This window comes from Sphingomonas sp. PvP055 (genome assembly GCF_040546365.1).
In the GTDB taxonomy this organism is placed as follows: Bacteria; Pseudomonadota; Alphaproteobacteria; order Sphingomonadales; family Sphingomonadaceae; genus Sphingomonas; species Sphingomonas echinoides_A.
This window is the reverse complement of the sequence record NZ_JBEPNS010000001.1, coordinates 3,307,027-3,363,380: the sequence shown is the minus strand read 5'-3', so window position 1 is coordinate 3,363,380 and position 56,354 is coordinate 3,307,027. Positions and strand designations below refer to the sequence as shown.

The following is a 56,354-nucleotide window of genomic DNA, read 5'->3' as shown; positions in this document are numbered from 1 at the left end:
GTGCGGGTCGCCGCTACCTCGGGCAAGGCGCGGGGCAGCAGAACGACGACGACCATCCAGATACCGACGAGCGCCACCAGAGCATCGCGCGAGCGAGTGACCAGCGCAGAAACGAGCACGGCGAGCGCAGCCCAGAGCAGCAGCCACGCGGCATACCCGATGACAAGCAAGACAACGATCCTTGCGGGTGCAGCGGCGCTTGCCGCCAGCCAGCCGAGGAGCAGAAACGCCGGCGTGCCGATCGCAAGCGCAATACCGCCGTGGCCCAGCAATTTGCCGATAAGCAGTTGCGAGCCGCTGACACCCTGCGCCAGCAGAAGCCGCAGGGTGCCCCGTTCGCGTTCCCTCGCCACGCTGGTGAACGCCAGGAAGATAAGTAACAGCGGTGCCAATGTCTGCAGGACGAACGCCGGGGTCAACTGACCAAAGCGCAGAAGCAGCGACGATTGGCGTGCTTCCGAGAAGTTGGCGCTATTCTGCCGATGCCCTTCGAGAAAGATGGTGTTGCCGGTAAAGCTGTCGACGCCGAAATCGACGAAGGCGAGGGGGCTGAGCGGCCGGAACACGAATTGCCCATAATGCACCATCCGGTGGGGATGGCGGGCGGGCTGATTCTCGAAGTTTGAGTCCACCAAAGTCTGATAGTGTGCCCGTTCTGCCTCGATCCCGGCGCGGCGCTCGAAGCTGACCAGCGCAGATACAATGACGAGCGCAACGAGCAGCAGAGTTGCCACAAGACCAGCGCGGTTCCTGGCCAGGCTGCGCCATTCCTCGAGCGCAATGCGGATCACGCGAACGTTCACGCCGCCACCCTCGTTCCGGTATAGCGGGCGTGGAGCGCGTTGAGATCGAACCGGACAGATCCGGTTCCGGCAGCAAGCTCTTCTTCGATCCGTCCGTTGGCGAGGAAGCCGATGCGATCCGCAACGTCGACAGCGCTCAGGAGATCGTGCGTCACCATGAGGATGGCGACCTGGCGGTCACGCGCCGTCTCGATCAGGCGGTTGAACTCCAGGGTGGCACGGGGATCAAGCCCCGACGTCGGCTCGTCGAGCAAGAGCACTGGCACATGACGCGCCAGCGCGAGCGCGATCGCCACTTTCTGCCGCATGCCCTTGGAGAAACCGCCAACGCGTTGGTTCCAGGCGTGTTGCGGTAGCCCGACGGCTTCGAGCGCAGGCGCGATGATGGTATCCGGTGACCTGTGGGCGCGGGCAAGCGCAAGGAAATAGTCGAGGTTCTCGCGTGCGCTCAGCTGATCATACAGCGCAACACTCTCAGGCACGTACGCGAGCTGTGCGCGTGCCCTGGCCGGATCGGCAGCAGGATCGATGCCACCGACACGCACGCTTCCCGAGGATGGCACGATGAAGCCGAGCAACGCGGACAGCGTGGTCGATTTGCCGGCACCATTGCCACCCAGGAGCGCATAAATCTCGCCTGGTGCCACCGAGAGATCGAGCCCGCACAACACTTCGCGCTCGCCGTAGCTGTGTCGCACCTCGCGCACGTCGATCGGCAGGGGAACGCCTGCGTCATTCGTCATCATCGTGTCACCATATTTTCATCTTGCGCCGGAATTAGCGACGTCTATGAGACGATGTATCGTTACGCAAGGCATAGATGCCCTGCGCTTTCACATGAAATTCGGGGGCATCCGTGATCAGAGCTGTGTCTAAGGTCGTGCAAAATTTGGGGCGGAAGCGCTGGTCACTTTGCGAATGCGCGTCGCTCGCCGCGATTGCCGCGACGACTTGTTCGATCACGCCCGCTTTCGCTCAAGAAGCAACGCAAGTGCAGAAACCAACGGTCGACGACATCGTCGTGCTCGGCAAGCGGCGCCTCGATCGGACCAACGGATCGGACATCGTAACCGAGCGGATGTCGCAGGCCAGCATCGCGCTGGATCGCAGCATCCTCGACGATTATGGCGTGCGCCGCCTGGCCGATGCCTTGGAGTTGGTCAGCGGCATCTCACAGCAGAACAATCTTGGTGGGCTGCGCGACAATTATGCAATCCGCGGCTTCCTTGGGACGCCTGATACGGGAGCCGAGTACTTCATCGACGGCTTTCTCGCCAACCGCGGTTTCGGACCGCCGCGGGATCCGGCCAACGTCGAACGGATCGAGGTCCTCAAGGGCCCGGTCGGCGCCGTTTTCGGCTCCGTCGATCCGGCTGGTGTCATCAACGTCGTCACCAAGAAGCCGCGCTTCCGGACTGGTGGAAATCTGACGGCGAGTGGTGGTTCGTTCGGGACTTACCGCCTGGAAGGCGACGTCGAATCCAGGCTGTCGCCATCGTTCTCGATCCGGTTGGTCGGCGCAATGGAGAATAGCGACGGCTTTCGCGAGTTCGTCGATCTCAGGCGCCGCCTGTTCGCACCGTCGATCAGCTGGCTCCCGATGAACGGCACAACGCTCACCTATCAAGGGGAATATGTCCAGTTCAGCTCTCCGTTTGACCGTGGCATTCCGGCGATCAACGGCGATACCGAAGCGGTATCGCGCGATCGCTTCTTGGGGGAGCCGGGTGACGGTCGCGTTTCGTCCAGCAACTGGCGCCACGAGCTGACGCTAGAGCAGAATCTGGGGGGCAGCTGGACCCTGGTTGGCGGTACCGCCTATCGTGCCGCGCGCATCCGCGGCTTCTCCAGCGAAACCTCGACCTCGCCGGTAAACGGTATCGTTCGCCGCCAACGCCGCCTTCGCGACTGGAGCTTGACCGATTGGTCGGGACGCGTCGAAGTGCGCGGCACGGTGACTGCCTTGGGGCTTCACCGACCGAGCTTTGGCGTGACGCTCTACGACCTCGACTTCGATACCTATCAGGTACGGTTTCGGCCCAGCGCTACAGAACCCTATCCGATCAACGTCTTCGACCCAATCTATGGTGGCACCGCCGGCCCCCTGACACCGTTCACCATCACCAACGAGCGGCGGAAAGCCGTTGCCGTCTATGGTCAGGACATGTGGGAGCTGACCGACTCCCTCAGTGCAGTAGGTGGGCTGCGTTATGAGCATCTTGATCAGCGCATTGACAACCTGCGTTCGGGGCAACTCAGCCGCCTGAAGCGTGACCCGATCGAATTCCGTGCCGGGCTTCGATATCGGCCCGACCCGCGCTTCGCTTTCCATGCCAATTGGGGGGAAGGCTCGCGCGCCAATTCGAGCGTCGGACGGCTGGGAGAGGCGTTCGCGCCGGAAACGGGGCGTGGCTATGAAGTCGGTGCCAAGCTGGTCCTGCCTTCGGTCCGCGCCGCCGCCAGCTGGTTCAGTGTTTCCAAGCGCAACATCCTCGCGGCCGATCCGATCGACGTGAACTTCCTTGCCACGGTTGGTAGGATCAGGTCGCGCGGCGTCGAACTCGATGGGGAACTCGATCTGACCTCCCGTGTGCGGGTGATCGGCAATTATGCCTTTACAGACGCATCCGCTCAAGATCCGGCTTTTCCCAGCGCCGACGTTCTCAATGTTCCACGCCACGCTGGCACCTTACAATTCTTTGCCACCGTACCACTGTCAGGACGCGATCTCGCTATGAGTGCAGGCGCGACCTATGTCGGTTCGCGGGCTGCGGCGCTCGACGGCGGCAACCTGCGGCTGAACAGCTATGTTAAAGCCAAGGCTAGTCTCGGGTATCCGGTCACAAAAAGCCTGACGGCGCGTGTCGAGGTCGACAACATCCTTGACCAGACATACGCCCAGAGCAGCTATAGCGCCTTGTGGATTTACCCCGGTGCTCCCCGCTCTGTTCTGTTTTCATTGGCAGCGCGTCTTTGAGTTGTCGCGAGGGGCACAAGCAACCTAAGAACAGCTATCAGCTTCATCCGGTGGAGTGACGGGTAGCAGCGTCCCGTCACTCTGATTCCGATGCTCAAATCGAATGAACCCGCTGGAAACTGCTGTTTCCGGCACATTTCAAATGCCTTGGGATGGCGAGATGGTGACCCCTACGAGAATCGAACTCGTGCTTACGCCGTGAGAGGGCGTCGTCCTAACCGCTAGACGAAGGGGCCGTCGCGGGAGGTGCGTCCATACGCACGGTGGTGATCAGCGTCAAGGCACGTTTTGCCGCGCACGATCCCGTGGAACCTGCGTGGCATCGTTACGTTTCCTTATCGATGGGTGGCCGCGTCACCCGTTCCGGCGAGGGGCCGGTATTGGAAAAGGGATTTCACATGCTTTGGACGATCGTCGTCATTCTACTCGTGCTTTGGGCACTCGGCCTTGCTGTTCATATCGGTGGCGGGTTGATTCACCTTCTGCTCGTGATTGCCGCGGTGGTCGTCGTGGTCCGCCTGTTGCAGGGTCGTTCCGCGATATAGTCCAATAGCTTAGCGCGCGGTGGCTCAGGCCGCCGCGCGCCGCCTTTCTGCCATTTCGACGTTGAGCATCTCCGCCAGCAGGAACGCGAGCTCCAAACTCTGCCCGGCATTGAGACGGGGATCGCAGTGCGTGTGATAGCGATCCGCCAGCGATTGTTCGGTCACATCGACCGCGCCGCCGGTGCATTCGGTGACATTCTGCCCGGTCATCTCGGCGTGAATGCCGCCAGCGATCGACCCCTCCGCGCGATGTACCGCGAAAAAGCCGCGAACCTCCGCCAGAATGCGATCGAATGGTCGCGTTTTGTAGCCGTTTGCCGCCTTAATGACGTTGCCGTGCATCGGATCGCAGCTCCATACTACGGGATGCCCTTCGCGTAGGACAGCGCGGACCAGCTTCGGGAGCCCCGCCTCGATCTTGTCGTGGCCATAGCGGGTGATCAGCGTCATCCGCCCCGGGATCCGCGACGGGTTGAGCGTATCGAGCAGCCGCAACAGCGCATCCGGCTCGAGGCTCGGGCCGCACTTCATTCCGATCGGATTGCCGATCCCGCGCAGATATTCGACATGCGCGCTGCCTTCGAAGCGGGTGCGGTCGCCGATCCACAGGAAATGCGCGCTGGTGTCATACCAGTCACCGGTCAGTGAATCCTGCCGCGTCAGCGCCTGTTCGTAGCGCAGCAACAGCGCCTCGTGGCTGGTGTAGAAGCTCGTCTGCGCGAGCTGCGGCACCGTCTCGGGGCTGATCCCGCACGCTTCCATGAAATCGAGCGATTCGCCGATCCGGTCGGCGACGTCGGCGAACTTCTTCGCCCACGGGCTGCGGCCCATGTAATCGTGCGTCCAGCGGTGGACCTGATGGAGGTTCGCATAGCCACCGCCCGCGAACGCGCGCAGCAGGTTGAGCGTCGCCGCCGATTGGCTGTACGCGCGGATCATCCGCTGCGGGTCATTCTGGCGGCCTTCGGGGGTGAAGGCGATGTCGTTGACGATGTCGCCGCGGTAGGCGGGCAGGGTGACGTCGCCGATCGTCTCGGTGTCGGAAGAGCGCGGTTTGGCGAACTGCCCCGCCATCCGCCCGAGCTTCACCGTCGGCAGCTTGGACGCGAAGGTCAGCACGACCGCCATCTGGAGGATGACGCGAAACGTATCGCGGATGTTGTTCGCGCTATGCTCGGCGAAGCTCTCGGCGCAGTCGCCGCCTTGCAGCAGGAACGCCTTGCCCTCGGCGACGCGCGCGAGATCCGCGGTCAGGTTGCGCGCTTCGCCCGCGAAGACGAGCGGCGGGAAGCTGCTGAGCTGCGTGGTCGCGGCGTCGAGCGCTGCGGAATCCTCATAGTGTGGCATCTGGCGCGCGTCGGCGCGGGTCCAGCTATCGGGGGCCCAGCTGCTCATGTCATTCTCCATACGAATCTGTACATACCAGTCGGCGTGGGCCGCGATGGCGTTGGCGGCGATCTGGTTGACCACCGGGCCGCTGGCGCGCTTGCCATCCTCTTCCCAGCCCTGAACGGTCGAGCCGGGCGCGCCATACCACGCCCCGAACGCAGCCCGGGTGAGACCCCGTTCTTCGCGGAAGCGTTTGATCTTGAGGCCGGCCATTGTCGTCATGCGGATGCTATTACCCAGGCTGGGTAAGCGGTGCAATACAGAATTTCCCTTGTTGGGTAATTGAGGAGCGTTTGGCGGACGGTGTGGCGTCCGTGCAAGATTTGCCGCCGCGGAAGCAAATCTGATACGAAGGTTCGGCCAGGCGTTCGGTGGCACCCTTCAGGCATTGTTGCCTTACAGATTTGGGAACCCGACATGAACGATGTGATCGCGACGGGGCTGCTGGAAACCAGCATCGAACGGGTCTGGAACGAGCGCGACGGCGATAAGCGGCTGGCTGCCATCGCCGAGATCTATCATCCCGAGGCGCGTATCCACGAACCCGAGCGGTCGATTACGGGGCATGGGGCGATTTCCAATACCGTCGCCGGGGTCCTCGCCGACATGCCGCCCGGGTTCCGGTTCGAGGTGACCGGGCCAACGCTCGGCCATCACGGTGTTGCGGTAACACGCTGGCGTGGCGGGCCGCCGGGCCAGGTCATCGTGAGCGGTGCGGATGCTGTGCGGATCCTGGACGGGAAGATTCACGAACACTGGTTCTTCTTCGATCCGGCCAGGGAGGGATAGGTTTCTTAAGCCGGGATAGCGATGACTGTTTTCTCCCCATAGGCAGAAGTTCGCAGGATCTGGCTGACAAAGAATATCGACGCTCAATTGCGTCGTTGACGGGCTACCAAGACGTTATAATCTATCGAGATGAAAGTAAGCACTCGATACATGGCTATGCTTCTCTGGGCATTTGCAACTATGCTCGCCGAAGGCGCATCGGCGAAAAACTCCGGGCAAGAAAAGGCGCTCGAACGAGCGAGTCAGCGAGGTGCGCTCCTCTACGCCTATGATCAGGCCGCATGGCACGGAACTGACGACATGCTTGCCAAGCTTGCCGACCCGTCGAACATAATCGGGGGGTACATCGTCGATGGCCCGGCAACGAACCCCCGGCTCATCTTCTTCGACAAGGCGGGGCGAAAGGCCGTGTACGTCGCAGCGTTTAGAGCCAACCGTCTCGTTGAAGGGCGCGTTCTCGGCGCCGCTGAAAATGTAGCGCTTTCCGAGCTGGATAGGCGCATGGTACTCGCTCTTGCGTCTGCGCGCGCAGCTATCCTGACTGATAGCAGCGTAAGAGCTTGTTCTTCGAAACCTTTCAATACAGTCGTGCTGCCTCCCGACAGTGTAGATGGTGCGATCTCCGTCTACTTCCTCACACCACAAACAAGCGGTAAGGCCATCCCTTTCGGAGGGCATTATGAGGTCGATGTCGACGCCTCGGGCAAGGCCGGCAGCATCCGGCATTTCACCAACTCCTGCCTCGACATGCCGACTCAACCGCAACTGCCGTCGGGGGCCAAACCGGAGGTCATGTTTATCACGCACTCTCTCGATCCGGTGCCGACCGAAATCCACGTCTTCAATTCGCTGGTACTTGGCAAGCCGGTGTTGGTGGGCATCCCATCAACGAACACGATTTGGCCGATACAAGGTGCATTGATTGGTGAACCAGTCCCCCTTTCCAAAAAGCCCTAAAACCAGTTGGCGCTTGAGATAGTCCCGATTGACTCACTTTGCGTGTAATCGGCGAAGTGGAGGAAACGTAGAATGTCCGCTTACGCTCAGTTGCGGACCTCGACGGCGAAACGCTAACGGATGTTAGCCATGGCAGAGCGTGCCATGCCGATCGTTAAGTCGGCGTCCCACGAGTTTCTCCTTTGTCTACCCTCCGTCCCCACCCCAGTAGCGTTCCAGCGCGGTCAACAAGGCGTCTAAGGATCGACCTTGTTCGCGATCGCATAGGAAAAGACTGCAATCTGTTATAAAAGCTAGGGAACGGTATCTACAATATGTACGGTACCCATTATGGCTGCGTACAAACTATATTGTTTAGATGATCAGGGGCGCATTACCAGCCGGATCGAATTTGTTGGTGATAGCGACGAGGCCGCCATCACGCATGTGCGGCAGCATCATTTTAACAGCGACTGCGAGATTTGGGACTTGGGGCGACTGGTCGCGAAAATTGCAAGGAGCAGCCCCCGTTTACCGGGTGGCTAGCACCGCCATATTTTTGAGCCTTGGGCTGGAGCCTTATCTGACCTTTTGAGCCGTCGCCAAACGCAGCTAATCCCGCCGGATGGCTCCCGCATGAAGTCGTCGGTTTACGGCAGCAACTTTGCGGGTCTCGAATGCGTTAGAATTCAGCTATTTGGCTTGGCACGCACACACGAGTGGCACCTCGCGAACTGTAAGGTGGATTATGACTGGATCACACGTCAGCCAAAAGTCTGAAACTGTGATGATCGTCGAAGACGAGGCGTTGATCGCGATCGACCTTCGCGACGAATTCGAACTGGCGGGATACAAAGTGCTCGATCTAACGGATCGTCAGGACGAGGCGCTCCAAGTCGCCACAGCCGAAAAGCCCCTTATCGCGTTGGTCAACATTTCGCTTGCGGGCGGTGAAGACGGCATCGAGCTTGCGAGGCATCTGAAGGCGATGGGGATACCGGTGCTTCTGATTAGCGGGCAAGGCAGCCGAGCCTGTTCTGCCGAGACTGTGGCAATAGGCTCGATGCCCAAACCCTATCGCCCATCTGAGATGGTAGTTGCAGTGGCGCACCTTCTCGCTCGCCTGAGCGGCAAAGGGTTACTCCGAAAACCAGCTCAGTTGGAGGTATTTGACGGAGCCATCTTCGACGCCATACCTGCCGCCTGAAGTGTTGTTAGCCGTTCTGCGTTGAGCGACCGGTTTCCATCAGCCTTAGTCGTTCGCGATCTTGGAGCTTACCTCGTAGTAGCGGCGAGGGGCGTTTCGCCCGTCGAGAGATATTCCCCGACGACGCATTGCTGGGCTCCGCCACCGGTCGTCGGACGCGACCCGTCGCCCTTATGCCCATTACGGCGTCAAAGATGTGTAGCGCCCGCAGTGAACACACTGCCACGGGTGGCGGGACGCGCTGCGCGCCCCTGTTCGCGGTCCGTGCTTCAATATCCCGCGTCGAGATCGACGACATTCTCCATCGGCTCTCCTGCCTGGAACTTCGCAAGGTTGCGGAGGAACAGGTCGGCGGCGCGGACGAACATCTTGGTCTGGCTGCGTCCGGCGAGATGCATCGAATGGATCACGTTGGGGGCAGTCCAGAGCGGATGCTCCGGCGGGAGCGGCTCGGGGTCGACCGTGTCGAGGAACGCGCCTGCAATCGTCCGTTCGCGAAGGGCCGCGAGCAGCACATCCTGATCGACCATGTTGCCGCGCGCGATGTTGATGAGCCACGCGCCCGATTTCATCGCTGCGAGCTCCGGCGCGGCGATTGTCGCCTTGGTGCCGTCGGTCGACGGTGCGGCGAGGATGACCCAGTCGAACTCGGCAAGCCGCGCTTTCCATGCATCCGGTGTCAGCGTTTCATCGCGCCCGGAGCGCGTGACGCCGGTCACCGCGACTCCGAACGCCGCCAGCCGTTCCCCGATCAGCCGCCCGATCGCGCCATACCCGACGACCAGCGCGCGCGTTTCGAACAGTTCCTGCCGTCCGGGCGCGGTGTCGGGCCATACGTGGCGGTCGGCGATGCGGACCACCTCGTCATAGCGCTTGGCTGCGACCAGCACGCCCATCACCGCATATTCGGCGACCGCGATCGCATTGATGCCAGCGCCGTTGGTGACGATCGTCCCCGCATCGCGCAGCGCCGGCAGATCGAGCGACTCGATTCCGGCGACTGCGGTGAACAGCCAGCGCAACCGTTTGCCGGCGGCGACCGCTTCCGACGTCAGCCCGTGCGGGTACAGGTCGACCCAGCCGAGCTCGGCATCGGCCATCGCTTCGACAGCTTCCGCCCGCGTCGTGACCCAGGCGATCTCGAGGCCGGCGGGCAGCCGCGCTTCGAGCAACGAACGGGCAAGCGCGGGCAGGACGATTTTCATCGGCAATCTTTCGGCGATGGTCAGAACCAGGCGGTGTCGCCTTCGACGTATTTCCGCTCGAACGCGGCGTCGGGCGTGGCGAGATAGATGATGCACTCGATCAGCGCGATCAGCGCGATGATCGCGGTCGGCACGCCGAACAGGATCGACCCGAACACCGCGACGCACAGCATGATGATCCCGGCCTTGATCTTGCCAAGGTAGAATTTGTGGAGCCCGAGCGTGCCCAGGAAAAGCGCCAGCAGCGCAGCGACGAAACGGTTCTTGTCGGCGGTCATCGCGGTGCCACCGGTGACATAGATGCCGGTGGCGCGTCCGTCGCGTGCCTCGAAATCGACGCGCTGCCCGGTTTGCGGCGCGGTGCGGTGGCGCCAATCGGTGGGGGTGAAGGCGTAGCGGCGTCCGTCCTCAGCGCTGATCATCCCCTCGGCGCTGTCGGTGTCGTATCCCAAGATCCTGCCCTGCATCGTCACGTCCCCCCGGTTGTGTCCGGGGGGCAGCTTAGCGCGGGCGAGCGCGAAGGGAAGGGGCGGCAGGGATGACGGCGTAGGGTCGGTGGCACTTACAAAAAAACGGCCGGTCCCGTGGGACCGACCGTTCCTTAACCGCTCAAGGCTGCAAAGCCTCAGCCAGCCGCAGGCGACCGCCGACCGCCGCCGCCGCCAGCTGGGCGACCACCACCCGCCGGACGGCCGCTGCCACCGGGACGACCACTACCGGCCGGACGACCAGCGCCTGCCGGACGGCCTGCGCCACCCGCCGGACGGCCTGCGCCGCCAGCGCTATACGGACGGCTGCCGCCGGCCGGACGCTCGCCGGTCGGGCGGGCGGCGTGCGTTGCGCGCGGCGGCGCACGGTGACGACCGCTCTCGTCGCGCGGACGATCGCTGACGTCGGAACCCGCCGGGCGTGCCGCCTTGATGCGGGCGGCTTCGGCCATGAAGCCCTCGGGGAGCTTGACCATGTCGGGCTTGACGCGCGTCAGCTTCTCGATGTCGCGCAGGTAGCTCCGCTCGTCATCCGCGCAGAAGCTGATCGCGATGCCCGAGGCGCCGGCGCGCGCGGTGCGGCCGATGCGGTGGACGTACTGCTCTGCCACGTTGGGAAGCTCGAAGTTGAACACGTGGCTAACGCCCGAAACGTCGATCCCGCGTGCCGCGATATCGGTCGCGACCAGCACCTTGACCTTGCCGGTCTTGAACTCGCCGAGCGCACGCTCGCGCTGCGGCTGGCTCTTGTTGCCGTGGATCGCGTTGGCGGGAATGCCGTTCGCGCCGAGCAGCTTCACGACGCGGTCCGCGCCGTGCTTGGTCCGCGTGAAGACGAGGCAACGCTCGATCGCGCCGTCCGCCAGCAGCATCGTCAGCAGTGCCTGCTTCTCGCCCTGGTTGACGAAATAGACATACTGCTCGACGCGCTCGGCCGTGCTCGACACCGGCGCGACCTTGACGGTTGCGGGATCGTTGAGGAACTGGTCGGCGAGCTCGCGGATCGCGTTCGGCATCGTTGCCGAGAAGAAGAGCGTCTGGCGCACGCGCGGCAGCATCTTCACGATCTTGCGCAGCGCGTGGATGAAGCCGAGGTCGAGCATCTGGTCGGCTTCGTCGAGCACGAGGATTTCGAGCATCGCAAGGCTGACCATGCGCTGCTCGATCAGGTCGAGCAGACGGCCCGGCGTGGCGACGAGGATGTCGACACCACGACTCATGTCCTGGCGGTTCTTGTTGATGCTGGTCCCGCCGAACACCGTCGCGACGGTCATCTTGGAGAACTTCGCATAATCGCGCGCGCTATCAGCGATCTGGCTGGCGAGTTCGCGCGTCGGCGCGAGCACCAGCATGCGGCAATGCGTCGGCAGGACGCGCTTGTCGGCCGCGACGAGGCGCTGGATCGACGGCAGCACGAACGCGGCGGTCTTGCCGGTGCCGGTCTGCGCGATGCCGAGCAGATCGCGGCCTTCGAGCAGCATCGGGATCGACTGCGCCTGGATCGGTGTGGGGGAGGTATAGCCCTTTGCTTCGAGCGCGCGGACGAGCGGCTCGGCAAGGCCGAGATGTGCGAAAGACATGAAAGTGTATTCCATTGCATATGCCATGGACGCACGTTCTCGACGCGCGGATGGCGGGGGGAGATTTGACACCCCGCGTGAAAAGGGAAGTCCGTTTGGTAACGACCGAGGCGGAGCTGGGACGATAAAGTCCGATCACGCTGCATGACGCTTCGATGAGCGCCATATGGCCGAGGCGGGGGCGGAAGTCAAGGTTGGGGTGGCGTGTGGCTACGGCCGTCACCTCGGCGAAGGCCGGGGCCGCTATGTTCGAGTACCCCTCGCCCCAAAGCTGGCGTCATGCTGAACTTGTTTCAGCATCCACCGTGCAGGGGGCATGGTCCGGACTCGCGGAGGGCTGGATCCTGAAACAAGTTCAGGATGACGGGCAATTTTACGGAACTCCCGCCGCAGAAGTCTCGCCTTTGCCGGGGTGACGAGCTTATCGATCAGCCGACCCGGTTCGCCTCCAGCCCGGCGCGGAAATCGTCGGGTAATGTGGTCAGCCCGCCGCTTGCGCTCATGACGAGGACGACGTCGCACGTTGCGACGCAAGCGCCGCGCTGAAACGCCGCCGACAGGATCTGCCAGCTGCGATTGCCAATCTCGCCGATCCCGGTCGCGACCTCGACGTCATCGGGGAAATAGGCCTCGGCGAGATAGTTGATTTCCACACGCGCGACGAGCCAGCGATGCCCCGACCAGCCTGCCAGGTCGAGCGACCGGTTGAACCGCACCCGCGCGCTCTCGAACAGCGCTGCCATCGCGACGTTGTTGATATGGCCGAGCACGTCGAGATCCTGGAACCGTGTCTGGATCGTCGTGGTGTGCGGGTAATGCGCGCGGTCCTGTCGCGCCGGATCATGCCGTCCCATTCAGCGCGGTGCCATCCGGATCGCGCCGTCGAGCCGCACGTCTTCGCCGTTGAAGTAGCTGTTCTCGACCATCGAGAGCGCGAGCTTGGCATATTCCTCGGGCTTTCCCAGACGTTTGGGGAAGGGGACCGAGGCGGCGAGATTGTCCTTCACCTGCTGTGGCGCGCCTTGCATCAAAGGCGTCTCGAAGATGCCGGGAAGGATCGTGTTGACGCGAATGCCTTCCCCCATCAGGTCGCGCGCGATCGGCAGCGTCATGCCGACGACCCCGCCCTTGGACGCGGAATAGGCCGCCTGGCCCATCTGCCCGTCCTCGGCGGCGACACTCGCTGTCATCACGATCGCGCCGCGTTCGCCGTCTTCACCGGGCGAGAGCGTCAGCATCCCCGCCGCCGACTTGGCGACGCAGCGGAAGGTGCCGACGAGGTTGATCTGGATAAGCCAGTCGAACGCGGCGAGGCTGAAATGCTTGATGCTGCCGTCTTCCTTCGAGCGGCTCGCGGTCTTCATCGCATTGCCGGTGCCCGCGCAGCAGATGAGGATCGATTCCTGCCCGTGCGCCGCGCGTGCCTTGGCGAAGCCCGCGTCGACCGACTCTTCGGACGTCACGTTCACTTCGCAGAAGGTGCCGCCGATCTCTGCGGCGATCGCTTCGCCCTTCTCGGTCTGCATGTCGAAGATCGCGACCTTGACGCCTTTGGCGGCAAGCGCGCGCGCGGTCGCGGCGCCGAGGCCGGAGGCGCCGCCGGTGACGACGGCGGCGGCGGCGGTGGTGGAGTCTAGGTTCATGTTAGGGTCCCTCCCTTGGAACGAGAACGCCCCTCCCCTTCAGGGGAGGGGATGGGGGTGGGGTGTGCCTCGCAGAGAGGTTTGTTCTGCTGGACTTCCCCACCCCAACTCCTCCCCTGAAGGGGAGGGGCTAAGTGAGATCAGAGTCGTTCGATGATCGCGGCGTTGGCGCGCTTGGCGGCGCGGGCGGATGCACCGTCGGTGACGATCGCGGATTTGCTGGAGTCTAGGTTCATGTCGGAGTCCCTCCCTTGGAGCAAGAACGCCTCTCCCCTTCAGGGGAGGGGATGGGGGTGGAGCGTGCCTCGCAGAGAGGTTTGTTCTGCTGGACTTCCCCACCCCAACCCCTCCCCTGAAGGGGAGGGGCTAAGAAAAATCAAAGCCGCTCGATGATCGTGACGTTGGCGATCCCGCCGCCTTCGCACATCGTCTGCAACCCATAGCGCCCGCCCGATGCGTGCAGCGCATGGACCAGCGTCGCCATCAGCTTCGTCCCAGACGCGCCGAGCGGATGCCCCAAGGCGATTGCGCCGCCGTTGACGTTCAACCGCGCATGATCCGCGCCGGTATGCTTCAGCCACGCGAGCGGCACCGGCGCGAACGCCTCGTTGACCTCATACAGGTCGATATCCGCGATCTTCATCCCCGAGCGCTGCAACGCACGATCGGTCGCGAACAGCGGTTCCTCGAGCATGATCACCGGGTCGCCCCCGGTGACGGTCAGGTTGACGATCCGCGCGAGCGGGGTCAGCCCGTGTTCCTTGAGCGCGCGTTCGCTGACGATCATCACCGCGGAGGCGCCGTCGCAGATCTGGCTGGCGTTGGCGGCGGTGATATTGCCGCCTTCCTGCAGCAATTTGACCGAACCGATGCTCTCCAGTGTCGCGTCCGCGCGGATGCCTTCGTCGGTGCGGTGGCTGATGATGCCGTCGGGCGTCTCGACGTCGAGCGCCAGGATCTCTTTGTCGAACGCACCCCGGTCGGTCGCGGCGGCGGCGCGGCGGTGGCTTTCGACCGCAAACGTGTCGAGCTGCTCGCGGGTGAAGCCATGCTTCTTGACGATCATCTCCGCGCCCATGAACTGGCTGAACATGATGCCGGGGTATTTCTCCTCGAGCAGCGGCGACTTGTAGTTGCCCAGCCCCTCTTTCATGAACAGCGTCGCAGTGGTGCCCATCGGGACGCGCGTCATGCTCTCGACCCCCGCTGCGATCACGATGTCCTGCGTCCCCGACATCACCGCCTGCGCAGCGAATTGCATCGCCTGTTGCGACGAGCCGCACTGCCGGTCGATCGATACGGCAGGGACGCTGTCGGGGAGGTTCTTCGCCGCGAGCACCGCGTTGCGGCCGACTTGCCCCGCCTGTTGCCCGCCCTGCATGACGCAGCCCATGATCACGTCGTCGACTGCCGCGCCGTCGATCCCGGTCCGCGCGACGATCGCGTCGAGCACCGCTGCCGCCATATCGACCGGATGCCACCCGGCGAGCTTTCCGCCGCGCTTGCCGCCGGCGGTGCGCACTGCGTCCACGATATAGGCCTCGGCCATGCTCGACTCTCCATAAGGGTTGTATTTTGCAACTGTCTTGCCCTGAATGCCGCTCCCGGGCAAGAGTGCGCTTGCATACCCAAGGCTCGAAAGGAGATTCCATGTTCGTCAGCGAAGCGATTGCGGCGCGGCGATCGGTCCGCGGGTTCCTCCCGAACCCGGTCGATCCGGAACTGTTGCACGCGATCGTTACAAAGGCTGCGCGGGCGGCGACCGGCGGAAATCTGCAGCCGTGGCACGTCGACCTGATGACCGGTGCACCGCTCGCCGCGCTCAAGCAGACGATCGCCGCGAAGCTGTTGCGCGGCGAGACCGAGGAGCCGGCCTATGATATCTATCCCCGTGACCTCGTCGCGCCATACCGCGACCGGCGTTTCGCGGTCGGGGAGGCGCTGTACGCCGAACTCGGCATCCCGCGCGCCGACACGGCGGCGCGGCGCTCGTGGTTCGCGCGCAACTTCCAGTTCTTCGGCGCCCCCGCCGCCCTGTTCTGCAGCATCGACCGGCGGATGGGGCCGCCGCAATGGGCGGACCTCGGCATGTATCTTCAGACCGTGATGCTGCTCGCGGTCGAGGCGGGGCTGGCGACGTGTGCGCAGGAATGCTGGGCGATGTATCCAGAGACGGTCGGCGCAGCGATCGGCTTGCCCGGGGAACGCATGCTGTTCTGTGGCATGGCGATCGGGCTGGAGGACACCGCCGATCCGGCGAATGCGGTGCGGGCGGCGCGGGCGCCCACAATGGAATGGCTGACCGTGCACGATTGAGGCGCGCTTTCACCGCCACATACGTTCCCCCGTGCCCGCGGGGTTCGCCACTGGCGGACGCTGTGATGAAACGGCGGTACCGATCCAAGCCCGCCGATCGGAAATGACGGACGTGGGGGAGGGGGCGTTCTTGGCCCCTCCCTCGGAACGCCGGCATTCGAGCAAGGTGCTCCTTACGTCTGGCCCTACGAAGCGCCCAACTTCCAGTCCCATCCCAGCGCATCGCCGTCCATCACCTCGACCCCCGCCGCCGCGAGCGAATCGCGAATGGCATCCGATGCCGCGAAGTCCTTGTCGACCCGCGCCTGCTTGCGTTCCGCGATCCGCACGTCGATCGTCGCTTCGTCGATCGTCGCACTCCCCGGACGCAACCGCATTTCCGCCCTCGTCAGTTCGGCGAGGCGCAACCCCAGCACCGCATCGAAATCTCCGATCGCGCCGATCCGCACCGTTGGCGACAGCTTCTTGTCCGCGATCAGTTCGTCCAGCACGGTCAGCGCGCGCGGCGTATTGAGGTCGTCCGCGACCGCTTCCTCGAGCCGCGCCAGATACGGTTCGGCATCGCCCTTGAGCGTCCCGTCGTCGCGTCCGCGCAACGCATCCAGCGCGATCACCAGCCGCTTGAGCCGAGTCAGCGCCGCCGCGAGATTGTCCCAGGTGAACTCCAATTCGCTGCGATAATGCGCCTGCAGGCACATCAGCCGATAGGCGAGCGGGTGGAACCCGGCGTCGACCAGCGTCTGCAACCGCAGGAATTCGCCGGTCGACTTGGACATCTTGCCGCCGCGATCCACGAGGAAGTTGTTGTGCATCCAGATTTGCGCGCCCGTGTCCTCGCACGAACAGAACGCCTGATTCTGCGCGATTTCGTTGGGGTGATGGATCTCGCGGTGGTCGATCCCGCCGGTATGGATGTCGAACGGATGCCCGAGATGCTTGAGGCTCATCACAGAGCATTCGAGATGCCACCCCGGCGCGCCCTTGCCCCACGGCGAGTCCCATTCCATCTGGCGCTGCTCACCCGGGGGAGAGCGCCGCCAGATCGCGAAGTCGGCGGCATTGCGCTTGCCCGACACCGGGTCGATCCGGCTCTCACCCTGATCGGTTGTCGCCCGCGCGAGCGCACCATAATGCGGCACCTTGCTCGTATCGAAATACAGCCCGCCGTCGATGAGATAGCAGTCGCGCTCGATCTTCTGCGCGAAGGCGATCATCTCGTTGATGTGGTCGGTCGCGACGGTCCATTCGGCGGGCGGCTCGATATTGAGCCGCGCGACGTCGTCCTTGAACGCGGCGGTATAATGCGCGGCGATGTCCCAGATCGACTTGGCCTGCGCGGCGGCGGCCTTTTCCATCTTGTCGTCGCCCGCGTCCGCGTCGCTCGTCAGATGGCCGACGTCGGTGATGTTGATGACGTGCTTGGTCGGCCAACCCTTCCAGCGAATCACCCGCCCCAGCGTGTCCGCGAACAGGAACGCGCGCATGTTGCCGATGTGCTGATAGTTATAGACGGTCGGGCCACAGGTGTAGATCCGCACGACATGCGGGTCGATCGGCGCGAAGGGCTCTAGCGTTCGCGTCAGGCTGTTATATAGGGTAAGCGGTGTTCCGGTCATGCCGTTCGCTTAGCGAGGGGAGGGCCGGCAAGTCACGTAAAAGCTGTGCCACGGGTTGAAACTTACAACCCAGCCGTGTAGGGCGCACGCCTTGCGACGCGGACCTGATGTTCGCGGCGGCGCTTTTCTATCGATTCGGAGCTGTTCGGGTTTATGCAAATCATCGTTCGCGACAACAATGTCGACCAAGCGCTGCGCGCGCTCAAGAAGAAGCTGCAGCGCGAAGGCGTTTACCGCGAAATGAAGTTGCGCCGGCATTACGAGAAGCCGAGCGAGAAGCGCGCCCGCGAGCGTGCCGCTGCTGTTCGTCGCGCGCGCAAGCTCGAGCGTAAGCGCATGGAGCGTGACGGAGCACGGTAACACCGTGACTTCGGGCGGGTCGTGATTGGCCCGCCAGTCTCTCTTCTACTGACCCGACCGCCCACCTGGGAGCGCCCATGTCGATCACCGCTGTTCCGCTGAAGCCCGTCAAGCGGCGTGTGTTGGTGTATCTGTGGGCCGGCATCGCGGTGGCCGCGGTTGGCGCTGCGGCGCTGGCGGTGCAGACCCCGGTTGATCCGGCAGCGACCTTCCTCTCGCACAATGCGCAGAAGAAGGGCGTCAAGCAGACGCCATCGGGCCTGCAATATCAGGTGCTGACGCCGGGCACCGGTGCCCCGCCGACCGACCAGGACGTCGCGCTCGTCAATTACGAGGGCAAGTTCGTCGACGGCACGGTGTTCGACAAGAGCCAGCGTCCGTTCCCGGTGCCGCTTGGCGAGCATCAGGTCGTTCCCGGCTTCGAGGAAGCACTGTCGCTGATCCCCAAGGGCGGCAAATACCGCGTGTGGATCAAGCCTAGCCTCGCGTATGGCGACACCGCGCGTCCGGGGATGCCGGCGCATTCCACGCTGGTGTTCGACATCGAGATGCTCGATTTCCTGTCCAAGGCCGCGGTCCAGCAGCTTCAGCAGCAGCAAATGATGCAGCAGCAGATGATGCAGGGCGGCGGCGCTCCTGGCGGCATGCCGCCGGGCGGAATGCCGGGTGCGCCTGCGGGCGTTCCGGGTGGAGCCCCGGGTGGAGCAGTGCCGCAGGGCAAATGAGCGCTTCGACACATCGCCAATGATACCAGAACCCCGGCCTTGGTCGGGGTTTTTGGCGTTTGAGGTCGGTCGCTAACGCCGTCATTCCCGCAAAAGCGAGCGTTCTGAAAAACCGTCCGTCATCCTGAACTCGTTTCAGGATCCAGCCCTCCGCGAGTCCGGACGATGCCTGTTGCGCGGTGGATGCTGAAACAAGTTCAGCATGACGGCAGCCTTTGGGGGGCGCGGAGTGACGGTTAGCAGGGGGGAAGGGCGAGCCCGACCCCCAGCGCGTCAGCCGTCGTCGCCCATTCGCAGCGCGGCGATGAACGCTTCCTGCGGAATGCTGACCGAGCCGTACTCGCGCATCTTCGCTTTGCCCTTCTTCTGCTTTTCCAGCAGCTTCTTCTTGCGGGTCGCGTCGCCGCCATAGCATTTCGCGGTCACGTCCTTGCGCATCGCGCTGATCGTCTCGCGCGCGATCACCTTGCCGCCGATCGCGGCCTGGATCGGGATCTTGAACAGATGGCGTGGGATCAGGTCCTTCAACCGCTCGACCATCCCGCGCCCGCGCACTTCTGCGGTGCCGCGGTGAACGATCATCGACAGCGCGTCGACCGGCTCCTCGTTGACGAGGATGCTCATCTTGACGAGATCGCCCTCGCGATAGCCGATCTGATGGTAATCGAAGCTGGCATAACCCTTCGACATCGACTTCAGCCGATCGTAGAAATCGAACACCACTTCGTTGAGCGGCAGCTCGTAGGTCGCCTGCGCGCGGCCGCCGACATAGGTCAGGTTCTTCTGGATACCGCGGCGATCCTGGCACAGCTTCAATACGCTGCCGAGATATTCGTCGGGGACGTAGATCGTCGCCTCGATCCACGGCTCGCTGATCGTCGCGATCTTGTTGGGCTCGGGCATGTCCGCGGGGTTGTGCAACTCGATTTGCGTCGTGCCCGCAGGATCGGGGTGGGTCAGCTGAATCTCGTACACCACTGACGGCGCAGTCGTGATCAGGTCGAGGTCATATTCGCGCGTCAGGCGCTCCTGAATGATCTCCAGGTGGAGCAGTCCCAAGAACCCGCAGCGGAAGCCGAAGCCCAACGCCGCCGAGGTTTCCATCTCGAACGAGAAGCTCGCATCGTTGAGGCGCAACTTGCTGATGCTCTCGCGCAGTTTCTCGAAGTCGTTGGCGTCGACCGGGAACAGCCCGCAGAACACCACCGGCTGGACTTCCTTGAAGCCCGCCAGTGCTTCCAAAGCCGGTCGCTTCGCATCGGTGATCGTGTCGCCGACGCGAGTTTGCGCGACCTCTTTGATCTGCGCGGTAATGAAGCCCATTTCGCCGGTGCCGAGCTCGGTCAGTTGCTCGATCTTCGGGCGGAAACAGCCGACCCGGTCGACCAGATGCATCGTGCCGGTCTGCATGAACTTGATCTGCTGACCCTTTTTCAGGACGCCGTCGATCACGCGGACGAGGATGACGACGCCGAGATACGGATCGTACCAGCTGTCGACCAGCATCGCCTTCAGCGGCGCCTCGGGATCGCCCTTGGGCGGTGGGATCTTGGTGACGATCGCCTCGAGGATGTCCTCGATGCCGATCCCCGACTTTGCCGACGCAAGCACCGCGCCGGACGCGTCGATGCCGATCACGTCCTCGATTTCCTTGCGGACCTTTTCGGGCTCGGCGGCGGGAAGGTCGATCTTGTTGATGACGGGCACAATCTCGTGATTATGCTCGATCGACTGGTAGACGTTGGCCAAGGTCTGCGCCTCGACGCCTTGCGCCGCGTCGACCACGAGCAGCGCGCCCTCGCACGCGGCGAGGCTGCGGCTGACCTCATAGGCGAAGTCGACGTGTCCTGGCGTATCCATCAGGTTAAGGACGTAATCGAGGCCGTCCTTCGCCTTATACGCGAGGCGCACGGTCTGCGCCTTGATCGTGATCCCGCGCTCCTTCTCGATGTCCATATTGTCGAGCACCTGCTCGGACATTTCGCGCGCGGTCAGGCCGCCGGTCTGCTGGATCAGCCGGTCGGCGAGGGTCGACTTGCCATGGTCGATATGCGCGATGATCGAAAAATTGCGGATGCGGTCAAGCGGGGTGGTCATGCTTGCGGCGATAGCATGCGCACAGGGCAACGCAACATGGGCGATTCGTCGCGGGCCGATTGCCGCTGGCGGAACAAAAGGGGGCGAGCTAGGCTTTGCAAAACATCGCCAGGAGAATCCGCATGACGTTCGCTCGCCCCTATGCTGCCGCCGCCCTCGCTCTGGCCGCGACCGTCGCGCTCGCAGCGCCCGCCACCGCCGCGCTGAAGGTCGGGGCCAGGGCACCCGACTTCAGCACGCAGGGCGCGCTTGGTGGCAAACCGTTCACCTTCTCGCTCGCGTCGGCACTCAAGAAGGGGCCGGTGGTCGTGTATTTCTTCCCCGCCGCCTTTACCGCGGGCTGCACGATCGAGGCGCATAAGTTCGCTGAAGCCGCCGCCGACTTCAAGAAGGCGGGCGCGACGCTGGTCGGCCTGACGGCGGGCGGCATCGACAAGATCGACGCCTTCTCGAAAGAAGAATGCCGCAGCGCCTTTCCGGTCGCCGCCGCCACGCTGCCGATGATCACGAATTACGACGTATCCTATGCCGCGGGTTCGAAGATCACGAGCCGCACGTCCTACGTCATCGCGCCGACCGGCGAGGTGATTTACGAACTGACGCAGAACAATCCGGTCGGTCATGTCGAGGGTACGCTTGCGGCGGTTCGCGACTGGCGCGCGAAGCACAAGGGCTGATCACGCCGCGACCACCCCGGCGAACGCAGGGGTGGTCGCGAAGGTCACGGTACGGTGGCGCGCGGCCAAGTAACGGGACGTGCGCTATTCGGCCCAGCGGCACGCCGCAGGTTCGTACGGATGATTTGAACTTTTCGGGGAAACTGCCTCAAGCCCTGTCAGGCGAAGCTATCGCTGCAATGGTCGGGGCGATAGGATTCGAACCTACGACCCCTGGACCCCGAGACCAGTGCGCTACCAGACTGCGCCACGCCCCGACACATTGCAGGGGCGAGCGGTTAGCCGGGGAGGGGCACCCTAGCAAGCGAAAAGTTGCGCCGACCCCGCAATTGCGCCGGGATCATGTCCGGGCGTCGAGCATCTCGGCGATCGTGGCGAACTTTTCGCGCGGGGCACCCTCGCGTGCGCGGGTGACTTCCGCGGCTTCGATCTTCTGCCAGTCGCGGAAAGTGACGATGTCGACGCCGCGCTCGGTCAGCACCGAATCGAGGCCCGCGCGACCCGCCTTTTCGCTGCCGCGCGCAATGTCGGCCGCGATCAGGTCCGCTATCGCAAAGCCGTCGGGCCGGTTGGTGCCGATCGTGCCCGTCGGACCGCGCCGCGCCCAGCCGACCGCGTACAGCCCCGGCGCGATTCGCCCGTCGACATTGGCGAAGCGGCCCAGCGCGTCGTCATAGGGCACCCCCGCGATCGGGGGCGTGCGGTAGCCGATGCAGCTGACCACCAGGGTCGCGGGAAGCGCATATTCCTCGCCGGTGTCGACCAGCCGCCCCGACTCGTCGAGCCGCGTGCGAGCCACGATCACGCGCTCGGCGTGGGTGGCGCCTTCGACGCGGACGGGGCGCGCGAAAAAGTCGAACACGATCCGGACCGGTTTGTCGGCGTGGGGTTGCGCAAAATCGCGCAGATGCGTGACCGCCTTGCGCATTCCGGGGTCGAGCGCGGCGTCGTCTGCGAGCGGCGGCAAGTCCGCCGGATCGACCAGCGGGACCGCACGCGTCAGATGTGCCAGTTCCCCCAGTTCCTTGGGCGTCATCGCGATCTGATGCGGTCCGCGCCGGGCAAGCAGCGTGACCGTGGCGTGTTCCGCGGCGCGCAGCCGGTTGAGCGCGTGGCCGACGATGTCGGATCCGCCGAATTCGGCCTCGGTCTTCGCCAGGATCCGCGCGACGTCGAGCGCGACGTTCCCCGCGCCGACGACGACCGCGTCGAGCCCGCCGATCGGCGGATCGAGCGCCGCGAAATCCGGGTGGCCGTTATACCAGCCGACGAATGCGGCGGAGCCGATCACGCCGGGCAGATCGTCGCCGGGCACGCCCAAAGGCTTGTCGGCGGGCGCGCCGGTGGCGAGCACGACCGCGTCGTACAGGTCCAGCAATTCGGGCACCGATACCGCCTCACCGACCGAGACGTTGCCGACGAACCGCACCGTATCGCTCAGCGCGACCGCTTCGTACCGCCGCGCCACCGCCTTGATCGATTGGTGGTCGGGCGCGACGCCGCTGCGGATCAGCCCGTAGGGAACAGGCAGCCGATCGATGATATCGACGCGGCAGTCGTCCCCGAACGCTTTCTGGCATGCCTCCGCGGTGTAATATCCTGCCGGTCCGGAACCGACGATCGCGATGTGACGCATTGGGTTCGCTCTCCTGCCCGATGATCGTAACCGGAAGCGACCGGGGAGCAAGCGGTTAACCTTATGAGGTTAACGCCTGACAGATGACATCAATGTCACCTTGGCGTCGCGCTAACGCCATGCGAAAGCGGCGATGCGATCGTGAACGATCGTGACGGATGAGAACATTTCAGGGGATGCCTCGCCGATGAGCCGCGCACCAATTTTCTATGACGCCTCGGGTCGCCGGCGGCGTCGCTTTGCGATGGCGGTCGCGGCCTTCGTCCTGCTCGTGTTGCTGTCGATCGCTGCGCTGAGCGTGTCGATCGGCGTGGTTCCGGCGCCGCCGTTGCTCCCGGTCGAAGCGGAACATGCGGCCTATACCAAGCTGCCCCCGCCGCACGATCCGCTGCTCAAGCGCGCACGGCGCGACATCGTCGATTACGCGCGCCTCATGGGTGCGGCCCCCCCACGCGGGGTCGGCGCGGCGGTCGATCAGCCGCTGGCGATCGGCTTTCACGTGCCGTGGGACGAATCGAGCGTCGCCTCACTGCGGCGTCATATCAACGATCTCGACTGGCTGATCCCAGGGTGGGTTTCGGTTACGGGCACGAACCACGACATATCCGTGTTTCGCGATACGGCGGGGCGCGAGATCATCAACCGTTCGACGCACCGCCCGCTGCTCCTGCCGATGATCCAGAACGCCAAGGACGGCGTCTGGGATGCGAAGGGCATGGAAGCGCTGTTGCGGTCCGCGCCGCAGCGCAAGGCGTTCCTAGACAAGCTCGAGCCGTGGCTGGTGCGCAACCGTGCGGGCGGCGCGTTCTTCGATTTCGAGGAACTGAGCCCGCGCGGCCAGGCGGATTTCCGCACGTTCCTGCGCGAAGCCAAGGCGCGGTTCGCGAAGCGCAATTGGGTCATCGCAATCGCGGTGCCGATCGGCGCGGCGGACGACGAGGGGGGATGGAACATCAAATCCTTCGCCGCGATCGTCGATCGCGTCTTCCTGATGGCGTATGACGAACACGAGACCAGCGGCGATTCCGGGCCGATCGCCTCGCAGGGCTGGTTCGAACGCTCGGTCGCGCGTGCGGTGAAGGGCGTGCCGCGCAACAAGATCGTCGTCGCGATCGGCAGCTACGGATACGACTGGCACGACGGCGGCGGCGAACCGCTGCCGATCGACGAAGCGTGGCAGGCCGCGCGGGAGTCGAGCGCGATGCCGGTCTTCGACAAGGCCAGCGGCAACACCGGCTTTGCGTATATGGAAGGGAGCCACCGCCACGTCGTCTGGCTGCTCGACGCGGCGTCCGCCTACAACCAGATGAAATTCCTCAGCCGTGTCGGATTGAACGGCGTCGCGGTGTGGCGGCTCGGCGCGGAGGACCCATCGCTATGGTCGATCTTCGGGCGGTCCCATCGCAGTCTGCCTGCTCCCTCTGCGATCAACGCGATCCCGGCGGGTACCGATGTCGATATCGAGGGCAGCGGCGAGATCCTGAAGATTGCGGGTGTCCCCGTTGCGGGTGTGCGGCAAGCGGTCGCCGGCAGGAACGGCGGGATCGCGGACGTCCATTTCGTGACCTTGCCGTCGCCCTATATCGTCGCGCGAACGGGCTATCGTCCGGGATTGCTCGCACTCACTTTCGATGACGGACCCGACCCCGTGTGGACGCCGCGGATCCTCGACGTCCTGAAAGAGAAGAACGCACCGGCTACGTTCTTCGTGATCGGCGAGAACGCGCTGACCCAACGCCGCCTGCTCGAACGAATGATCCGCGAGGGGCATGAGATCGGCAGCCATACCTACACCCATCCCAACCTGGCGGGTTCGTCCGAAACCGAAACGCGTTTTCAGCTCAACACCACGCAGCGGCTGTTCCAGGCGTTTACCGGCCATTCGCTCCGTCTGTTCCGCGCACCTTATTTCGGCGATGCCGAGCCGACCACGGCGGACGAAATCTCGCCGGCGTTGCAGGCACAGAATCTCGGGTACATATCGGTCGGGCTCCACGTCGATCCGGATGACTGGAAGCGACCGGGGACACAGGAGATCATCGACCGGACCGTCGCGGACGTGATCGATCCGGCGGGCCGTTGCACCGACGACGATGAACCGCAGTGCAGCCGCAACATCATTCTGCTGCACGATTCGGGCGGGGACCGGTCGCAGACGCTCGCCGCTCTGCCGCAGATCATCGATCAACTGCGCGCCAAGGGCTATCGCTTCGTTCCGGTGTCGGAACTCGCCGGCATCCCGCGCGACGTGGCGATGCCGCCGATCTCCAAGAGCGAGCAGGTGACCGCGCAGTTCAACCTGTTCATCTTCAGCGCGCTCGGCGGGATCGTCGTCGCGCTCGGCTGGATCTTCTTCTTCGCGATCTCGATCGGGATCGCACGCGCGGTCATCCTGTCGGCGCTTGCGTTGATCCAGGCGCGTCGGGAGAGCCGGATGGTGTTCCCGCCGATCGACCCCGACACGTTCGTCACGGTGATGATCCCCGCGTTCAACGAGGAACTGGTGATCGAACGTGCAGTCCGGGGCGTGCTCGCGTCGACCGACGTGCGGATCGAGGTGATCGTGATCGATGACGGATCGTCCGACGCGACGAGCGCCGTGGTCGACGCCGCGTTCGCGCATGACCCGCGCGTCAAATTGCTCACGCTCGAAAACGGCGGCAAGGCGCGCGCGCTCAATCGCGCGCTGGATCTGGCGACCGGCGAGATCGTCATCGCGCTCGATGCCGATACGCAGTTCGAGCCGACCACGATCGCGCGTCTGGCGCGCTGGTTCGTCGATCCGACGCTGGGCGCGGTTGCGGGCAACGCCAAGGTCGGCAACCGCGTCAATCTGCTGACGCGGTTCCAGGCGGTCGAATATATCACCGCGCAGAACCTCGAACGCCGCGCGCTCGCACGGCTTGATGCGATGGCGGTGGTGCCGGGTGCGGTCGGCGCGTGGCGTCTGGCGGCGATCAAGCAGGTCGGCGGTTATCCCGACGATACGCTCGCCGAGGACCAGGACCTGACGATCGCGATCCAGCGTGCCGGGTGGAAGGTCACCTACGACCAATATGCGGTCGCCTGGACCGAATCACCCGAGACGATCAAGGGTCTCGCCAAGCAGCGCTTCCGCTGGGCGTTCGGCACGCTGCAATGTCTGTGGAAGCACGGCAGCATCATGGCGACGGGCAAGCCGCGCGGGCTCGCGCGCGTGGGGTTGCCGCAGGCGATCCTGTTCCAGATCGTCTTCGCGGCGATCTCACCGATCATCGATCTCGCGCTGATCGTCAGCTTCGTGATGACCTATCTCGCGGTGCTAGCGCATGGCTGGGCGCAGACCCAGCATGATGTTGAGAAGATGCTGATCTACTGGCTGGTGTTCACGCTGATCGACCTGCTCGCCGCGATCGTCGCGTTCGCGCTCGAGCGGCGCGAGGACTGGCGCCTGCTGTGGCTGCTGATCCCGCAGCGCTTCGGCTATCGCCAGATCATGTATTACGTCGTGCTCAAGGCGATCACCCAGGCGTTGCGCGGCCCGCGCGTCGGCTGGGGCAAGCTGGTGCGGACCGGTCGGGTGAACGTGTAAGACGGGCTTACTCGACCCGCTCCACGTTAAGCCCGCGGTCGCGGAGCAGGGCGATGACCGAGCCCGGCCCGACCAGATGCCCCGCGCCGACCGCGACCAGCACGCGGCCGGGGCGCGCCATCCGCCCGACGATCGCGCGCTCCCAGCGGCGGTTGCGCTGGTCGATCAGCGCGTCCGCGATCGCGCGGTCCTGGCGGACGGGATCGAGCGTGGCGGACAGCTTCGCCGCGTCGCCCTTGATCCAGGCGGCGAGGAGCGGGCGATACCCCTGCTCCGGGTCGATCGCATCGCGCGCCGCATCCAGCAGCAACCGCCGCTGCGACGCCTCGGGCAAAGCGATCGAACAGGTGGAGCTGTCCCTCGCGTGATTCGAGCGCACCGATCGTCTTGCCCGCGAACCGCTGCGTCAGCACCGCCTCGACCCCGTCGTCGGCGGACGCCTGGCTGACATGCCCCGCACCCGCGCCGATTACCAGCGCGGCGGCCCAGGTCTTGTACCCGTCGAGATCGGCGGCGGACTGGCTCGCCGCGGCAATGCCCTGCTTTAAGAGCGCGCGATCCGCGGGCGGGACGCGATCGAGCAGCGCGGGCAGGCCGCGTTGCCGGGCGAGCGTCTCGAACTGTTCGTGCGCACTAGCGCTCGCCACCGGGGGCACTTCGAGCACTAGCGTGTCCGCCGCGCCGATCGCGCGCTCCACTTCGGGCGTCTGCCATTGCACCTTGGGGGGCAGTGCGTGGATCGTCCCGATCAGCCAGATCGTCGTATCCGTATCCGACACCCGCCACAGTGCGGGCCGCGCGGGCGTCGGCGGTGTCCGATCGCATCCCGCCAGCAGCAACGCGAACATAAGGCCGAAGCGCCGGATCAATAGCGGATGCGCACGGCTTTGAGGTGACGCTTGGCCAGTTGCACCTGCACGCTGTCGCGCCCTGCGAGATGCCCCGCGCCGACCGCGATGAACACCGTCCCCGGCTTTTTCATCCGTTCGGAGATCCACGCCGCCCAGCGCTTGTTCCGCTCGACCAGCAGGATCCGGTACAGATTGGGCTGGCTCGTCAGGTCCTCGTTCATCAGCGCGCTCAGGCCCTCGGCGTCGCCCGCTTTCCAGCGGTCGAGCATCGCGTTGATCATCCCGTCGAACTTGTCGATGTCCTGCACGCTCGACACCAGGAAGGCGATCTGGTCCGCCTGCGACAGCGCATGGAAATAGCCGAGCTGCTGCTGCAGCGTCTCGAGCCCCCTGATCGGCTTGCCCGCGGCGGTCGCGGCGGCGGTGAGCGTTGCTTCCGCGCCGTCCGCCGCGCTGAAGCCGGCCTTTTGCAACGCCAACTGGGAGAGGGTGACCGCGACGAACCACGGCTCGAACTTCTCGACCGCGGCGGGCGGGATGCCGAGTTTGGTCATCGCGGCGGCATAAGCGGCGCGGTCGCCGGCGTTGAGCTTCTGCATCAACGGCACCCCCGACGTATCGGTTGCGAGCGGGAGCATCACGGCCTGCGCGGTCGCGGGATCGGGGAGGGGGATTTCGAGGATCAGCTGCCCGCTCGCGTCGAACGCCTCGCGCACCGCCGAATCGAACCAGCCAAGATGTGGTTTGAGCGCGTGGATCGTCCCGAACAGATACACCGTCGTATCCTTGTCCTTGACCACCCACAGTGCGGGATCTGCCGGAATCGTAGCGGCGCGGGGGGTGGCGGGCATCTGCACCGGCGCGGGTGCCGTCTGCGCGACCGCGCCGCTGCTCAGTAACAGCGCGGTGAGCGCAAGAAAGGGGCGGGTGAAGGTCATTGCGAAGCGTCCCGATGCGTGTCCGGCGAATGGTCGCCGCCCTAACCCCTAAACCAGCGCGGGTTAACAGCTTTCCGATGAGGCGTTGACCCCCTTGCTGCGCTGCGCCAAAGCCCTGCTTATCATGACCGACCGCCCGATGAGCTTCCAGCGGATGATCCTAACGCTCCATGACTATTGGAGCGATAGGGGATGCCTGATCCTGCAACCCTATGACATGGAAATGGGGGCGGGGACCTTCCACACCGCCACGACGCTGCGCGCGCTCGGCCCCAAGCCGTGGAATGCCGCGTTCGTCCAGCCATGCCGCCGCCCGACCGACGGCCGCTATGGCGAGAACCCCAACCGGCTCCAGCATTATTACCAGTATCAGGTGATCCTGAAGCCGAGCCCGGCGGACTTGCAGGAGCTGTACCTCGGGTCGCTCGCGGCGATCGGGATCGATTTCACGAAACACGACATCCGTTTCGTCGAGGATGACTGGGAATCGCCGACGCTCGGCGCCTGGGGCCTCGGCTGGGAAGTCTGGTGCGACGGGATGGAAGTCACCCAGTTCACCTATTTCCAGCAGATGGGCGGGTTCGACATGAAGCCGGTCGCGGGCGAACTGACCTATGGGCTCGAGCGGCTCGCGATGTACATCCAGGACAAGGATAGCGTCTACGACCTCGCGTTCAACGACGCGGGCGTGACGTACGGCGAGGTGTTCCACGAGAATGAGGTCGAGATGTCGACCTGGAACTTCGAAGTGGCGGACACCGACAGCCTGTTCGATTCGTTCCGCAAGCATGTCGCCGAATGTGAGAACAGCCTGGCGGCGGGGCTGCCGATCCCGGCGTACGAGCAGGCGATCAAGGCGAGCCACGTGTTCAACCTGTTGCAGGCGCGCGGGGTCATCTCGGTCGCCGAGCGGCAGGCCTATATGGGCCGCGTGCGCGATCTCGCGAAGGGCAGCTGCCAGGCGTGGATCGAAAAGCACACGCCCGCGTGGCAGGAAGCCTATCCGGGGTGGACCGCATGATCCGCGCCGCAGGCATTTTTCCGTCTTTTCGTGGCTTTGTGGCTTTGTGTGAGAAGAAGGGTTTGATCACGCAAAGGCGTAAAGGCGCTAAGAGGGTGTGTGCCGCAGCAGGCGGCGCGCGCGCTGGTGAGGGTTTTGTTGAGCTTCGCTCGGGCTTTCCCGCCGAAGGCTATGGCCCTTCCTTCTCCCTTCTCTTGGCGTCTTTGCGCCTTTGCGTGATAAAACCCTTCTTGACGGTGCCCGCATGACCGATTTCCTCCTCGAACTCCGCTCGGAAGAAATCCCCGCGCGGATGCAGGACCGCGCGCGCGAGGATCTCGCCAAGCTGTTCGCCGCCGAACTGGCGAAAGCCGGTCTCGCCGCGACCGAGCTCGTCACCTACGCGACGCCGCGCCGCCTCGCGCTGATCGCCCGCGGGCTCCCGACCGAGACCGCCGCCGTGTCCGAGGAAACCAAGGGCCCCAAGGCCAGCGCGCCGCCGCAGGCGCTCGAAGGCTTTCTCCGCAAGACCGGCCTTACGCGCGAGCAACTGGTCGAGCGCGACGGCGTGCTGTTCGCGGTGGTCGACAAGCCCGGTCGCGCGACCGCCGGCGTGCTCGCGGATGCGATCCCCGCGATCATCCGCGCCTTCCCCTGGCCCAAGGCGATGCGCTGGGGCGGGACGTCGACCACGATGGAATCGCTGCGCTGGGTCCGCCCGTTGCAGGGGGTCGTCGCGCTCTTCGGCGAGGAGATCGTGCCCGTCGCTATCGCCGGCATCACCAGCGGTGCCGCCACCGTCGGGCATCGTTTCCACCACCCCGGCATCATCACGATCGGTTCGGCCGACGATTATGTCGAGAAATTGCGCGCCTGCCACGTCATCGTCGACCAGGCCGAACGCCGCCAGATCATCGCGCTCGGCGCGACGATGGCCGCGCGCAAGGCGGGGCTAGAGTTGGTGCAGGACGAGGGGCTGCTGACCGAGAATGCCGGGCTCACCGAATGGCCGGTGCCTTTGTTGGGGCGCTTCGACGCGTCGTTCCTGAGCGTCCCGCCCGAAGTGATCCAGCTGACCGCGCGCGTGAACCAGAAGTATTTCGTGTGCCGGGATGCCGGTGGTGCGCTGGCGGATGCGTTCGTCTGTACCGCCAATATCGATGCGGTCGATGGCGGCGCGAAGATCGTCGAGGGCAACCGCAAGGTGCTCGCGGCACGGCTGTCGGATGCAAAGTTCTTCTACGAGACCGATCTCAAGGTGCCGCTAGAGGCACAGGCGGAGAAGCTTGACCGGATCGTGTTCCATGAGAAGCTCGGCACGGTCGCGGACAAGGTCGCGCGCGTAGCGAAGCTGGCACGGTGGCTGGTCGAAGAGGGCATCGTAAAGCCCCTCCCCTTCAGGGGAGGGGTTGGGGGTGGGGCCGTGCCTGCTTCCGACGGCCAGATTGCTGAACTGCCCCACCCCAACCCAGTGGCGGGTCGATCAGGCTCCCAGCCTGATCTGAACCGCGCGGGGCGCGGTTCACCCGCCACTCCTGAAGGGGAGGGGCTAAAGGAAGAGCTCGCCAATCTGGCGGAACGCGCGGCCCGGCTCTGCAAGGCGGATCTCGTCACCGGCATGGTCGGCGAATTCCCCGAGCTGCAAGGCCTGATGGGCGGCTATTACGCCGCCGCGCAAGGCGAAGACCCCCGCGTCGCCGCCGCAATCCGCGATCACTACAAGCCGGTCGGGCAGGGCGATGACGTGCCGACCGATCCGGTGACGGTGGCGGTTTCGCTGGCAGACAAGCTGGATACCCTTCTAACCTTTTTCTCATACGACATGCGTCCGACTGGGTCGAAGGATCCCTTTGCACTGAGGCGGGCGGCAGTAGCTTCAATTCTGCTGATAACGACCAATCAGCTCCATTTGTCGCTTCGCGCATCAAAGCTGGAAAAGGTGATCGGATGGATCAGCCCCGAGTACGGAGATCTGTTCGACGTACTTGAAGCAATTCCTGACATTGGGCAGACCACAGAGCAAGACGACGAACGAGCCGCAGTTATGGAAGAAATCCGTAGCAGAGGAGCTCGTATTGATGGGCCTCTATCCGACTTCTTCGCCGACCGCCTCAAGGTCCAGCAACGCGAAGCCGGTGTCCGCCACGACCTGATCGATGCGGTGTTCGCGCTCGGTGGGGAGGATGATCTCGTCCGCCTGCTCGCGCGCGTCCATGCGTTGCAGAAGTTCATCGGCACCGAGGACGGCACGAACCTGCTCGCCGGGTACAAACGCGCCGCGAATATCCTAAAGAAAGAGGGCGTTCCTTCTTCTCCCTCTCCCCTCCGGGGAGAGGGCCGGGGAGAGGGGCTGCCACAAGCGCCATCGCCCGATACTGCCCCTCTCCCCGACCCTCTCCCCGCAAGCGGGGAGAGGGAGAAGGTTTCGCTGTCCTACACGCCCGAACCAGCAGAGACTGCGCTCGCCACCGCGCTCGACTCCGCCGAACCCGCCGCCACTGCGGCGATCGCGCGCGAGGACTTCGAGGCCGCGATGGCCGCGCTCGCCAGCTTGCGCGCACCGATCGATACGTTCTTTGAAACCGTGATCGTCAACGACCCCGCGCCCGAAAAGCGCACGGCCCGTCTCGCATTGCTCGACCGGGTTCGTGCTGCGGTGCACAATGTGGCGGACTTTTCGCGGATCGAGGGATGATGCAACCGCTTTACGCCTAACCTTAGCCTAACCTTCCAATCGCCTCCCCAGCGAATTCAACCTGTTAGAGGGAAGACGCATGACTCAGTACGTATACCGCTTCGGCGGCGGGGTGTCCGATGGGGGCAAGGGCGACCGGAATTTGCTGGGGGGCAAGGGCGCGAATCTGGCGGAGATGGCGTCGATCGGCCTGCCGGTCCCGCCGGGCTTCACGATTTCGACCGATTTCTGCGCAGTCTATTACGATGAGGGCGGCCAGTTCCCGCAGGGCCTGCGCGACGAAGTCGCGACCGGGATCGCGCATATCGAGGGCATCACCGGCAAGGTGTTCGGCGACGCGGCCGACCCGTTGCTCGTCTCGGTCCGGTCTGGTGCACGCGCATCGATGCCGGGGATGATGGACACCGTCCTCAACCTCGGGCTCAACGACCAGACCGTCGAGGGCCTCGCGACCACCTCGGGCGACGCGCGCTTCGCGTGGGACAGCTACCGCCGCTTCATCCAGATGTATTCCGACGTGGTGCTCGAGCTCGACCACGGCGCGTTCGAGGAAGCGCTGGAAATCGCCAAGGAAGATCGCGGCTATTTCCTCGATACCGATCTCAGCGCGGACGATCTGCGCGGCCTCGTCGCCGAATATAAGGGCCTGGTCGAGCAGCAATGGGGCAAGCCCTTCCCGCAGGACGTGCACGACCAGCTCTGGGGCGCGGTCGGTGCGGTGTTCGGTTCGTGGCAGTCGGAGCGCGCAAAAGTCTATCGCCGCCTCAACGACATCCCGGCAAGCTGGGGGACCGCGGTCAACATCCAGGCGATGGTGTTCGGCAACATGGGCGAGACCTCGGCAACCGGGCGTCGCCTTCACCCGCGATCCGTCGATCGGCACGCGCGCTTATTACGGCGAGTTCCTGATCAATGCGCAGGGCGAGGACGTCGTCGCCGGCATCCGCACCCCGCAATATCTCACCGTCGCCGCGCGCGAAGCGGCAGGCGCCAAGCCCGCCTCGATGGAAGAGGCGATGCCCGAAGTGTACGGCGAGCTGGCGAAGGTGTTCGACCTGCTCGAGACGCATTACCGCGACATGCAGGACATCGAATTCACGGTGCAGCAGGGCAAGCTGTGGATGCTCCAGACGCGCTCGGGCAAGCGCACCGCCAAGGCCGCGCTCAAGATCGCGGTCGACATGGCGAACGAGGGGCTGATTACGCGCGAGGAAGCGGTCGCGCGGATCGATCCGATGGCGCTCGACCAGCTGCTTCACCCGACGCTCGACCCCACGGCGACGCGCGACGTGCTGACCAAGGGGTTGCCCGCCTCGCCGGGTGCGGCGTCGGGATACGCCGTTTTCGACAGCGATACGGCGGAAAAGCGCGCCAACGCTGGTGATTCGGTGATCCTAATCCGCACCGAAACGTCGCCCGAGGACATTCACGGGATGCACGCTGCGCGCGGCATCCTCACCGCCCGCGGCGGGATGACCAGCCACGCGGCCGTCGTCGCACGCGGCATGGGGCGGCCGTGCGTCTCGGGCGCGGGGTCAATCGCGATCGACGCCAAGGCCGGCACGATGCGCGTCGGCGATCGCACGATCAAGGCGGGCGATATGGTGACGATCGACGGCACCACCGGTGAAGTGATGGCGGGCGAAGTCCCGACCGTGCAGCCCGAATTGTCGGGCGATTTCGCGGCGTTGATGGTGTGGGCGGATGGCGTGCGGCGCCTCAAGGTCCGCGCCAATGCCGAGACCCCGCTCGACGCCAAGGTCGCGCGCGAGTTCGGTGCGGAGGGGATCGGTCTGTGCCGGACCGAGCACATGTTCTTCGATGCGCAGCGGATCACCGATGTCCGCCAGATGATCCTGGCCGAGGACGAAGCAGGCCGCCGCGCCGCGCTCGACAAATTGCTGCCCGAACAGCGCAGCGATTTCGTCCAGCTGTTCGAAGTGATGGCCGGGCTTCCGGTGACGATCCGCTTGCTCGATCCGCCGTTGCACGAATTCCTCCCGCACGAGGAAGCCGAGTTCGCCGAGGTCGCGCGATCGGCGGGGATCGACATCGCGGTGCTCAAGCGCCGCGCGGCGGAACTGCACGAATTCAACCCGATGCTCGGGCATCGCGGGTGCCGGTTGGGCGTGACCTATCCCGAAATCTACGAGATGCAGGCGCGCGCGATCTTCGAGGCGGCGGTCGACGTCGCGCAGCGGTCGGGCGCGGCGCCGATTCCCGAGGTGATGATCCCGCTGGTCGGCACCCGGCGCGAGCTCGAATTGATGAAGACGGTGGTCGACAAGGCCGCACAGGCGGTGTTCGCAGCGACCGGCACGACACTCGACTATCACGTCGGCACGATGATCGAGCTCCCGCGCGCCTGCCTGATGGCGGGCGAGATCGCCGAGGTCGGCGCGTTCTTCTCGTTCGGAACCAACGACTTGACCCAGACCACGCTAGGCGTGAGCCGTGACGATGCGGCGCGCTTCCTGAGCACTTATGTCGAGCGCGGGATCTATGCACGCGACCCGTTCGTCAGCCTCGATGTCGAGGGTGTCGGCCAGCTGATCGCGCTCGCGGCAGAACGCGGACGGGCGACGCGTCCGGACATCAAGCTCGGAATCTGCGGGGAGCACGGCGGCGATCCGGCGAGCATCGCCTTCTGCGAGACGGTCGGGCTCGATTACGTCTCGGCATCGCCTTATCGTGTCCCGATCGCGCGGCTGGCGGCGGCGCAGGCTGCGCTGGCCAAGCGCGACTGAGACAAGGGGTGGGGGGCGTCGTTCCCCCCACTTCTTCGGTGCGACGGTTCGGTCTTACATCCTGTCGCGTGGCGGCAAAGGGCCGGACTCCCGCAGTGCTGCGATCGTCCGATCCGCGTCCGCCAGCTCGGTGCGGAGCATCTCAATCTCGCGGTTCTGCTCGGCGACGCGCTCGTCGGCGGCGCGCAGATGGCCTTCCGTCTCTTGCCGATAGACCATGTTGCGCGCCGTTTCGTCCTGCAACTGGCGTTTGTACTTCCGCGTTCCGGGCGCGCTGGCATAGCCGATCAGCCACCCGGCGACCAACACGACGGCCAGCAGGACGAACTGTTGGGGTGTCGTAAACGGCATGTCGGGTCTCCTGCTCCAAAGCGGTGACGACGACCCTGACCGTTCGACAAGCACGTCGCAAGTGCTTCTATTTGAACGCGTCTGCGATCGAGCATGCGGCGGGGCCGAGGATGACGATGAACAGCGTCGGCAGGATGAACAGGATCAGCGGAATCGTCATGATTGCGGGCAGCCGTGCCGCCTTCTCCTCCGCGCGCATCATCCGCTCGTTGCGGAATTCGGCCGAAAGCACGCGCAAGGCGGACGCGAGCGGGGTCCCGTATTTCTCGGTCTGCACCATGGTGGTGACCACGCCCTTGACCGCGTCGAGCTTGACCCGCGAGGCGAGGTTTTCGAACGCCTGCCGCCGTTCCGCGAGGAACCCGAGCTCGATCGCGGTCAGCGTGAATTCGTCGCCAAGTTCGGGGTATGCCTTGCCCAGTTCGCGCGCGACGCGGTTGAACGCAGCGTCGACGGTCAGCCCCGCCTCAGCGCAGATGACGAGCAGGTCGAGCGCATCGGGCAAGCCCTTCTGGATCGCCTGCGACCGCTTGGTGATCTTGTTGTCGAGATAGAGATCGGGCGCCTTGTACGACAGCACGAAGTTGGTCGCGACGATCGCGTACATCTTCCACGGCGTCCAGTTGGCGAAAATGCCGCTGCCGTAGACCAGGTACAGGACCAGCACGCCCCATGTCAGCGGCAGCACCAGCCGACCGAAAATGACCGCGACGGCGTATTCCTTCGACCGGATTCCCGCTTGCATCAGCTTGACCTGCGCGGCCTTGACCTGGCTGTCCTGGAGGACTTTCAGGCTCGACAACAGGTTCTTGATGCGGTCGGTCGTCTCGTTCTTGGTGACGAGCTTCGCGCGGCGCTTGGTCGAGGCGGTGATCCCCGCCTTCAATTGCTCGCGTCGGTCGTTGAGCGCCTTGACGCGCTTGGTCATCGGGTCGTTGACGGTGGTGACCGCGTAGAGGGCGAGCAAAACCATGAAGGCCGCGACCCCGGCGAGCAGAGTCGCCACGGTGTAGACGTCAAAGCCGAGAACCATCGGACCGGTGTGTGCAGGTGCCATCGTCAAATCTCGAAACTGACCATGCGGCTCATGATGAACGCGCCCATGCCCATCCACAGCATCCCGATCCCGCCGGTGACCATCAGGCGCTGATCGATGAAGAAATTCGCCATATACGGGGGGTTGATGATCCAGATCAGCGTGAAGACGATGAACGGCAACGACCCGACGATGTACGCCGACGCCTTCGATTCCGACGACATTGCGCGGATTTTGAGCTTCATTTGACCCCGCATGCGCAGGACCGTGGCAAGATTGGCAAGCGTTTCGGCCAGATTGCCGCCGGTTTCACGCTGAATCGCGATGGTAATGCAGAAGAACTGGAACTCGGGCGTGCCGAGCCGATCCGCGGTATCCTGCAGGGCGGCGTCCATGGTTCGACCGATCTTCATCTTGTCGGTGATCGTCTTGAACTCGACGCCGACCGGCCCGTCGACTTCCTGCGCCACGACCGAGATCGTCTCGGTAATCGGCAGGCCGGATCGCAAGCCGCGGACGAGCAGTTCGATCGCGTCGGGAAACTTGGCGGTGAACTTGCCGATCCGGCGCTTGATCGTGAACCCGACCACCTTGTGCGGCACGCCCGCCCCGATCACGACGCCGACCAGCAGCGCGAGCAGGAAGGGCAGCCCCAGGATCGCGAGCAGGAGCGTGACGCCGCTGACGGCAAGAAGCGTCGCCACGCCGTATTGACCGACCGTCCAGGTCTTGCCGGTCATCGCGAGCCGCTTCTTGAGCAGGGCGGGGTTCGGCAGGAAGCGTGCCGCGGCCAGATCCATGCGGTTGCTCCGCGCGGCCGAGATCCGGCGCAACTGCGCATCCGCCAGGACATTGCCCGTTTCACTGTGCCGTTCGCGCACGGCATCCAGGCGGCGCGACCCCGAGCGGTCCGCATTGGGCCCGGTGAAGGCAAACGCCATCAGCATCAGCACGACCAGCGCGCCCAGGCCCAGCGAAAGGATCGGGATGAGGTTCATGGCGCTGTCACACGCCCCGCATGAATGCGAACGCGGTCACTTTTTCTTGCCCGACTTGGAGAGCATCCCCTTCAGGTCGAACTTGCCGATCAGCGACGTGCCCTTGCTGACCGCAGTCTTCTTGCCGCCGGTGTCGATCGACTGCGCGGAATCGCCGACCGCCATCAGATTGGCGGCAAGCTCCGCCAGCGGCTGAATCGTCTTGGAAGTCTTGCCGACTTCGGCGAGCGGCTTGCCCAGTTTCGCGGCTTGCGCGGCGAGCTTCTGATCGAACGGAATGGCGTAATCGATCTTGCGCTCGATCGACCCCTCGAAGTCCTTCCGACTGATTTCGAGCTGGGCCGCGACCTGCAGCTTGTTCGCGACCACCACGACCTGGGTCTGCGGCGCGTTGGTCTTGAGCCACGACAACAGCCGGATCGTGTCGCGTGCGGCCGCCAGCGTCAGTTCGGTCACGATCACCGCGACCTGGATGTCGGTCATCAGATGTGGGTGTTGCACCAGCATCCCGCGCGGCAAGTCGACGATCGTGCATTCGAACGCGGCGCGCATTTCTTCCTGCAACTGGTAGAACGCCGTGCCATCGGTCATCACCGGAACGCTGATCGGAGCTTCCGCGGACAGGACAGACAGCCGTTCACTGGCCTTCACCATCGCGCGTTCGATGAACAGGCCGTCGATCCGGCTCGGATTGTCGATCGCATCGGTCAGGCCGCGCCCGGGTTCGAGATCGAGCGCTAGCGCACCCGTGCCGAAATGCACGTCGAGGTCGAGCAGAGCGGTGGTCCGCGCGCCTTTCTCGCTCATCATCCACGCGATCGATGTTGCCAGGGTCGATGCCCCGACGCCGCCGCGGGCGCCGATGAAGCAGGTCGAGATATGCGGGCGTTCGGTTGTGGCTTCGACCGCCTTGGGCGCATTCAGCATCGCTTGGGCATGGCCGAACGCGTCGCGCAGCATGTCGGGGCTGAGCGGCTTGAGCAGATAATCCTGAATGCCGCTGACGACGAGCTCTCGGTACAGCCGGACGTCGTTGACCTGACCCGCAGCAATGACGACCGTGCCGGGTTCACACACTTCAGCTAACGCGTTGATGTCGTTGATCGGATCGCCGCTCTCGGACAGGTCGACGAACAGGATTTGCGGGGAGGCGGACACGGACAGCGACTGCACGGCGTTGCGCAGTCCGCCCTTGTTCACCTTTTCCGGTGCCCAGCCCATTTCGACCGCGACCGGGCGGAGCGTCTCGGCGGTGGTCTCGTCGCAGACATAGGCGGCGAAGGGGTCCCGCGACCCTATACGACCGGGGTTGAAGGGTGCGTTCATTTCTTGCTCCCGCCGCCGGTGCTTTCCGTCAGGATGGTAATGCCGCCGTTTCCGGTCGGCACTGCCTTGCGATAGGCGTCGATCGCGCGGTTCGACGTCGCCTGGTCGGTGATCGGGCGAGTCACCTGACCGTGCACCAGATCGCCCGGATTGGCGACCATCGCGGCGATGTTCGAATTGACCGCGCAGCCTTGATTGGACGAGGTGTTGCTCTCGAACTCGGGCGAGCGAACCCGGCTGAAATCGGGGCAGCCCGGGACCTTTGCGGACATTCGAGTCACGACGATCCGTGCCGTGCCGGGCGGGACCGGGGTATCGGTCAGCGGCACGTCGTTCGCCAGCAGCAGGCCGTAACGCGCGGTCTCGGCGGCGACCGTATCGCGGATCGCGCCGCCATCGCCGTCGGCGCTTTCGACTGCGATGGAATCGCCATAGCCAACCCTGAGCGACGCCATCCATCCGGCCAGCCGTTGCCGTTCGCCGGGAGCGAGGCCGTCGGGCGTGGTGGTGACGTCGAACGCATAGCTGGTCCGACTGACGACGGGCTGGTGGACCGATTCGAGCCCGCGATTCTGCGTCCCCGCGCAACCGCTCACCAGGAGCAGGGCGGGCAGGAGAGCAGGGAGCAGGCCGGTCGCGATCGACCTTGCGCGCATATCCATGGTCATGTCGCTCAAAGACCTCAATTCAGGTTGAAGCCGGGTGCGGCGGCGGGGCTGCGCTTGGCGGACGGGCGGGGGGCGGTGGGTGTCGGGGCGGGCGCGACCGCGCGCGGCCCCTGATCCAGCGGAAGCGTCGGCGTGGCGGGCGCAAGATGCGGCTTGGGCCGCTCCGCGCCGGTCTGTCCGCCGCCAAGCTGGCCGAACAGTACCCGGTCGAGATCGGTCGGCGCTTTCAGGCCATCGGTCGGCAGCACGATGTCGTTCGCGTTGACCGGCTTCACCAGATACGGCGTGATGACGATGACCAGTTCGGTTTCGTTGCGCTGGAACGCGTTCGAGCGGAACAGCGCGCCCAGGACCGGCACGTCGCCGACGCCCGGGGCCTTGGTGATCGAATTGTTGTGCGTGTTCTGGAGCAGCCCGGCGATCATCATGCTCTGGCCCGACCCCAGCTCGACCGTCGTTTCCGCGCGCCGCGTGGTCAGTGCCGGGATCGTCGTGCCCGAGATCGTCACGGCACCATCGGACGTCAACTGGGACACTTCGGGGCGGACGCGTAGCGAGATGCGGCCATCCGCCAGCACGGTCGGGGTATAGGCGAGGCTGACACCATATTGCTTGAATTCGACCGATACCGCGCCGAGCCCCTGGCTGAGCGGGATCGGGATTTCGCCGCCTGCGAGGAACGATCCGGTCTCTCCCGAGATGGCGGTGAGATTGGGGTTGGCGAGGGTCGATACCTGGCCATCGGTTTCGCCTAGATCCAGCGCGGAAATTAGATCGAGACCGAGCACTCGACCGGCTAGACCGAAGGTCGTGTTACCAGCCAGTTTCGATAGCACGCTGGTCGTATCGTTGCCTTTGTCCATTCCGGTAAAGAGATTTCCGCTCGGGACATATTGCGTGGCGGCGGGGCGACCTTGTCCGATGCCGAACTTGAACCCGCTGGTCCTGTCGTATGAGCTAAGATTGACGCCGAGGTTTTTGACGAAGCTGCGGCTGACCTCAGCGATGCGGACCTGAAGGTTGACCTGCAGTGGGGTTGCGGTTCCGAGCCGCGACAGCACCTTGGCGGTGTCGCCGACGAACGCCTGGACGAGCCGCGTGGCTTCGGCGGCATCTTCCGGCGAAGCGACCGTGCCGGTCAGCAGTACGAGCCCGTTCATCGGCGTCGCGACGATCTTGGCGTCGGGCATTGCAAGACCCAGCATCTGCTGGATCGAATCGAAGTTGCTGCCGACGCGGATGGTCGCGGAATAGACCACCGCGCCGCTCTTGCTGGTCGCCGAGATGGTGGTCTCGCCCGCGCCGCGCCCGAAAATATAGAGCTGGGTCGGTGAGCGGACCTGCACGTCGGCGATCTTCTCGTCGGCGACGAAGACGTCGCTCATCGGGCGGGCGAGCGTCACCAGACGGCCGCGACCGGTGTTGACCTGAAAGACTGGCGCGGTCGTGGCGCCTTGGACGGACGCGACGGTCTGGGCGGCCGCCTGGGGCAGGGCGCCCATGCTAGCCGCGACCGACGCGGCGGCCAGCGACCAGCCGAGCGAGATCGAAACGCTACGCATCTACTTCTTCCCTTCGACGGCGACGTCCGTCACCGTATTGCCACGTGCGATGTGGACCATCGGGCCCGTGCGGGCTGTTCCGCCTGGAAAGGCGGCGGCGGGCGCGCCCATCGGGGCCATGCCGGTGCCAGGGCTTGCGCCGGACATATCCGTTGCCTTGCCGGGCACGGTGCGGCGCTGATAGCGGGACACGTCCGCACCGGTCGCCATCGAGCCGCTGCCTGCCGAGGGCGCGCTGGCGATCCGCGTCAGCATCGCGCGTTCGGCCTTGGGGTCGTCAGGCATCGACACGTCGCCGCTCGCGATTGCCTGCTCGAGTTCGGTGCTGTTGTCCGCGATCGAGCGCAGCGACAGGGAGATCGTCCCCACCGTCTGCGCGACCGCGATCTGTTCGGCCATTCGCGGGGTCGCCTCGATCGTCACGTTCGAAAAGGTCTTCACCACGGTCTTGCCGTCGTCGCCGACCGCATTGTCGGTGCGCTGGTCGGTCGCCAGCACGCGCATGTTGCGCATGATCGTCTCGGCTGCCTTGAGCGGCGGGCCGTCGCCGCCACCGACGACGCTTTGCGTGAGGATCAGGTCGATTCGGTCACCCGGGAAGACGAAGCCCGCGACGCTGGTGGTCGCCTCGACCGGGACGGTGACCGCGCGCATGCCCGGTCCGAGTGCTGCCGCAAGAAACCCACGGTCGCCCGGCTTGACCAGCGCGCCTTGCGTCAACGGCTGCCCCGCGGTGATCGCGTTGCGGACGACGGTGCCCTGCAGCGACTTGGGGTCGAACCCGGCTTTCTTGATGTAGTAGACGTTCTGGACGAGTTCCTTCGGCCACGGCTGATAGCGCAGCGAGCTTGCGTCGAGGATCGTACCGACCGGCAGCGCCTTGGTCGCGACGAGCACGTCGGGGCCATCGGGTGCCGCAGCGACGACCGTCATCGCGGCGGATTGCGGGGCCGGGGTGCCGACGATCAGCGATCGCGCCATAAATGCGGTGATCGCCGCGACGATCAGCGCGCCCACCAGCAACAGGATCTTACGACTATCCATTTCCGATTCCGACCTCTCGAACGCGGCCGGTTGGGCCTGCGTTAAGCATATCCACCTAGGTGGTTAAAAAGCGGTGCACGCAGCACCAAAAGCGCAGCGATTGCGATCGCGACTCCGTAGGGAACCTCGATCGGGGTGGGGCGCGGGCGCATCGCGCGGTCGACCAGCAGGACGATCGTCAGCACCCCACCCAGCAGCGACATGACGACGAGCATCCACAGCAACGGCTGGAGCGGGAGCCACAAGGCGAGCGCGCCGATCATCTTGACGTCGCCGCCGCCCATCCAGCCGAAGTGGAACGCCGCGACGAAGCTCGCGAACACGACGAGTGCGAGACCGAACTGAAGCGCCATGTCGGGCCAGGGCGAAAGCCCGCTACTCCACCACCACACGGGCGCGAGTAGCGCGATGGCTGCGTTCTTCCAATTGGCGATCTCGCGGACGCGCGCATCCTCGACCGCGGCCGAGAGGAGCAGGCATACCAGCGCGAGGAGGACCGCAGTCGAAAGAGAAGGCACGCCCATGGCCGAAAGCCCTAGACGACGTGCCTTTCGAAAACGTAACCATGCCGGATGGTCTCCCCCCAATTGTACCGGCGCGCGATTCCCGCAGCGGCGCGAATCACGCGCTGGTCCGCGCCGGATGGATGGATGCTCCGCCGGTTCGACTGGCCTGCGAAGGGCACGCCGCGCGGGCGGTTGCTGTTCCAGGGCGGGCGGGGCGACATCTTCGAGAAGTATCTGGAAAGCTTCGCGCACTGGCAGGCGCAGGGCTGGTCGGTGACATCGTTCGACTGGCGCGGGCAGGGTGGATCGGGGCGGCTCTCGAAGTCCGCGCACGTCGGCCATGTCGAGGACTTCAGACAGTATATCGACGATTTCCGGGCGTTCTGGGCGGACTGGGTGACCAAGGGCGCCGGGCCGCACGTCGTGATCGCCCATTCGATGGGCGGGCACTTGGTGCTGCGCGCACTGGTCGAGGGCGCCGCGACCCCCGATGCGGTCGTGCTGGTCGCGCCGATGCTTGGCCTGCACAGTCCGGTCGGTCAGCGGCTTGGCGGACGGATCGCCGCGATGATGGCGCGTCTGGGTGATCCCGCGCGTGCCGCGTGGCGCGGGAACGAGCGTCCCGCAACGACGGAAACACGCCAAGCGCTGCTGACGCACGATCCCGCGCGCTATGAGGACGAGATCTTCTGGCAGTCGACGCGGCCCGAATTGCTGCTTGGGCCACCGAGCTGGCGCTGGCTATCGCAGGCGTTCGCCTCGACGCGAGCGCTGCAACGCGATTCCCGGCTTGGGTTGTTGAGCGTGCCGACGCTGTTCCTGCTCGCCGATGCGGACACATTGGTGTCGACCAAGATTGCCGCGCAGGTCGCGGCCCGGATGCCGGAGAGCCAGACCCTGCGCTTCGGCCCCGAATCGGCGCACGAGATCCTGCGCGAGGCAGACGGCGTCCGCACCCGTGCGATCGGCGCGATCGACGCGTTCTTCGCCGCGCACACGGCAAGGGGATAGTCCGACATGCGCTATGACGTCGCCATCGTTGGGGCCGGCATGGCGGGCGCGAGCCTTGCCGCCGCGATCGCGCCTTATGCTTCGGTTGTCCTGCTCGAGGCCGAGGACCAGCCGGGGTATCACGCGACCGGGCGCTCGGCGGCGTTCTGGTCGGAGACATATGGCGGCCCCGGGGTCCAACCGCTGACCACCGCGTCCGGCCCCGCGCTCCACGACGGCGGGTTCCTCCAGGCGTTGGGGTCGCTCCATATCGGGCGCGAAGCGGACCGCGCTGCGATCGAGGCGTTCCTGGCGGAGTTCGACGGCAGCGGGGTCGCACTGGAGCGAGTCGATCCGCAGGCGATGGTGCCCGGGCTGCGGCCCGACTGGACGCTCGGCGTGCTCGAACAGAGCAGCACCTATATCGACGTGGGGGCGCTCCATGCGCATTATCTCGCGCAGGCGCGGCGCGGGGGCGTCCGGCTGGTCGTGTCCGCTGCGCTGTCGGGCGTGACGCACGTCGGCGACGGCTGGTCACTCGAAACGCGGGCGGGCCTGTTTGACGCCACGGTGCTCGTCAATGCCGCCGGGGCGTGGGCCGATGCGGTCGCGCGGATGGCGGGGGTCGCGCCGATCGGGATCACCGCTTACCGCCGCACGATGGTCCAGCTCGCGACCGATCCGGGTCCACCCGAGGGGTTGCCGCATGTCGTTGGGATCGGCGGCGATTTCTATTTCAAACCCGAGGCGGGCGGCAAGATCTGGCTCAGCCCGCACGACGAGACCGCGACCGACCCGGGCGACGTCCAGCCCGAGGAGATCGACGTCGCCATCGCAATCGACCGGTTCGAACGTGTCGTCGACTGGCGCGTGACTCGGGTCGAGCGCCGCTGGGCGGGGCTGCGCAGCTTCGCGCCCGACCGGTTGCCGGTCTACGGGTTCGCGCCCGATGCCCCGGGGTTCTTCTGGTGCGCGGGGCAGGGCGGTTTCGGCATCCAGACCGCGCCCGCTGCGGCGGCGCTGGCAAGTGCGCTGCTGCTCGGGCGCGTGCCGGACGCCAGCGTTGGTGGGATCGATGCGGACCGCTATGCGCCGGGGCGGTTTGCGCCAGTCAGGTAACTGGAATGACACGGCAATGAGGCCGGCGCGGTTCTACTTGATACGGCGCTTCAGCCGGACTAGCGTCCCGCCATACCGGTAGCCAAAGGCGCCGTAACTAGGGGGGGATCAATGCAAGCATATGCATCGCCGCGCGCCGTTCTGGCGTCCGGATTTTCTGTCGTCGCCTTTGTCGCTTGGGCGGCCGCCACGCCGGCTCTTGCGCAAGTCGCGCCGGATACCACGTCGCAACAGGCCGAACCCGCGGCCGACGGAAACGACATCGTCGTCACTGCGAACAAGCGATCGACGACGATCCAGAACGTTCCCTTCTCGATCAACGCGCAGACCTCTGAAGACATCCGCCGCTCGGGCGCGACGACGCTTGAGGACGTGTCGCGCAACGTCGCGGGGCTTGCCATTCAGAACCTTGGGCCGGGACAGAGTCAGGTCGGGATCCGCGGCGTCTCCGCCGGGCAGGTCGCGCGTGACCAGCCGGGCGTGAAGGAGCAGGTCGGCATCTATCTCGACGAGTCGGTGATTTCGCTGTCGCTGTTTACGCCTGATCTCGACTTGTACGACCTCAACCGCATAGAGACGCTGCGCGGGCCGCAGGGGACGCTGTTCGGGTCGGGGTCGGTCGGCGGCACGATCCGCTACATCACCAACCAGCCGACCACGAGCCGGATCGAGGGATCGGTCGAGGCCAACGTCAACGTCGTTGCGGAGGATGCGCTCGGCGGGCATCTCAAGGGCGCGATCAATCTTCCGCTCAGCGAGAAGGTCGCGGTTCGCGCGGTCGGCTATTACACGCGGTATGCGGGCTTCATCGATGCGCGGCGCGAGGGCGGCGGGATCGACAAGAACGTCAACGACGGCGAACGCTATGGCGGGCGAATCGCGGTGCTGATCAAGCCGGTCGAGGGGCTCAGCATCACGCCGCGCTTCATCTACCAGAAGATCGACGTCAACGGGTTCAACCGGCAGGAGCGCTACAACCTTTTCGCCAACGACTTCACCACGACACGCCCCAAGGTGACGCTCGGCGAGCGCGAGCAATATCTGCTGCTCGACGAGAAGTTCACCGACGATATCAAGATCGGCGACCTGACGGTTCAGGCGAATGTCAAGGGTGTCGATATCACCACGGTGACGAGCTACACCGACCGTAACATCCTCGTCAGTCGCGATGCGAGTGCGCTGACCGGAAGCGTCTCGGTCGACCTCGGCTTCCCGACCGCTGCGGTGTTGCTCCCATCCAACCTGCGCGACACGACCAAGGTGACGTCCTTCACGCAGGAAATCCGCTTCGCCTCGGCCTATGCGAGCCCGTTCCAGTGGCTGATCGGCGGGTTCTTCTCGAGCACCGACCGCGACTATGCGCAGCGGCTGCCGACGCCGGGCTATGACGCCTTCACCGATAGCGTGCTCGGCGCGGGGACGGCGGCGGCGGTCGCCAACGGGTTCGCGGCGGATTCGCCGTATAACGCCAACATCCCGTACAAGCTCAAACAGCTCGCGATCTTCGGCGAGGCGAGCCTCGCGATCACCGACCGGCTCAAGGCGACCGCGGGCGGGCGCTATTACGGGTACAACGAATCGCGCGTGTTCAAGTCGGGCGGGTTGTTCACCAATGGCGACAACAACAGCGACCGGACGTCCTCGGAAGGATTCTCGCCACGGTTGCTGCTGAGCTACAAGGCGGCGGATCGCGTGACCTTCAACGCACAGGCGTCGAAGGGCTTCCGGCTTGGCGGGGTCAACGACCCGCTCAACATTCCGCTTTGCTCGGGCGGTGCGGGCGGTCCGGACGCCGCGACCTTTGGCAACCGCCCGCGCTATGGCGACGAGACGTTGTGGAACTATGAGGGCGGGATGAAGGCGCGGTTCGGGCCGGTCACGCTCAACGCCGCGGCATTCTACAACGACATCAGCAATTTGCAGGTCACGGCGGACGCGGGAAGCTGCTCTTCGCGGATCGTGTTCAACGTGCCTAAAGCGCATTCCAAGGGGGTCGAGCTCGAACTGTCGATGACGCCGGTGACGGGGCTCGATCTGGGGGTGTCGGGCAGCGTGCTCGAAGCGCAGTTCGATGCGACGCTGGCGCGCCCCGACGGCAGCGTGATCGAGGGGATCCGCGATGGCAACCGCTTGCCCTCGGTGCCGAAGTTCCAAGTGTCGGCCAACGCCAGCTACCGCTTCGCGGTCGCGGCATCGACTTATGCAGTGTTCAGCGGGTCGTTCCAGCATGTCGGCAGCCGCTTTACGCAGCCGGGCGATCAGGAGAACAACCCCCGGCGGTTCGTCACCGGTCTGCCGTTCGGCGGTGCGCCAGCGACAGCGGCGACCGTGATCGACTTGCGTCTGCCACGCTACGAACTGGTTGGGTTGCGCGCCGGGCTCGAATTCGCGCACGATCTCGCCGTTTCGGTATACGTCAACAATCTGCTCGATGAGAACGCCTTGCTCTCGTTCGATCGCGAGCGCGGCGGGCGTGCGCGGCTGGCCTTTACGACCAACCAACCCCGCACGATCGGGCTTACGGCAAGCAAGCGGTTCTGAACGCCAGAGTTGCTTTGTGCTGGCGGGGCGTTAGCGCCGCGCCGCCAGCATCGCGGCATCGCTCGCCAGTCGGTCACAGCGCTCGTTGTCCGGATGGCCGGCATGGCCCTTGACCCATACCCAGTCGATCCGGTGCGGCTTGGCGGCGTCGAGCAGCGCCTGCCACAGCTCGGCGTTCTTGACCGGTTGCTTCGCGGCGGTCTTCCAGCCGTTCTTCTGCCAGCCCTTGATCCACTTGGTCAGGCCATCCATCACATAACGGCTGTCGGTCGACAGCGTGACGCGGCACGGGCGTTTCAGCGCGCGTAAGCCCTCGATCGCGGCCATCAACTCCATGCGGTTGTTGGTCGTCATCTTCTCGCCGCCGGACAACTCCTTCTCGGTCCCGCCGCTGCGAATCAGCGCGCCCCAGCCGCCCGGGCCGGGGTTGCCCTTGCACGCGCCATCGGTGGCGATTTCGACTTTGGTGAGTTCGGGCGGCGTGATCGGCGGAGGCGTATCGGTCATCGCGTCCGCTTAGCCAGCTCCGGGGCATAATGCGACAGCCGCCGGACATAGGCGAGCGGATCTTTTCGCGTCACCAGCGCGTCGGCAGGCGTGTTGAGCCAGTCCCACGCGCGCGACAACGCGAAGCGAACGCACGCGCCCGCCGCCAGCGTCGGGAACAGCGCGGTTTCCTCCGCCGAGAGCGGCAAGCGCTCGCCATAGCCTTGCAGCAGCGCCGCACTGATCCCGGCATCGAACTTTGCACCCGTCGAATCGAACGACCAGGCGGTATCCATGATTGCGAGATCGAACACGCGGATATCGGTGCACGCGAAATAGAAGTCGATCAGCCCCGACACGGTATCGCCGCGCATCAGCACGTTGTCCGGAAACAGATCGGCGTGAATCGCACAACGATCGAGCGAGTCGTCCGGCCAGCGATCGACGACGGCATCGAGCGCGAACCCGAGCTCGTCGTACAGGCCGGGCGCAATGTCATCGAGGCTGCGACCGCATCGGTCGAACAGCGGGCGCCAGCTGTCGACGCCCATCGTGTTGGCGCGGGTAAGCGGGAAATCGGCGAGCGCCATATGCATCCCGGCCATCGCCGCGCCCGCGGCATGCGCTTGTCCCACGGTCGGATGTGTGATCGACACGCCCGGCAGGAACTGGATCAGGCAGGCGGGGCGCCCTTCGAGCCTATGGATCGCAACCCCGTCGCGATTCTTGATCGCGGGCGGGACCGGGTTCCCGCGCGCCGCGAGATGGTCGAGCAGGGCGAGGAAGAACGGCAAGTCGTCGCTATCGACACGCTTTTCATACAGCGTGAGGATGAACCGCCCGGTCGTCGTGTCGACGAGGTAGTTGGTGTTCTCCACCCCCTCGGCGATGCCCTTGGCGGAGACGAGCTCGCCGCAGTCGAACCCGCGGAGAAAGGTGCCGAGCGCCTCGGCCGAAACCTGTGTGTAGACTGCCATGGGTCAGGCCGCGACGTCGAGGCCGCGGGGAAGCTTGAACGAGACCGTTTCGCGCGTCGTCGCCACTTCGCGTTCGGTGACGTCGAAGCGTTGGCTGAGCTGGTCGACCAGTTCGCGCACCAGCACTTCGGGGGCGGATGCGCCCGCGGTCAGCCCGAGCGTGCGGACGCCCTCGAGGAAGGTCCAGTCCAGGTCCACAGCCCGCTGGATCAGCCGCGCCGGCGTGCCTTCGCGCTCGGCGACTTCGACCAGACGGAGCGAGTTGGACGAATTGGGCGCCCCGATCACCAGCATCGCATCGCACTCCTGCGCGATCGCCTTGACCGCGGCCTGACGGTTGGAGGTGGCGTAGCAGATGTCCTCGCCCGGCGGCCCCTGGATCGCGGGGAAGCGGCGCTTCAGGACGGCGACCACGTCGGCGGTATCGTCCATCGACAGCGTTGTCTGCGTCAGGAACGCAAGGTTCGCGGGGTCGGCGGGGGTATAGGCTTCGGCATCGGCAACCGTCTCGACCAGCGTCATCGCGCCCTCGGGCACTTGTCCGAAGGTGCCGATCACTTCCGGGTGGCCGCGATGGCCGATGAAGACGATGTGTCGCCCGACGCCGACCATCCGTTCGGCCTGGCGATGGACCTTGGATACGAGCGGACAGGTGGCATCGAAGAAATCGAGCCCGCGTTCGGTCGCCTTGTCGGGAACCGTTTTGGGCACGCCGTGCGCGGAGAAGACGACGGGAACGCCGTCGGGCACGGCATCCAGCTCCTCGACGAACACCGCGCCCTTCGCCCGCAGCTGATCGACCACGAACTGGTTATGGACGATCTCGTGGCGGACGTAGACCGGGGCACCGAATTTCTGCAGCGCCAGTTCGACGATGCGGATGGCACGGTCGACTCCTGCGCAGAAGCCGCGCGGAGCAGCAATGATCAGGTCGAGCGGAAGCTTTGCGGCGGTGGTACTCATGCGGGGGCGATCCTACGCGATTGCTTGCGTGCGCGAAAGGCGGTTCCTATGAAGCGGGACGTCCGTGCCGTCGCTTCACGACACGGAATCCCTTTGCATGATAAGGTGCGTGCCCCCGTGACCATCCGGAAATCAGCCATTGCCGCTCTCACGGCCAGCGCGTGCGGTGCGATCCTGCTTGGTGGGTGCGCCAAGACCGGGGAGCTCGATGCCTCCGGCGGCATCACCGCGGTTCGCAACGCCTGTCCCTCGGTCGGCGTGCCTGCCGCGACCGGGGACGTCACGATGTTCGACCCTCCCGCCAGCCGGGATGCCAATGCGATCGACCTGACCGCGGTGATGACCAACGTCCGGTCGACTTGTGACGACACGACTGCGGACGTGCTGACCAAAGTGACCTTCTCGGTCGAGGCACGCCGGGTCCACACCGAAGCGGCGCGCGACGTGACGCTGCCGTATTTCGTTACGGTGGTTCAGGGCGGTAACGCGGTGGTTGCCAAGCGCGTCGGTCGGGTGACGCTCCACTTCGACGCCGGTCAGGCGCGCGCGTCTGCCCAGGGGACGGGTACGGCGAGCGTCTCGCGCGCTGCGGCGACGTTGCCCGATGAGATCCGCAAGAAGCTGACCGAGAAGCGCAAGGCCGGCGACGAGGATGCTGCGACCGATCCGCTCAGCCGCCCGGAGATCCGCCAGGCCGTTTTGCGCGCGACCTTCGAAGCACTGGTCGGGTTCCAGCTAACCGACGAGCAGCTCAAATATAACGCAACGCGCTGACCCTTCTCGTTGACTTGCCTGTTGCGGCGCGGCAAACCGGCCGCGTCGTTGACGGGCAACCGTCAAGGGTACGCGCGGGAGAGCGTCCGGGGTAACTCGGACCGCCGAAGGAGCAACCGCCCCGGAATCTCTCAGGCAACCGGACCGCGCGGATCGACTCGACACTCTGGAAAGCGCGCTGTCCTTTAGGGCGAGCGCCACCGAAGGGGTAAGCGGACCATGTGGTTCCGTGAAAGCTCTCAGGTTCCGTGACAGAGGGGGCGGCACATCACGGCGTTCCGGCGCCATGGCGCGCCGTTGACCTCTTGCGGAAGACCAACATGAGCGACCTCGACCCCTACGAGACCGAAGCCGACGAGATTGCGATCGAGCAGCTCCCGCTCGATGCGTGGCATCGCGCGCGGGGTGGCCGGATGGTGCCGTTCGCGGGCTACGAAATGCCCGTCCAATATGAAGGCATCATGGCCGAGCATCTGTGGGTGCGCGAATCGGCTGGGTTGTTCGACGTCAGCCACATGGGCCAGTTGCTGTTCCGCTCGGAAGAGGGCGCGGACGTCGTCGCGGCGCTGGAAGCGGTACTGCCCGCCGATGTCGCCGGGCTGGGGCAGGGCAAGCAGCGCTATTCGCTGCTGCTGTCGGAGGATGGCGGTATCCTCGACGATTTGATGGTCACGCACCTGCCGGACGCCAACCCGTTCGACATCCAGGGCTATTACATGGTCGTCAACGGCGCGACCAAGATCGACGATATCGCGCATCTGCTCGAATATCTCACCGACGGCATCGCGCTCAACCACATGGAAGATCAGGCGCTGCTCGCGCTGCAGGGGCCCAAGGCGGTCGACGCGCTCACGCGGCTGGTGCCGGGCGTCGAAGCGCTGGTGTTCATGACCGCAGGCGCGTTCGAGTGGAACGGCGTTCCGCTGTGGATCAGCCGCTCGGGCTATACCGGCGAGGACGGGTTCGAGATTTCGGTGCCTGCGGAGAATGTCGAGGCGCTCGCCGATGCGCTGACCGCGGAGCCCGAGGTCAAGCCGATCGGTCTTGGCGCACGCGATTCGCTCCGGCTCGAGGCGGGTTTGCCGCTGTACGGCCATGATCTCGACCCTGAGACGACCCCGGTCCAGGCCGACCTCGGTTTTGCACTGTCGAAGCGCCGCCGCGAGGCGGGCGACTTCATGGGCGCGCCGCGCATTCTCGCCGAACGCGAGTCGGGTGCGATCATCAAGCGAGTCGGGCTGCTCGTCGAAGGGCGGCAGCCGGTGCGCGAAGGCGCGGCGGTGCTCGACGATCAGGGCTCGGAAGTCGGCCGCGTCACCTCGGGCGGGTTCGCGCCGAGCGTCGGTGCGCCGATTGCCATGGCCTATGTGCCGACCGCGCTGGCGGTTGCGGGCACCACGATTCAACTCGCGCAGCGCGGCAAGGTCCATCAGGCGACCGTCACCGCGATGCCGTTCATTCCCCACCGCTATGTCCGCGCAGGAGGCAAGTGATGAGCCGTTATTTTACCGAAGATCATGAATGGGTCGATGTCGATGGCGACGTCGGCATCGTCGGCATCACCGAATATGCGCAGAGCCAGCTCGGCGACATCGTATTCGTCGACGTGCCGGAAGAGGGCAAGGAACTCGCCAAGGGCGACGAAGCTGCCGTCGTCGAATCGGTCAAGGCCGCGTCCGACGTCTATTCGCCGGTGTCGGGCACGGTGATCGAGGGCAACGCCGCGCTCGCCGACACGCCCGGGCTGGTCAACGAGGATCCCGAGGCGGAAGGCTGGTTCTTCAAGCTGACGCTGAGCGATACCGACGAGCTGAACGCGCTGATGGACGAGATCGCGTACAAGGCGTTCGTCGAAAAGCTGTGATCTGAACTGGCCCCTCCCCTTCAGGGGAGGGGTTGGGGTGGGGCCTCTCCGCGGGCGCTCCACTCGTGGTACGGCCCCACCCCCGGCCCCTCCCCTGAAGGGGAGGGGGGAGATTTCGGAAATGCGCTATCTACCCCTGACTCAGCCTGACCGCGACGCGATGCTCGGTGTGATCGGCGTCGCGACGATCGACGATCTGTTCGTCGACGTGCCCGAAGCCGCACGGCTCGACGGGCCGATCCACGGCTTGCCGATGCACGCCAGCGAAATGGCGGTCGAACGCCACATGACCGCACTCGCGCGCAAGAACCTGACCGCGGGGGAAGCGCCGTTCTTCCTCGGCTGCGGCGCGTACAAGCATCACGTTCCCGCCTCGGTCGATCATTTGATCCAGCGTGGCGAGTTCCTCACCGCCTATACGCCGTACCAGCCCGAGATCGCGCAGGGCACGCTGCAGATGCTGTTCGAGTTCCAGACGCAGGTCGCGCGGCTGCTCGGCACGGATGTGGCGAACGCGTCGATGTACGACGGCTCGACCGCATGCTGGGAAGCGATCGGCATGGCGCGGCGGATCACCAAGCGCGGCAAGGCGATCCTGTCGTCTGGGCTGCACCCGCACTACGTCTCGGTCGCCAAGACGATGGCCAAGTTCACGGGCGATCTGCTCGAAACCGCGACGCCGACGCTGAGCGCCGAGACCGATCTCGAGGCGCTGATCGGCGCGATCGACAAGGATACGTCGTGCGTCGTCGTGCAATATCCCGACATTCTCGGGCGGATCGCGGATCTCACGCCGCTCGCCGATGCGTGCCATGCCAACAAGGCGCTGCTGATCGCGGTCGTGACCGAGCCGGTCGCGCTGGGTGCGATCAAGTCGCCGGGCGAGATGGACGCGGATATCGTCGTCGGCGAGGGGCAGTCGCTCGGCGTCGGGTTGCAGTTCGGTGGGCCCTACGTCGGGCTGTTCGGCTGCAAGGACAAATATGTCCGCCAGATGCCGGGTCGCCTTTGCGGCGAGACCTATGACGCGGATGGCCGGCGCGGGTTCGTGCTGACGTTGTCGACGCGCGAGCAGCATATCAGGCGCGAGAAGGCGACCTCGAACATCTGCACCAACTCGGGGCTGTGCGCGCTGGCTTTCTCGATCCACATGACGTTGCTGGGCGAGAAGGGGCTGCGGACGTTGGCGCAGATCAACCATGTCGGCGCGGTCGCGGCGGCGGAACGGTTGAGCAAGGTGCCGGGTGTCGAACTGGTCACGCCCGCTTTCTTCAATGAATTCACGCTCAAGCTGCCGGTCGAGGCGCGCCCGGTCGTGCGGACGCTGGCGGATCGCGGCATCCTGGCGGGGGTGTCGCTCGGGCGTTTGTATCCGGGTGAGGACGGTCTCGCCAACGGGCTCGTCGTCGCGGTGACCGAGACGACGTCGGCAGAAGATGTGGAAACGCTGGCGGCAGCGCTCGAGGAGATCCTGGCATGAGCATCAACGCAAGCGGATGGCGCCCCGAAGCGCCCGTTTCCGGGGGCAAGGCTTCCCTGACGGTTACTGGCAACAAGGGGCTGATGCTGGAAGAGAAGCTGATCTTCGAGATCGGCGATGCTGATACGACCGGGGTGGATTTTTCTGAAGCCCCTCCCCTTCAGGGGAGGGGTTGGGGTGGGGCTGTACCGGGCGCTGGTCTCGGTGAGACTTCCCCCACCCCCAGCCCCTCCCCTGAAGGGGAGGGGAGTGCAGATCTCCTTGCCGGTCTGTTCCGCACCACCCCAATCGGTCTTCCCGGTCTGTCCGAGCCCGAGACCGTGCGCCACTACACCCGCCTGTCGCGCCAGAATTACGGGATCGACCTCGGGTTCTTCCCGCTCGGGTCGTGCACGATGAAGCACAACCCGCGGCTCAACGAGAAGATGGCGCGGCTCCCCGGTTTCGCGGACATCCATCCGCTCCAGCCGGTCGACAGCGTGCAGGGTGCGCTCGGCGTCATCCACGAGCTCGCCACCTGGCTGATCACGCTCACCGGCATGCACGGCGTCGCGATGAGCCCCAAGGCGGGCGCGCATGGCGAGCTGTGCGGCGTACTCGCGATCCGCGCTGCACTGGAAGCGAAGGGCGAGGGGCATCGCAAGATCATCCTCGTCCCCGAAAGCGCGCACGGCACCAACCCGGCGACCGCAGCATTCGCGGGCTATCAGGTCGAGGATATCCCCGCGACCGCCGAAGGCCGCGTCGATACACAGGCGCTGATCGCGCGGCTCGGGCCGGACGTGGCGGGGGTGATGATCACCAACCCCAACACCTGCGGGCTGTTCGAGCGCGACATGCGGACGATCTCGGACGCGGTCCATGCGGCGGGCGGCTATGTCTATTGCGACGGCGCGAACTTCAACGCGATCGTCGGGCGCGTGCGGCCGGGGGATCTCGGCATCGATGCGATGCACATCAACCTGCACAAGACCTTCTCGACCCCGCATGGCGGCGGCGGACCCGGTTCGGGCCCGGTCGTGCTGTCGGAGGCGCTTTCGCCGTTCGGCCCGCTGCCGTTCGTCGCCAAGCAGGCGGATGGCCATTTCGCGCTGATCGAGGAAGAGACCGCGGGCGACGACCACCCGCACGCGTTCGGCCGGATGGTGGCGTTCCATGGCCAGATGGGCATGTTCACGCGCGCGCTTACCTACATCCTCAGCCATGGCGCGGACGGGTTGCGGCAGGTCGCCGAGGATGCGGTGCTCAACGCGAACTACATCCTGCGGTCGCTCGACACGACGCTCGACGCGCCGTTCGGGGCGTCGGGGCCGTGCATGCATGAGGCATTGTTCTCGGATAATGGGCTCGCGACCGGTTTCTCGACGATCGATATCGCCAAGGGGCTGATCGACGAGGGGTTCCATCCGATGACGATGTACTTCCCGCTGGTCGTCCACGGCGCGATGCTGATCGAGCCAACAGAGACCGAATCGAAGGCCGCGATCGACCAGTTCGTCGCTGCGCTGCGTTCGGTCGCGGAGCGCGCCAAGGCGGGCGACGTCAGCCTGAAGAGCGCGCCGCACTTCGCGCCGCGCAGCCGCCTCGACGAGACGCTCGCCGCGCGCAAGCCGGTGCTCGTCTGGAAGGAGCCGGTCCTGGCGCAGGCCGCCGAGTGACCGAGCCGTGGATCCCGGGCGAGGCGGCGGGGGACACCCGCCGCCACGCACCGGCCACGCTGCGCAACCGGATGGCGATTGCGGACGTGCTGCGTGAGATTCTGCCGTTCTCGGGCACCGTGCTCGAAGTGGCGAGCGGATCGGGCGAGCATGTCGCCTATTTGGCGGAGGAATTCCCCGCGCTGGAGTGGCAGCCGAGCGACCCCGATCCCGCTGCGCGCGTGTCGATCGCAGCATGGTGTGATGGGATCATCAATGTGGCGCCGCCGCTCGATCTCGATGCGGGGGCAGCCGGTTGGACGGTAGAGCGTGCCGAAGCGGTGCTGTGCATCAACATGGTCCATATCAGCGCGTGGAGCGCGACGCTGGGATTGCTCGCCGGTGCGGCGCGGGTGCTGGGATCGGGCGCACCGTTGATCCTGTACGGTCCGTTCCTGCAAACCGATGTCCCGACCGCGCCGAGCAACATTGCGTTCGACGAATCCTTGCGCGCACGCGATCCGCGTTGGGGTTTGCGTCAAGTCGAATCGATCGTGCAAGTTGCTGCCGGGCATGATCTGGTTCAGGACCGGTTGATCGAGATGCCGGCGAACAATCTGATGCTCGTGTTCCGCCGGACGTAGCGCCTTCACTGGACCGGTTCGGGCAACCGGTTGATGTGGCGGATGCGTTCTCGCCAGAGGATATACAGGCCACTCCCTACGATGACGGGTGCGCCGATCCACAGCGTCGGCGCGGGTAGCGTGCCGAAAATCAGCCAGCCGAACAGCGTCGCCCACAACAGCGAAGAATAATCCATCGGGACGACGACGGACACCGGGCCGAGCCCGAGCGCGCTCGTCATCGCGAGCTGCGCGACTCCGCCGATGAGGCCGACCCCAGCCAGCAACAGCCACACTTCGACCGGGTGATTGCGCGCCACCAACGCGTAGCAAATGCCCAGCGGCAGCAGCGATAGCGTGGAGAACCAAAATACGACCGTCATCGCGCTTTCCGTCCGCGTGATCTGGCGCAGCAGGATGGATACGCCCGCCGTTCCCAACGCACCCAGCAATCCGGTGGCCGCGCCCCACAGCGGGAAATGACCGCTCCCCGGCTGTGCGACGATCAGAACGCCGGCGAACCCCGCCAGCACGGCGCCCCATCGGTGCCATCCGGTTGGCTCATGCAGGATCAGCGCGCCGAGGATCGTCGCGAAAATCGGCATAGTGAAGCCAAGC

The 56,354-nt window shown here is 65.2% G+C and carries 48 protein-coding genes, 2 tRNA genes, 2 pseudogenes and 2 riboswitches (2 of these 54 only partly in view); of the genes and pseudogenes, 23 read left to right on the top strand and 29 right to left on the bottom strand.

Features of this window, described 5'->3' with window-relative positions:
• On the bottom strand, window positions 1–803 hold the 5' portion of the coding sequence (locus ABIC16_RS15920; protein WP_354291814.1) for an ABC transporter permease. It extends 616 nt beyond the left edge of the window; the window shows 803 of its 1,419 coding nt (coding positions 1–803); its start codon is at window positions 801–803; its stop codon lies beyond the left edge, outside the window.
• Window positions 800–1,546, bottom strand: a complete 747-nt coding sequence (locus ABIC16_RS15915) for an ABC transporter ATP-binding protein (protein WP_354292351.1) — start codon at window positions 1,544–1,546, stop codon at window positions 800–802. The genes ABIC16_RS15920 and ABIC16_RS15915 overlap by 4 nt, the downstream gene beginning before the upstream one ends.
• Before the next feature lie 125 nt (window positions 1,547–1,671).
• On the opposite strand from ABIC16_RS15915, the gene ABIC16_RS15910 reads away from it, so the two are divergent.
• A complete protein-coding gene (locus ABIC16_RS15910; protein WP_354291813.1) occupies window positions 1,672–3,780 on the top strand; it encodes a TonB-dependent receptor in 2,109 nt (702 codons plus the stop codon).
• Between the two features lie 161 nt (window positions 3,781–3,941).
• Here the strand turns inward: ABIC16_RS15910 and ABIC16_RS15905 are convergent.
• Window positions 3,942–4,016: transfer RNA gene (locus tag ABIC16_RS15905), tRNA-Glu, on the bottom strand.
• A 162-nt stretch (window positions 4,017–4,178) separates the two neighbouring features.
• On the opposite strand from ABIC16_RS15905, the gene ABIC16_RS15900 reads away from it, so the two are divergent.
• Window positions 4,179–4,325: a lmo0937 family membrane protein gene (locus ABIC16_RS15900; protein ID WP_277967943.1), complete on the top strand. Its 147-nt coding sequence runs from the start codon at window positions 4,179–4,181 to the stop codon at window positions 4,323–4,325.
• Between the two features lie 24 nt (window positions 4,326–4,349).
• Here the strand turns inward: ABIC16_RS15900 and ABIC16_RS15895 are convergent, their stop codons facing one another.
• The gene (locus ABIC16_RS15895; RefSeq protein ID WP_354292350.1) at window positions 4,350–5,720 is read right to left on the bottom strand and encodes a class II 3-deoxy-7-phosphoheptulonate synthase; all 1,371 of its coding nucleotides are present in this window, start codon (window positions 5,718–5,720) and stop codon (window positions 4,350–4,352) included.
• Between the two features lie 411 nt (window positions 5,721–6,131).
• Between ABIC16_RS15895 and ABIC16_RS15890 the strand changes: the two genes are divergently transcribed.
• The 3 genes from ABIC16_RS15890 (at window position 6,132) to ABIC16_RS15880 (ending at window position 8,646) form a co-directional block, all read left to right on the top strand.
• Window positions 6,132–6,503: a nuclear transport factor 2 family protein gene (locus ABIC16_RS15890; protein ID WP_354291812.1), complete on the top strand. Its 372-nt coding sequence runs from the start codon at window positions 6,132–6,134 to the stop codon at window positions 6,501–6,503.
• Between the two features lie 150 nt (window positions 6,504–6,653).
• Window positions 6,654–7,460, top strand: coding sequence for a hypothetical protein (locus ABIC16_RS15885; protein WP_354291811.1), 807 nt, complete (start codon window positions 6,654–6,656; stop codon window positions 7,458–7,460).
• A 766-nt stretch (window positions 7,461–8,226) separates the two neighbouring features.
• Window positions 8,227–8,646, top strand: a complete 420-nt coding sequence (locus ABIC16_RS15880; protein ID WP_354292349.1) for a response regulator — start codon at window positions 8,227–8,229, stop codon at window positions 8,644–8,646.
• A gap of 269 nt (window positions 8,647–8,915) precedes the next feature.
• Here the strand turns inward: ABIC16_RS15880 and ABIC16_RS15875 are convergent, their stop codons facing one another.
• The 6 genes from ABIC16_RS15875 to ABIC16_RS15850 form a co-directional block, all read right to left on the bottom strand.
• A complete protein-coding gene (locus tag ABIC16_RS15875) occupies window positions 8,916–9,851 on the bottom strand; it encodes an NAD(P)-dependent oxidoreductase (RefSeq protein WP_354291810.1) in 936 nt (311 codons plus the stop codon).
• A 20-nt stretch (window positions 9,852–9,871) separates the two neighbouring features.
• Window positions 9,872–10,318, bottom strand: a complete 447-nt coding sequence (locus tag ABIC16_RS15870; RefSeq protein ID WP_354291809.1) for a TM2 domain-containing protein — start codon at window positions 10,316–10,318, stop codon at window positions 9,872–9,874.
• Between the two features lie 158 nt (window positions 10,319–10,476).
• Window positions 10,477–11,919 carry a DEAD/DEAH box helicase gene (locus tag ABIC16_RS15865; protein ID WP_354291808.1) on the bottom strand — a complete coding sequence of 481 codons (1,443 nt, stop codon included), beginning with the start codon at window positions 11,917–11,919 and terminating at the stop codon, window positions 10,477–10,479.
• Window positions 11,920–12,347: 428 nt separating this feature from the next.
• Window positions 12,348–12,773: an acyl-CoA thioesterase gene (locus tag ABIC16_RS15860; protein WP_354291807.1), complete on the bottom strand. Its 426-nt coding sequence runs from the start codon at window positions 12,771–12,773 to the stop codon at window positions 12,348–12,350.
• Window positions 12,774–13,562, bottom strand: coding sequence for an SDR family NAD(P)-dependent oxidoreductase (locus ABIC16_RS15855; RefSeq protein ID WP_354291806.1), 789 nt, complete (start codon window positions 13,560–13,562; stop codon window positions 12,774–12,776).
• 376 nt (window positions 13,563–13,938) lie between these two features.
• On the bottom strand, window positions 13,939–15,111 hold the full coding sequence (locus tag ABIC16_RS15850; protein WP_354291805.1) for an acetyl-CoA C-acetyltransferase: 1,173 nt from the start codon (window positions 15,109–15,111) through the stop codon (window positions 13,939–13,941).
• A gap of 101 nt (window positions 15,112–15,212) precedes the next feature.
• On the opposite strand from ABIC16_RS15850, the gene ABIC16_RS15845 reads away from it, so the two are divergent.
• Window positions 15,213–15,878 (top strand): nitroreductase, encoded by a 666-nt coding sequence (locus ABIC16_RS15845; RefSeq protein ID WP_354291804.1) that lies wholly within the window; start codon window positions 15,213–15,215, stop codon window positions 15,876–15,878.
• A gap of 185 nt (window positions 15,879–16,063) precedes the next feature.
• Here ABIC16_RS15845 and cysS read toward each other — a convergent pair whose 3' ends face one another.
• On the bottom strand, window positions 16,064–17,494 hold the full coding sequence (gene cysS / locus ABIC16_RS15840) for a cysteine--tRNA ligase (RefSeq protein WP_354291803.1): 1,431 nt from the start codon (window positions 17,492–17,494) through the stop codon (window positions 16,064–16,066).
• A 153-nt stretch (window positions 17,495–17,647) separates the two neighbouring features.
• Here cysS and rpsU point away from each other — a divergent pair, with 153 nt between their 5' ends.
• Together rpsU and ABIC16_RS15830 are read left to right on the top strand one after the other, a co-directional pair.
• Window positions 17,648–17,854, top strand: coding sequence for a 30S ribosomal protein S21 (gene rpsU / locus ABIC16_RS15835; protein ID WP_010162663.1), 207 nt, complete (start codon window positions 17,648–17,650; stop codon window positions 17,852–17,854).
• 77 nt (window positions 17,855–17,931) lie between these two features.
• Entirely contained in the window at window positions 17,932–18,579 is a 648-nt protein-coding gene (locus tag ABIC16_RS15830) for an FKBP-type peptidyl-prolyl cis-trans isomerase (protein ID WP_354291802.1), read from the top strand.
• Window positions 18,580–18,852: 273 nt separating this feature from the next.
• On the opposite strand, the gene lepA is transcribed toward ABIC16_RS15830, so the two are convergent.
• Entirely contained in the window at window positions 18,853–20,676 is a 1,824-nt protein-coding gene (gene lepA, locus ABIC16_RS15825; protein ID WP_354291801.1) for a translation elongation factor 4, read from the bottom strand.
• A gap of 122 nt (window positions 20,677–20,798) precedes the next feature.
• Between lepA and ABIC16_RS15820 the strand changes: the two genes are divergently transcribed.
• Window positions 20,799–21,353, top strand: a complete 555-nt coding sequence (locus ABIC16_RS15820) for a peroxiredoxin (protein ID WP_354291800.1) — start codon at window positions 20,799–20,801, stop codon at window positions 21,351–21,353.
• Between the two features lie 180 nt (window positions 21,354–21,533).
• Here ABIC16_RS15820 and ABIC16_RS15815 read toward each other — a convergent pair.
• Window positions 21,534–21,610, bottom strand: a tRNA-Pro gene (locus tag ABIC16_RS15815).
• Between the two features lie 83 nt (window positions 21,611–21,693).
• Window positions 21,694–22,989: an FAD-dependent oxidoreductase gene (locus ABIC16_RS15810; protein WP_354291799.1), complete on the bottom strand. Its 1,296-nt coding sequence runs from the start codon at window positions 22,987–22,989 to the stop codon at window positions 21,694–21,696.
• 187 nt (window positions 22,990–23,176) lie between these two features.
• On the opposite strand from ABIC16_RS15810, the gene ABIC16_RS15805 reads away from it, so the two are divergent.
• Window positions 23,177–26,560, top strand: a complete 3,384-nt coding sequence (locus ABIC16_RS15805; protein WP_354291798.1) for a trifunctional glycoside hydrolase family 18/polysaccharide deacetylase/glycosyltransferase family 2 protein — start codon at window positions 23,177–23,179, stop codon at window positions 26,558–26,560.
• A gap of 7 nt (window positions 26,561–26,567) precedes the next feature.
• On the opposite strand, the gene ABIC16_RS15800 is transcribed toward ABIC16_RS15805, so the two are convergent.
• The 3 genes and pseudogenes from ABIC16_RS15800 to ABIC16_RS15790 all read right to left on the bottom strand — a co-directional run bounded on the left by ABIC16_RS15800 (window position 26,568) and on the right by ABIC16_RS15790 (window position 28,349).
• Window positions 26,568–26,939 carry a TraB/GumN family protein gene (locus tag ABIC16_RS15800; protein WP_354291797.1) on the bottom strand — a complete coding sequence of 124 codons (372 nt, stop codon included), beginning with the start codon at window positions 26,937–26,939 and terminating at the stop codon, window positions 26,568–26,570.
• Between the two features lie 19 nt (window positions 26,940–26,958).
• A pseudogene (locus ABIC16_RS15795) lies at window positions 26,959–27,408 on the bottom strand (TraB/GumN family protein); the annotation flags it as partial.
• A gap of 17 nt (window positions 27,409–27,425) precedes the next feature.
• Window positions 27,426–28,349, bottom strand: coding sequence for a TraB/GumN family protein (locus ABIC16_RS15790; RefSeq protein WP_354291796.1), 924 nt, complete (start codon window positions 28,347–28,349; stop codon window positions 27,426–27,428).
• Between the two features lie 124 nt (window positions 28,350–28,473).
• Between ABIC16_RS15790 and ABIC16_RS15785 the strand changes: the two genes are divergently transcribed.
• From ABIC16_RS15785 to ppdK, 4 genes and pseudogenes are all read left to right on the top strand, one after another.
• Window positions 28,474–29,370, top strand: a complete 897-nt coding sequence (locus tag ABIC16_RS15785) for a glycine--tRNA ligase subunit alpha (RefSeq protein WP_277967638.1) — start codon at window positions 28,474–28,476, stop codon at window positions 29,368–29,370.
• Complete coding sequence (locus ABIC16_RS15780) at window positions 29,367–29,618, top strand: hypothetical protein (protein ID WP_354291795.1); 252 nt, start codon at window positions 29,367–29,369, stop codon at window positions 29,616–29,618. The genes ABIC16_RS15785 and ABIC16_RS15780 overlap by 4 nt, the downstream gene beginning before the upstream one ends.
• Window positions 29,615–32,044 carry a glycine--tRNA ligase subunit beta gene (glyS, locus tag ABIC16_RS15775; RefSeq protein WP_354291794.1) on the top strand — a complete coding sequence of 810 codons (2,430 nt, stop codon included), beginning with the start codon at window positions 29,615–29,617 and terminating at the stop codon, window positions 32,042–32,044. Before ABIC16_RS15780 ends, glyS begins: the two co-directional genes overlap by 4 nt.
• Window positions 32,045–32,123: 79 nt before the next feature.
• Window positions 32,124–34,791 (top strand): annotated as a pseudogene (gene ppdK / locus ABIC16_RS15770) (pyruvate, phosphate dikinase).
• A 54-nt stretch (window positions 34,792–34,845) separates the two neighbouring features.
• On the opposite strand, the gene ABIC16_RS15765 reads toward ppdK, so the two are convergent.
• The 8 genes from ABIC16_RS15765 to ABIC16_RS15730 all read right to left on the bottom strand — a co-directional run bounded on the left by ABIC16_RS15765 (window position 34,846) and on the right by ABIC16_RS15730 (window position 42,300).
• Entirely contained in the window at window positions 34,846–35,142 is a 297-nt protein-coding gene (locus tag ABIC16_RS15765; RefSeq protein ID WP_354291793.1) for a hypothetical protein, read from the bottom strand.
• 67 nt (window positions 35,143–35,209) lie between these two features.
• The gene (locus tag ABIC16_RS15760) at window positions 35,210–36,199 is read right to left on the bottom strand and encodes a type II secretion system F family protein (protein ID WP_354291792.1); all 990 of its coding nucleotides are present in this window, start codon (window positions 36,197–36,199) and stop codon (window positions 35,210–35,212) included.
• A 2-nt stretch (window positions 36,200–36,201) separates the two neighbouring features.
• Complete coding sequence (locus tag ABIC16_RS15755) at window positions 36,202–37,176, bottom strand: type II secretion system F family protein (protein ID WP_354291791.1); 975 nt, start codon at window positions 37,174–37,176, stop codon at window positions 36,202–36,204.
• Between the two features lie 36 nt (window positions 37,177–37,212).
• The gene (locus ABIC16_RS15750) at window positions 37,213–38,502 is read right to left on the bottom strand and encodes a CpaE/TadZ family protein (protein WP_354291790.1); all 1,290 of its coding nucleotides are present in this window, start codon (window positions 38,500–38,502) and stop codon (window positions 37,213–37,215) included.
• Window positions 38,499–39,170: a CpaD family pilus assembly protein gene (locus ABIC16_RS15745; protein ID WP_354291789.1), complete on the bottom strand. Its 672-nt coding sequence runs from the start codon at window positions 39,168–39,170 to the stop codon at window positions 38,499–38,501. The genes ABIC16_RS15750 and ABIC16_RS15745 overlap by 4 nt, the downstream gene beginning before the upstream one ends.
• A 14-nt stretch (window positions 39,171–39,184) precedes the next feature.
• Window positions 39,185–40,732, bottom strand: a complete 1,548-nt coding sequence (locus tag ABIC16_RS15740) for a type II and III secretion system protein family protein (protein WP_354291788.1) — start codon at window positions 40,730–40,732, stop codon at window positions 39,185–39,187.
• The gene (gene cpaB / locus ABIC16_RS15735; RefSeq protein WP_354291787.1) at window positions 40,733–41,776 is read right to left on the bottom strand and encodes a Flp pilus assembly protein CpaB; all 1,044 of its coding nucleotides are present in this window, start codon (window positions 41,774–41,776) and stop codon (window positions 40,733–40,735) included. It abuts the gene before it with no gap.
• Between the two features lie 41 nt (window positions 41,777–41,817).
• Window positions 41,818–42,300, bottom strand: coding sequence for an A24 family peptidase (locus ABIC16_RS15730; protein ID WP_277969145.1), 483 nt, complete (start codon window positions 42,298–42,300; stop codon window positions 41,818–41,820).
• Between the two features lie 48 nt (window positions 42,301–42,348).
• On the opposite strand from ABIC16_RS15730, the gene ABIC16_RS15725 reads away from it, so the two are divergent.
• The 3 genes from ABIC16_RS15725 to ABIC16_RS15715 all read left to right on the top strand — a co-directional run bounded on the left by ABIC16_RS15725 (window position 42,349) and on the right by ABIC16_RS15715 (window position 46,932).
• Window positions 42,349–43,293, top strand: a complete 945-nt coding sequence (locus tag ABIC16_RS15725) for an alpha/beta fold hydrolase (RefSeq protein WP_354291786.1) — start codon at window positions 42,349–42,351, stop codon at window positions 43,291–43,293.
• 6 nt (window positions 43,294–43,299) lie between these two features.
• Window positions 43,300–44,391 (top strand): NAD(P)/FAD-dependent oxidoreductase, encoded by a 1,092-nt coding sequence (locus tag ABIC16_RS15720; RefSeq protein ID WP_354291785.1) that lies wholly within the window; start codon window positions 43,300–43,302, stop codon window positions 44,389–44,391.
• Window positions 44,392–44,502: 111 nt separating this feature from the next.
• Window positions 44,503–46,932 (top strand): TonB-dependent receptor, encoded by a 2,430-nt coding sequence (locus ABIC16_RS15715; protein ID WP_354291784.1) that lies wholly within the window; start codon window positions 44,503–44,505, stop codon window positions 46,930–46,932.
• A 30-nt stretch (window positions 46,933–46,962) separates the two neighbouring features.
• On the opposite strand, the gene rnhA is transcribed toward ABIC16_RS15715, so the two are convergent.
• From rnhA to ispH, 3 genes are read right to left on the bottom strand one after another with little or no spacing between them, the layout of a single operon-like run.
• The gene (gene rnhA, locus ABIC16_RS15710) at window positions 46,963–47,439 is read right to left on the bottom strand and encodes a ribonuclease HI (RefSeq protein WP_277969149.1); all 477 of its coding nucleotides are present in this window, start codon (window positions 47,437–47,439) and stop codon (window positions 46,963–46,965) included.
• The gene (gene thrB, locus ABIC16_RS15705) at window positions 47,436–48,395 is read right to left on the bottom strand and encodes a homoserine kinase (protein ID WP_354291783.1); all 960 of its coding nucleotides are present in this window, start codon (window positions 48,393–48,395) and stop codon (window positions 47,436–47,438) included. Before thrB ends, rnhA begins: the two co-directional genes overlap by 4 nt.
• A 3-nt stretch (window positions 48,396–48,398) precedes the next feature.
• Window positions 48,399–49,358 carry a 4-hydroxy-3-methylbut-2-enyl diphosphate reductase gene (gene ispH / locus ABIC16_RS15700; RefSeq protein WP_277969151.1) on the bottom strand — a complete coding sequence of 320 codons (960 nt, stop codon included), beginning with the start codon at window positions 49,356–49,358 and terminating at the stop codon, window positions 48,399–48,401.
• Window positions 49,359–49,475: 117 nt separating this feature from the next.
• Between ispH and ABIC16_RS15695 the strand changes: the two genes are divergently transcribed.
• The 6 genes from ABIC16_RS15695 to ABIC16_RS15670 all read left to right on the top strand — a co-directional run bounded on the left by ABIC16_RS15695 (window position 49,476) and on the right by ABIC16_RS15670 (window position 55,757).
• Window positions 49,476–50,132 (top strand): hypothetical protein, encoded by a 657-nt coding sequence (locus ABIC16_RS15695; protein WP_354291782.1) that lies wholly within the window; start codon window positions 49,476–49,478, stop codon window positions 50,130–50,132.
• 65 nt (window positions 50,133–50,197) lie between these two features.
• Window positions 50,198–50,289: riboswitch (glycine riboswitch) on the top strand.
• Window positions 50,290–50,396, top strand: a riboswitch (glycine riboswitch).
• Between the two features lie 56 nt (window positions 50,397–50,452).
• Window positions 50,453–51,625 (top strand): glycine cleavage system aminomethyltransferase GcvT, encoded by a 1,173-nt coding sequence (gene gcvT, locus ABIC16_RS15690; RefSeq protein WP_354291781.1) that lies wholly within the window; start codon window positions 50,453–50,455, stop codon window positions 51,623–51,625.
• Window positions 51,625–51,996: a glycine cleavage system protein GcvH gene (gene gcvH, locus ABIC16_RS15685; protein ID WP_354291780.1), complete on the top strand. Its 372-nt coding sequence runs from the start codon at window positions 51,625–51,627 to the stop codon at window positions 51,994–51,996. Before gcvT ends, gcvH begins: the two co-directional genes overlap by 1 nt.
• Window positions 51,997–52,117: 121 nt before the next feature.
• The gene (gene gcvPA, locus ABIC16_RS15680; RefSeq protein ID WP_354291779.1) at window positions 52,118–53,476 is read left to right on the top strand and encodes an aminomethyl-transferring glycine dehydrogenase subunit GcvPA; all 1,359 of its coding nucleotides are present in this window, start codon (window positions 52,118–52,120) and stop codon (window positions 53,474–53,476) included.
• Window positions 53,473–55,134 carry an aminomethyl-transferring glycine dehydrogenase subunit GcvPB gene (gene gcvPB, locus ABIC16_RS15675; protein ID WP_354291778.1) on the top strand — a complete coding sequence of 554 codons (1,662 nt, stop codon included), beginning with the start codon at window positions 53,473–53,475 and terminating at the stop codon, window positions 55,132–55,134. Before gcvPA ends, gcvPB begins: the two co-directional genes overlap by 4 nt.
• A complete protein-coding gene (locus ABIC16_RS15670; protein WP_354291777.1) occupies window positions 55,131–55,757 on the top strand; it encodes a DUF938 domain-containing protein in 627 nt (208 codons plus the stop codon). The genes gcvPB and ABIC16_RS15670 overlap by 4 nt, the downstream gene beginning before the upstream one ends.
• A gap of 5 nt (window positions 55,758–55,762) precedes the next feature.
• Here the strand turns inward: ABIC16_RS15670 and ABIC16_RS15665 are convergent, their stop codons facing one another.
• On the bottom strand, window positions 55,763–56,354 hold the 3' portion of the coding sequence (locus ABIC16_RS15665; protein ID WP_354291776.1) for a DMT family transporter. Its footprint extends 329 nt past the window's final position; the window shows 592 of its 921 coding nt (coding positions 330–921); its start codon lies beyond the right edge, outside the window — the gene reads right to left on this strand; the stop codon is at window positions 55,763–55,765.

Excerpts from the sequence above, each read along its gene's own strand:
- ABIC16_RS15855 (WP_354291806.1), bottom strand. The coding sequence starts at position 13,562 with ATGAACCTAGACTCCACCACCGCCGCCGCCGCCGTCGTCACCGGCGGC.
- thrB (WP_354291783.1), bottom strand. The coding sequence starts at position 48,395 with ATGGCAGTCTACACACAGGTTTCGGCCGAGGCGCTCGGCACCTTTCTC.
- ABIC16_RS15850 (WP_354291805.1), bottom strand. The coding sequence starts at position 15,111 with ATGGCCGAGGCCTATATCGTGGACGCAGTGCGCACCGCCGGCGGCAAG.
- ABIC16_RS15890 (WP_354291812.1), top strand. The coding sequence starts at position 6,132 with ATGAACGATGTGATCGCGACGGGGCTGCTGGAAACCAGCATCGAACGG.
- ABIC16_RS15750 (WP_354291790.1), bottom strand. The coding sequence starts at position 38,502 with ATGAACGCACCCTTCAACCCCGGTCGTATAGGGTCGCGGGACCCCTTC.
- ABIC16_RS15805 (WP_354291798.1), top strand. The coding sequence starts at position 23,177 with ATGAGCCGCGCACCAATTTTCTATGACGCCTCGGGTCGCCGGCGGCGT.
- ABIC16_RS15900 (WP_277967943.1), top strand. The coding sequence starts at position 4,179 with ATGCTTTGGACGATCGTCGTCATTCTACTCGTGCTTTGGGCACTCGGC.
- ABIC16_RS15760 (WP_354291792.1), bottom strand. The coding sequence starts at position 36,199 with ATGGCACCTGCACACACCGGTCCGATGGTTCTCGGCTTTGACGTCTAC.
- rnhA (WP_277969149.1), bottom strand. The coding sequence starts at position 47,439 with ATGACCGATACGCCTCCGCCGATCACGCCGCCCGAACTCACCAAAGTC.
- gcvPB (WP_354291778.1), top strand. The coding sequence starts at position 53,473 with ATGAGCATCAACGCAAGCGGATGGCGCCCCGAAGCGCCCGTTTCCGGG.
- ABIC16_RS15740 (WP_354291788.1), bottom strand. The coding sequence starts at position 40,732 with ATGCGTAGCGTTTCGATCTCGCTCGGCTGGTCGCTGGCCGCCGCGTCG.
- ABIC16_RS15780 (WP_354291795.1), top strand. The coding sequence starts at position 29,367 with ATGATCCGCGCCGCAGGCATTTTTCCGTCTTTTCGTGGCTTTGTGGCT.
- ABIC16_RS15810 (WP_354291799.1), bottom strand. The coding sequence starts at position 22,989 with ATGCGTCACATCGCGATCGTCGGTTCCGGACCGGCAGGATATTACACC.
- lepA (WP_354291801.1), bottom strand. The coding sequence starts at position 20,676 with ATGACCACCCCGCTTGACCGCATCCGCAATTTTTCGATCATCGCGCAT.
- ABIC16_RS15830 (WP_354291802.1), top strand. The coding sequence starts at position 17,932 with ATGTCGATCACCGCTGTTCCGCTGAAGCCCGTCAAGCGGCGTGTGTTG.
- ABIC16_RS15870 (WP_354291809.1), bottom strand. The coding sequence starts at position 10,318 with ATGCAGGGCAGGATCTTGGGATACGACACCGACAGCGCCGAGGGGATG.
- ABIC16_RS15895 (WP_354292350.1), bottom strand. The coding sequence starts at position 5,720 with ATGAGCAGCTGGGCCCCCGATAGCTGGACCCGCGCCGACGCGCGCCAG.
- gcvT (WP_354291781.1), top strand. The coding sequence starts at position 50,453 with ATGAGCGACCTCGACCCCTACGAGACCGAAGCCGACGAGATTGCGATC.
- ABIC16_RS15790 (WP_354291796.1), bottom strand. The coding sequence starts at position 28,349 with ATGACCTTCACCCGCCCCTTTCTTGCGCTCACCGCGCTGTTACTGAGC.
- ABIC16_RS15865 (WP_354291808.1), bottom strand. The coding sequence starts at position 11,919 with ATGTCTTTCGCACATCTCGGCCTTGCCGAGCCGCTCGTCCGCGCGCTC.
- gcvPA (WP_354291779.1), top strand. The coding sequence starts at position 52,118 with ATGCGCTATCTACCCCTGACTCAGCCTGACCGCGACGCGATGCTCGGT.
- ABIC16_RS15860 (WP_354291807.1), bottom strand. The coding sequence starts at position 12,773 with ATGGGACGGCATGATCCGGCGCGACAGGACCGCGCGCATTACCCGCAC.
- ABIC16_RS15745 (WP_354291789.1), bottom strand. The coding sequence starts at position 39,170 with ATGACCATGGATATGCGCGCAAGGTCGATCGCGACCGGCCTGCTCCCT.
- ABIC16_RS15785 (WP_277967638.1), top strand. The coding sequence starts at position 28,474 with ATGACCGACCGCCCGATGAGCTTCCAGCGGATGATCCTAACGCTCCAT.
- glyS (WP_354291794.1), top strand. The coding sequence starts at position 29,615 with ATGACCGATTTCCTCCTCGAACTCCGCTCGGAAGAAATCCCCGCGCGG.
- ABIC16_RS15720 (WP_354291785.1), top strand. The coding sequence starts at position 43,300 with ATGCGCTATGACGTCGCCATCGTTGGGGCCGGCATGGCGGGCGCGAGC.
- ABIC16_RS15765 (WP_354291793.1), bottom strand. The coding sequence starts at position 35,142 with ATGCCGTTTACGACACCCCAACAGTTCGTCCTGCTGGCCGTCGTGTTG.
- ABIC16_RS15755 (WP_354291791.1), bottom strand. The coding sequence starts at position 37,176 with ATGAACCTCATCCCGATCCTTTCGCTGGGCCTGGGCGCGCTGGTCGTG.
- ABIC16_RS15880 (WP_354292349.1), top strand. The coding sequence starts at position 8,227 with ATGATCGTCGAAGACGAGGCGTTGATCGCGATCGACCTTCGCGACGAA.
- gcvH (WP_354291780.1), top strand. The coding sequence starts at position 51,625 with ATGAGCCGTTATTTTACCGAAGATCATGAATGGGTCGATGTCGATGGC.
- cpaB (WP_354291787.1), bottom strand. The coding sequence starts at position 41,776 with ATGGATAGTCGTAAGATCCTGTTGCTGGTGGGCGCGCTGATCGTCGCG.
- ABIC16_RS15915 (WP_354292351.1), bottom strand. The coding sequence starts at position 1,546 with ATGACGAATGACGCAGGCGTTCCCCTGCCGATCGACGTGCGCGAGGTG.
- rpsU (WP_010162663.1), top strand. The coding sequence starts at position 17,648 with ATGCAAATCATCGTTCGCGACAACAATGTCGACCAAGCGCTGCGCGCG.
- ABIC16_RS15725 (WP_354291786.1), top strand. The coding sequence starts at position 42,349 with ATGGTCTCCCCCCAATTGTACCGGCGCGCGATTCCCGCAGCGGCGCGA.
- cysS (WP_354291803.1), bottom strand. The coding sequence starts at position 17,494 with ATGACCGGAACACCGCTTACCCTATATAACAGCCTGACGCGAACGCTA.
- ABIC16_RS15845 (WP_354291804.1), top strand. The coding sequence starts at position 15,213 with ATGTTCGTCAGCGAAGCGATTGCGGCGCGGCGATCGGTCCGCGGGTTC.
- ABIC16_RS15820 (WP_354291800.1), top strand. The coding sequence starts at position 20,799 with ATGACGTTCGCTCGCCCCTATGCTGCCGCCGCCCTCGCTCTGGCCGCG.
- ABIC16_RS15730 (WP_277969145.1), bottom strand. The coding sequence starts at position 42,300 with ATGGGCGTGCCTTCTCTTTCGACTGCGGTCCTCCTCGCGCTGGTATGC.
- ispH (WP_277969151.1), bottom strand. The coding sequence starts at position 49,358 with ATGAGTACCACCGCCGCAAAGCTTCCGCTCGACCTGATCATTGCTGCT.
- ABIC16_RS15875 (WP_354291810.1), bottom strand. The coding sequence starts at position 9,851 with ATGAAAATCGTCCTGCCCGCGCTTGCCCGTTCGTTGCTCGAAGCGCGG.
- ABIC16_RS15885 (WP_354291811.1), top strand. The coding sequence starts at position 6,654 with ATGGCTATGCTTCTCTGGGCATTTGCAACTATGCTCGCCGAAGGCGCA.
- ABIC16_RS15715 (WP_354291784.1), top strand. The coding sequence starts at position 44,503 with ATGCAAGCATATGCATCGCCGCGCGCCGTTCTGGCGTCCGGATTTTCT.